This window comes from Roseateles sp. P2_H4 (assembly GCF_056403315.1).
The window spans coordinates 1-54,800 of record NZ_JBFUFR010000019.1 but is presented as its reverse complement, the minus strand read 5'-3'; the positions used below and the strand labels follow the sequence as shown (position 1 = coordinate 54,800).

The 54,800-nt window shown below is 70.1% G+C and carries 54 protein-coding genes and 1 tRNA gene (1 of these 55 running past the window's edge); 35 read left to right on the top strand and 20 right to left on the bottom strand.

The features are described from left to right. Positions 1-133, bottom strand: the beginning of a protein-coding gene (locus tag AC1DW3_RS15635; protein ID WP_477932481.1) for an ECF-type sigma factor. Its footprint begins 416 nt before the window's first position; only the first 133 of its 549 coding nucleotides appear in the window; its start codon is at positions 131-133; its stop codon lies beyond the left edge, outside the window. Between the two features lie 89 nt (positions 134-222). Between AC1DW3_RS15635 and AC1DW3_RS15630 the strand changes: the two genes are divergently transcribed. Continuing rightward, a complete protein-coding gene (locus AC1DW3_RS15630; protein WP_477932479.1) occupies positions 223-474 on the top strand; it encodes a DUF3297 family protein in 252 nt (83 codons plus the stop codon). Between the two features lie 10 nt (positions 475-484). Beyond that, entirely contained in the window at positions 485-1,285 is an 801-nt protein-coding gene (locus tag AC1DW3_RS15625) for a substrate-binding periplasmic protein (RefSeq protein WP_477932477.1), read from the top strand. Here the strand turns inward: AC1DW3_RS15625 and AC1DW3_RS15620 are convergent. Together AC1DW3_RS15620 and AC1DW3_RS15615 are read right to left on the bottom strand one after the other, a co-directional pair. Next, a complete protein-coding gene (locus tag AC1DW3_RS15620; protein WP_477932475.1) occupies positions 1,282-1,668 on the bottom strand; it encodes a hypothetical protein in 387 nt (128 codons plus the stop codon). The two genes, AC1DW3_RS15625 and AC1DW3_RS15620, sit on opposite strands and share 4 nt — an antisense overlap. Further along, positions 1,665-3,023, bottom strand: a complete 1,359-nt coding sequence (locus AC1DW3_RS15615; RefSeq protein WP_477932473.1) for a cytochrome P450 — start codon at positions 3,021-3,023, stop codon at positions 1,665-1,667. The genes AC1DW3_RS15620 and AC1DW3_RS15615 overlap by 4 nt, the downstream gene beginning before the upstream one ends. Before the next feature lie 60 nt (positions 3,024-3,083). Between AC1DW3_RS15615 and AC1DW3_RS15610 the strand changes: the two genes are divergently transcribed. The 7 genes from AC1DW3_RS15610 (at position 3,084) to AC1DW3_RS15580 (ending at position 8,747) form a co-directional block, all read left to right on the top strand. Beyond that, complete coding sequence (locus AC1DW3_RS15610; protein WP_477932471.1) at positions 3,084-3,938, top strand: helix-turn-helix domain-containing protein; 855 nt, start codon at positions 3,084-3,086, stop codon at positions 3,936-3,938. A 14-nt stretch (positions 3,939-3,952) separates the two neighbouring features. Continuing rightward, the gene (locus AC1DW3_RS15605) at positions 3,953-4,753 is read left to right on the top strand and encodes a substrate-binding periplasmic protein (protein ID WP_477932469.1); all 801 of its coding nucleotides are present in this window, start codon (positions 3,953-3,955) and stop codon (positions 4,751-4,753) included. A 52-nt stretch (positions 4,754-4,805) separates the two neighbouring features. Next, the gene (locus tag AC1DW3_RS15600; protein ID WP_477932467.1) at positions 4,806-5,627 is read left to right on the top strand and encodes a hypothetical protein; all 822 of its coding nucleotides are present in this window, start codon (positions 4,806-4,808) and stop codon (positions 5,625-5,627) included. Positions 5,628-5,710: 83 nt separating this feature from the next. Beyond that, positions 5,711-6,889 (top strand): acetyl-CoA C-acyltransferase, encoded by a 1,179-nt coding sequence (locus AC1DW3_RS15595; RefSeq protein WP_477932465.1) that lies wholly within the window; start codon positions 5,711-5,713, stop codon positions 6,887-6,889. Between the two features lie 41 nt (positions 6,890-6,930). Then, positions 6,931-7,560 carry a LysE family translocator gene (locus tag AC1DW3_RS15590; protein WP_477932463.1) on the top strand — a complete coding sequence of 210 codons (630 nt, stop codon included), beginning with the start codon at positions 6,931-6,933 and terminating at the stop codon, positions 7,558-7,560. Beyond that, on the top strand, positions 7,557-8,222 hold the full coding sequence (locus AC1DW3_RS15585; RefSeq protein WP_477932461.1) for an SDR family oxidoreductase: 666 nt from the start codon (positions 7,557-7,559) through the stop codon (positions 8,220-8,222). Before AC1DW3_RS15590 ends, AC1DW3_RS15585 begins: the two co-directional genes overlap by 4 nt. 54 nt (positions 8,223-8,276) lie before the next feature. After that, positions 8,277-8,747: a MaoC family dehydratase gene (locus AC1DW3_RS15580; RefSeq protein WP_477932459.1), complete on the top strand. Its 471-nt coding sequence runs from the start codon at positions 8,277-8,279 to the stop codon at positions 8,745-8,747. On the opposite strand, the gene AC1DW3_RS15575 is transcribed toward AC1DW3_RS15580, so the two are convergent. The 3 genes from AC1DW3_RS15575 to AC1DW3_RS15565 form a co-directional block, all read right to left on the bottom strand. Further along, the gene (locus AC1DW3_RS15575; RefSeq protein ID WP_477932457.1) at positions 8,728-9,108 is read right to left on the bottom strand and encodes a response regulator; all 381 of its coding nucleotides are present in this window, start codon (positions 9,106-9,108) and stop codon (positions 8,728-8,730) included. The genes AC1DW3_RS15580 and AC1DW3_RS15575 overlap by 20 nt on opposite strands. Next, a complete protein-coding gene (locus AC1DW3_RS15570) occupies positions 9,105-10,916 on the bottom strand; it encodes a PAS domain-containing sensor histidine kinase (RefSeq protein WP_477932455.1) in 1,812 nt (603 codons plus the stop codon). The genes AC1DW3_RS15575 and AC1DW3_RS15570 overlap by 4 nt, the downstream gene beginning before the upstream one ends. A gap of 106 nt (positions 10,917-11,022) precedes the next feature. Continuing rightward, a complete protein-coding gene (locus AC1DW3_RS15565; RefSeq protein ID WP_477932453.1) occupies positions 11,023-14,079 on the bottom strand; it encodes a VIT domain-containing protein in 3,057 nt (1,018 codons plus the stop codon). A 122-nt stretch (positions 14,080-14,201) separates the two neighbouring features. Here AC1DW3_RS15565 and AC1DW3_RS15560 point away from each other — a divergent pair, with 122 nt between their 5' ends. Next, positions 14,202-15,338, top strand: coding sequence for an acyl-CoA dehydrogenase family protein (locus tag AC1DW3_RS15560; protein WP_477932451.1), 1,137 nt, complete (start codon positions 14,202-14,204; stop codon positions 15,336-15,338). Here the strand turns inward: AC1DW3_RS15560 and AC1DW3_RS15555 are convergent, their stop codons facing one another. Next, entirely contained in the window at positions 15,339-15,983 is a 645-nt protein-coding gene (locus tag AC1DW3_RS15555; RefSeq protein WP_477932449.1) for a GNAT family N-acetyltransferase, read from the bottom strand. 269 nt (positions 15,984-16,252) lie between these two features. Between AC1DW3_RS15555 and AC1DW3_RS15550 the strand changes: the two genes are divergently transcribed. Both AC1DW3_RS15550 and AC1DW3_RS15545 read left to right on the top strand, forming a co-directional pair. Further along, positions 16,253-17,188, top strand: coding sequence for an ABC transporter ATP-binding protein (locus AC1DW3_RS15550; protein ID WP_477932447.1), 936 nt, complete (start codon positions 16,253-16,255; stop codon positions 17,186-17,188). Between the two features lie 3 nt (positions 17,189-17,191). Further along, on the top strand, positions 17,192-18,493 hold the full coding sequence (locus AC1DW3_RS15545; RefSeq protein ID WP_477932445.1) for an ABC transporter permease: 1,302 nt from the start codon (positions 17,192-17,194) through the stop codon (positions 18,491-18,493). Between the two features lie 186 nt (positions 18,494-18,679). On the opposite strand, the gene AC1DW3_RS15540 is transcribed toward AC1DW3_RS15545, so the two are convergent. Continuing rightward, positions 18,680-19,012 (bottom strand): hypothetical protein, encoded by a 333-nt coding sequence (locus tag AC1DW3_RS15540; protein ID WP_477932444.1) that lies wholly within the window; start codon positions 19,010-19,012, stop codon positions 18,680-18,682. A 113-nt stretch (positions 19,013-19,125) separates the two neighbouring features. Then, on the bottom strand, positions 19,126-19,812 hold the full coding sequence (lepB, locus tag AC1DW3_RS15535; RefSeq protein ID WP_477932442.1) for a signal peptidase I: 687 nt from the start codon (positions 19,810-19,812) through the stop codon (positions 19,126-19,128). Between the two features lie 109 nt (positions 19,813-19,921). Here lepB and AC1DW3_RS15530 point away from each other — a divergent pair, with 109 nt between their 5' ends. Continuing rightward, positions 19,922-20,425, top strand: a complete 504-nt coding sequence (locus AC1DW3_RS15530; protein WP_477932440.1) for a GNAT family N-acetyltransferase — start codon at positions 19,922-19,924, stop codon at positions 20,423-20,425. A gap of 47 nt (positions 20,426-20,472) precedes the next feature. Here AC1DW3_RS15530 and AC1DW3_RS15525 read toward each other — a convergent pair whose 3' ends face one another. Further along, positions 20,473-20,646, bottom strand: a complete 174-nt coding sequence (locus AC1DW3_RS15525; RefSeq protein ID WP_439467489.1) for a hypothetical protein — start codon at positions 20,644-20,646, stop codon at positions 20,473-20,475. Positions 20,647-20,834: 188 nt separating this feature from the next. Between AC1DW3_RS15525 and AC1DW3_RS15520 the strand changes: the two genes are divergently transcribed. The 5 genes from AC1DW3_RS15520 to AC1DW3_RS15500 all read left to right on the top strand — a co-directional run bounded on the left by AC1DW3_RS15520 (position 20,835) and on the right by AC1DW3_RS15500 (position 24,702). Further along, positions 20,835-21,335, top strand: a complete 501-nt coding sequence (locus AC1DW3_RS15520) for a TspO/MBR family protein (protein ID WP_477932437.1) — start codon at positions 20,835-20,837, stop codon at positions 21,333-21,335. Between the two features lie 60 nt (positions 21,336-21,395). Further along, complete coding sequence (locus tag AC1DW3_RS15515) at positions 21,396-22,028, top strand: CPBP family intramembrane glutamic endopeptidase (RefSeq protein ID WP_477932435.1); 633 nt, start codon at positions 21,396-21,398, stop codon at positions 22,026-22,028. 195 nt (positions 22,029-22,223) lie between these two features. Further along, positions 22,224-22,568: a hypothetical protein gene (locus tag AC1DW3_RS15510; protein WP_477932433.1), complete on the top strand. Its 345-nt coding sequence runs from the start codon at positions 22,224-22,226 to the stop codon at positions 22,566-22,568. A 52-nt stretch (positions 22,569-22,620) separates the two neighbouring features. Next, positions 22,621-23,046, top strand: a complete 426-nt coding sequence (locus AC1DW3_RS15505; protein WP_477932431.1) for an SET domain-containing protein-lysine N-methyltransferase — start codon at positions 22,621-22,623, stop codon at positions 23,044-23,046. A 72-nt stretch (positions 23,047-23,118) separates the two neighbouring features. Then, complete coding sequence (locus AC1DW3_RS15500) at positions 23,119-24,702, top strand: EAL domain-containing protein (protein ID WP_477932429.1); 1,584 nt, start codon at positions 23,119-23,121, stop codon at positions 24,700-24,702. Here the strand turns inward: AC1DW3_RS15500 and dacB are convergent. Further along, complete coding sequence (dacB, locus tag AC1DW3_RS15495) at positions 24,699-26,084, bottom strand: D-alanyl-D-alanine carboxypeptidase/D-alanyl-D-alanine endopeptidase (protein ID WP_477932427.1); 1,386 nt, start codon at positions 26,082-26,084, stop codon at positions 24,699-24,701. The two genes, AC1DW3_RS15500 and dacB, sit on opposite strands and share 4 nt — an antisense overlap. A gap of 23 nt (positions 26,085-26,107) precedes the next feature. Between dacB and tsaB the strand changes: the two genes are divergently transcribed. From tsaB to AC1DW3_RS15460, 7 genes are read left to right on the top strand one after another with little or no spacing between them, the layout of a single operon-like run. Next, the gene (gene tsaB, locus AC1DW3_RS15490; RefSeq protein WP_477932425.1) at positions 26,108-26,791 is read left to right on the top strand and encodes a tRNA (adenosine(37)-N6)-threonylcarbamoyltransferase complex dimerization subunit type 1 TsaB; all 684 of its coding nucleotides are present in this window, start codon (positions 26,108-26,110) and stop codon (positions 26,789-26,791) included. Further along, positions 26,788-27,273, top strand: a complete 486-nt coding sequence (gene rimI / locus AC1DW3_RS15485) for a ribosomal protein S18-alanine N-acetyltransferase (protein WP_477932422.1) — start codon at positions 26,788-26,790, stop codon at positions 27,271-27,273. The genes tsaB and rimI overlap by 4 nt, the downstream gene beginning before the upstream one ends. 23 nt (positions 27,274-27,296) lie before the next feature. Then, positions 27,297-28,013: a uracil-DNA glycosylase gene (locus AC1DW3_RS15480; protein WP_477932420.1), complete on the top strand. Its 717-nt coding sequence runs from the start codon at positions 27,297-27,299 to the stop codon at positions 28,011-28,013. Further along, the gene (locus tag AC1DW3_RS15475) at positions 28,010-30,079 is read left to right on the top strand and encodes a putative bifunctional diguanylate cyclase/phosphodiesterase (protein WP_477932418.1); all 2,070 of its coding nucleotides are present in this window, start codon (positions 28,010-28,012) and stop codon (positions 30,077-30,079) included. The genes AC1DW3_RS15480 and AC1DW3_RS15475 overlap by 4 nt, the downstream gene beginning before the upstream one ends. Next, on the top strand, positions 30,076-31,155 hold the full coding sequence (locus AC1DW3_RS15470; protein WP_477932416.1) for a class I SAM-dependent methyltransferase: 1,080 nt from the start codon (positions 30,076-30,078) through the stop codon (positions 31,153-31,155). The genes AC1DW3_RS15475 and AC1DW3_RS15470 overlap by 4 nt, the downstream gene beginning before the upstream one ends. A gap of 11 nt (positions 31,156-31,166) precedes the next feature. Next, complete coding sequence (locus AC1DW3_RS15465) at positions 31,167-31,472, top strand: c-type cytochrome (RefSeq protein WP_477932414.1); 306 nt, start codon at positions 31,167-31,169, stop codon at positions 31,470-31,472. Beyond that, positions 31,469-32,719, top strand: a complete 1,251-nt coding sequence (locus AC1DW3_RS15460; protein WP_477932412.1) for an FCSD flavin-binding domain-containing protein — start codon at positions 31,469-31,471, stop codon at positions 32,717-32,719. The genes AC1DW3_RS15465 and AC1DW3_RS15460 overlap by 4 nt, the downstream gene beginning before the upstream one ends. 27 nt (positions 32,720-32,746) lie before the next feature. On the opposite strand, the gene AC1DW3_RS15455 is transcribed toward AC1DW3_RS15460, so the two are convergent. From AC1DW3_RS15455 to AC1DW3_RS15435, 5 genes are all read right to left on the bottom strand, one after another. Next, entirely contained in the window at positions 32,747-35,320 is a 2,574-nt protein-coding gene (locus AC1DW3_RS15455) for a protein kinase domain-containing protein (protein ID WP_477932410.1), read from the bottom strand. A 15-nt stretch (positions 35,321-35,335) separates the two neighbouring features. Continuing rightward, the gene (locus AC1DW3_RS15450; protein ID WP_477932408.1) at positions 35,336-35,755 is read right to left on the bottom strand and encodes a VOC family protein; all 420 of its coding nucleotides are present in this window, start codon (positions 35,753-35,755) and stop codon (positions 35,336-35,338) included. Positions 35,756-35,860: 105 nt separating this feature from the next. Further along, positions 35,861-36,064 (bottom strand): hypothetical protein, encoded by a 204-nt coding sequence (locus AC1DW3_RS15445; RefSeq protein WP_477932406.1) that lies wholly within the window; start codon positions 36,062-36,064, stop codon positions 35,861-35,863. Between the two features lie 127 nt (positions 36,065-36,191). Next, positions 36,192-36,602, bottom strand: a complete 411-nt coding sequence (locus tag AC1DW3_RS15440; protein ID WP_477932404.1) for an SRPBCC family protein — start codon at positions 36,600-36,602, stop codon at positions 36,192-36,194. A 98-nt stretch (positions 36,603-36,700) separates the two neighbouring features. Further along, a complete protein-coding gene (locus AC1DW3_RS15435; RefSeq protein ID WP_477932402.1) occupies positions 36,701-38,932 on the bottom strand; it encodes a C1 family peptidase in 2,232 nt (743 codons plus the stop codon). A gap of 342 nt (positions 38,933-39,274) precedes the next feature. Here AC1DW3_RS15435 and AC1DW3_RS15430 point away from each other — a divergent pair, with 342 nt between their 5' ends. Continuing rightward, positions 39,275-40,255, top strand: a complete 981-nt coding sequence (locus AC1DW3_RS15430; RefSeq protein WP_477932400.1) for a 2-dehydropantoate 2-reductase — start codon at positions 39,275-39,277, stop codon at positions 40,253-40,255. Positions 40,256-40,268: 13 nt separating this feature from the next. Here the strand turns inward: AC1DW3_RS15430 and AC1DW3_RS15425 are convergent, their stop codons facing one another. The 3 genes from AC1DW3_RS15425 to AC1DW3_RS15415 all read right to left on the bottom strand — a co-directional run bounded on the left by AC1DW3_RS15425 (position 40,269) and on the right by AC1DW3_RS15415 (position 42,177). Next, the gene (locus AC1DW3_RS15425; protein WP_477932398.1) at positions 40,269-41,027 is read right to left on the bottom strand and encodes a substrate-binding periplasmic protein; all 759 of its coding nucleotides are present in this window, start codon (positions 41,025-41,027) and stop codon (positions 40,269-40,271) included. Positions 41,028-41,128: 101 nt separating this feature from the next. Continuing rightward, positions 41,129-41,698, bottom strand: coding sequence for an NnrU family protein (locus AC1DW3_RS15420; RefSeq protein WP_477932396.1), 570 nt, complete (start codon positions 41,696-41,698; stop codon positions 41,129-41,131). A 14-nt stretch (positions 41,699-41,712) separates the two neighbouring features. After that, positions 41,713-42,177 (bottom strand): Lrp/AsnC family transcriptional regulator, encoded by a 465-nt coding sequence (locus AC1DW3_RS15415; protein WP_477932394.1) that lies wholly within the window; start codon positions 42,175-42,177, stop codon positions 41,713-41,715. A gap of 122 nt (positions 42,178-42,299) precedes the next feature. On the opposite strand from AC1DW3_RS15415, the gene AC1DW3_RS15410 reads away from it, so the two are divergent. The 3 genes from AC1DW3_RS15410 to AC1DW3_RS15400 all read left to right on the top strand — a co-directional run bounded on the left by AC1DW3_RS15410 (position 42,300) and on the right by AC1DW3_RS15400 (position 45,062). Continuing rightward, positions 42,300-43,394, top strand: coding sequence for a saccharopine dehydrogenase family protein (locus tag AC1DW3_RS15410; RefSeq protein ID WP_477932392.1), 1,095 nt, complete (start codon positions 42,300-42,302; stop codon positions 43,392-43,394). Between the two features lie 8 nt (positions 43,395-43,402). Then, on the top strand, positions 43,403-44,923 hold the full coding sequence (gene amaB, locus AC1DW3_RS15405; RefSeq protein ID WP_477932390.1) for an L-piperidine-6-carboxylate dehydrogenase: 1,521 nt from the start codon (positions 43,403-43,405) through the stop codon (positions 44,921-44,923). 54 nt (positions 44,924-44,977) lie between these two features. Next, a tRNA-Leu gene (locus tag AC1DW3_RS15400) sits at positions 44,978-45,062 on the top strand. Positions 45,063-45,224: 162 nt separating this feature from the next. Here AC1DW3_RS15400 and AC1DW3_RS15395 read toward each other — a convergent pair. Further along, positions 45,225-47,240 carry a putative bifunctional diguanylate cyclase/phosphodiesterase gene (locus tag AC1DW3_RS15395; RefSeq protein ID WP_477932388.1) on the bottom strand — a complete coding sequence of 672 codons (2,016 nt, stop codon included), beginning with the start codon at positions 47,238-47,240 and terminating at the stop codon, positions 45,225-45,227. 131 nt (positions 47,241-47,371) lie between these two features. On the opposite strand from AC1DW3_RS15395, the gene AC1DW3_RS15390 reads away from it, so the two are divergent. The 6 genes from AC1DW3_RS15390 (at position 47,372) to AC1DW3_RS15365 (ending at position 54,733) form a co-directional block, all read left to right on the top strand. Next, positions 47,372-47,713, top strand: coding sequence for an HU family DNA-binding protein (locus AC1DW3_RS15390; protein ID WP_056194383.1), 342 nt, complete (start codon positions 47,372-47,374; stop codon positions 47,711-47,713). Positions 47,714-47,725: 12 nt separating this feature from the next. Continuing rightward, positions 47,726-48,766 (top strand): LacI family DNA-binding transcriptional regulator, encoded by a 1,041-nt coding sequence (locus tag AC1DW3_RS15385; protein WP_477932386.1) that lies wholly within the window; start codon positions 47,726-47,728, stop codon positions 48,764-48,766. Positions 48,767-49,116: 350 nt separating this feature from the next. Further along, positions 49,117-50,484, top strand: a complete 1,368-nt coding sequence (locus AC1DW3_RS15380; protein WP_477932384.1) for a GH1 family beta-glucosidase — start codon at positions 49,117-49,119, stop codon at positions 50,482-50,484. 253 nt (positions 50,485-50,737) lie between these two features. Next, complete coding sequence (locus tag AC1DW3_RS15375; RefSeq protein WP_477932382.1) at positions 50,738-52,039, top strand: HD-GYP domain-containing protein; 1,302 nt, start codon at positions 50,738-50,740, stop codon at positions 52,037-52,039. Positions 52,040-52,095: 56 nt separating this feature from the next. Further along, positions 52,096-54,171: a putative bifunctional diguanylate cyclase/phosphodiesterase gene (locus AC1DW3_RS15370; protein WP_477932380.1), complete on the top strand. Its 2,076-nt coding sequence runs from the start codon at positions 52,096-52,098 to the stop codon at positions 54,169-54,171. A 238-nt stretch (positions 54,172-54,409) separates the two neighbouring features. Then, the gene (locus AC1DW3_RS15365; protein WP_477932379.1) at positions 54,410-54,733 is read left to right on the top strand and encodes a DUF1840 domain-containing protein; all 324 of its coding nucleotides are present in this window, start codon (positions 54,410-54,412) and stop codon (positions 54,731-54,733) included. Positions 54,734-54,800: the final 67 nt, after the last annotated feature.

Genomic DNA, 54,800 nt, shown 5'->3' with positions numbered 1-54,800 from the left:
TCATCGGCGCATGGCCGGCGAGATGACTCCGGGCCAGCCGCTTGAGCTCGGGGTAGAGCAAGGTGTAGAGACGATCACGGGCCTCGGCCTGTCCCGAGGCCAGGGCCGTCAGCAGCTGGGTGATCTCCGTCATGGATGCGATGCTGGCCCCAAGCGCGCCCGCGCGGAACCCCCAGCTTGGCGCGCGAGAATGGCGGTTTGCTCCACCGCCCGCCAAATTCCATGTCCGAAGCTCCCGCCACCCGCCCCGAACTGCCCGACCACCTCAGCGTTGATCCGCGCAGCCCCCATCACGTCGCCGCCGTCTTCGAGCACGACATCGGCATCCGCTTCAATGGCAGGGATCGCCAGGACGTCGAGGAATACTGCATCAGCGAGGGCTGGGTCAAGGTGCCCGCCGGCAAGACGCTGGACCGCAAGGGCCGGCCGCTGTGCATCAAGCTCAAGGGCACCGTCGAGGCCTTCTACCGCTGAGCGATATGTGATGCCGCTGCGACGCCGGTTGTTGGGCGGATGGCTGCTGGCCCTGAGTGGTGCCGCAGCTGCCGCGCCTTGCCCGCAACCGCTGCGCATCGGCTTCAACGAGGCGCCGTTTCCGCCCTCCATCCTCGGCACCGGCCCGGCCTTCCAGGATCCACCGGGCTGGGCCGTGCAGGCGGTGCACGAGGTCGTGCAGCGCCTGGGCTGCCCGGCGGAATTGCAGCGTTTGCCAGGCCGTCGGCTGGCGCGCGCTCTGGAACAGGACGAGCTCGAGTTCGCCATGTTCTTCGGCTACACGGCGGAGCGGCTGGGTGCCTTCCGCTTCCCGCTCGATGCCGCTGGCCGCGCCGACGCCGCCTGGGCACCAGTGCTGGGCCACCTCGCGCTCTATGGCGTGGCCGGCAGCCCGGCGCTGAAGGCCTGGGACGGCAGCACGCTGGCGCCGGGCGTGCGAGTCGGCGTCGTGGCCGGCTCCACACAGGAGATGCTGGCGCGCGAACGCCGCTGGCCGGTCGAGCCGACCAGCGCCTTTGACACCAGCGTGCTGGCGCTGCGAGCGCGCCGCTTCGAGCTGCTGCTGACCGCGCGCGAATCCCTGTCGCCCGCCCAGTTGAGCGGCGACGACGCCCTGGTGGAACTGTCCCCGCTGGTCGAGCGGCTGCCGTATTTCGCTCCCGCCAGCCGGGCAGTGCATGCCCGCCATGCCGGCTTCGTGGCCGAGTTCTGGCGTGAGCTTTGCGTCAGCGTCCGCCGCATCGCTCTCGAGGCGCGTGGGCAGGACTGCGGCAGCCGACCCTCGCGCTAGCGCAGCGACATCAGCACCAGGGCCGCCGCGGCCCACAGGGCCAGCCAAGCCGGGTGGCGACCGCGGTTGCTCAGCAGCACCAGTGCGCCGCTGGCCGCCAGCGCTGCGGCGATGACCGTCTCGGCAAAGCCGCCCGACGCCGCCCGCGCGGCCGGCTGGGCCAGCCACAGCAGCAGGCCCGCCAGCGCCCAGGCCAGCACGGTCACGACATGCCAGCTGGCCCACAGGATGCGGGTCTGGAAGGCGCGCAGCACCGGGTCGCCGCCGGTGGGCACGATGCCGCCGCGGCGCAGATGGCGAAAGATCCGCAACTCGCCCAGCCAGGAATGAACCAGACCGATGACGAGGACCAGGGCCGCTGCGCCGACAAGCCAGGGGTTCATGGCAGTGCTCTCGCTTTCAGGTGCAGTGTCAGGCCCCCATCGGGCCGCAGCGTGACCGCCATGCGCGGCTTGGGCGCCTCGTTGCCGACCGGGCTCAGCTCGAAGCGCTGCAGCACCAGGGCTGCAATCAGCGTCATCTCCAGCACCGCGAAATGCTGGCCCAGGCAGACCCGCGGCCCGAGGCCGAAGGGGATGTAGGCGCCGCGCGGGATTTCATCGGGCGCGTCGGGCAGGAAGCGCTCGGGCTTGAAGGCCAGCGGCGCATCCGGCCAGCAGCGCGGGTCGCGGTGCAGCAGCCAGGGCGTCACGCGCACGAGGGTGCGAGCGGGCAGACGCACGCCGCCGAGGGTGATGTCGCGCGTCAGCCGGCGCGTCAGCAGGCCGGCCACGGGCGGGTAGAGCCGCATCGCCTCCTTCAGCGTGGCCGACAGAAAGGGCAGGGCGGCCGCGTCGTCGGCCGTCGGCACGCGGCCGGCCAGCAGCGCGTCGACCTCGGTGCGCGCCCGCGCCTGCGCCTCGGGGTGGGCCGCCAGCAACCAGCTCCACCACAGCAGCGCCGTCGCGCTGGTCTCGTGGCCAGCCTGGAAGCTGACCATGCACTGGTCGTAGACCTCCTGCGGTGACAGCGCCTCGCCGGTGGTCTCGTCGCGAAGCGCCGTCAGCATGCCGAGCAGGTCAGTGCGTTCCTCACCCGAAGCCCGCCGGGCGGCGATGCGCTCGCCCAGCAGCCCGTGGATCAGTCGCGCGGCACGCCGCTTGGCGGCCTTGCCGCGCAGGGGCAGCCAGTCGGGCAGTGTCACGGGCCAGAACATCTCCGCCAGCGCCGTCTCGCTGAGCACCTGCACGGCCTGTGCGGCCGCTGCCGTGTCGTTGCCTATGGGGGTGCTGAACAGCGTGCGGGAGATGACGTCCATCGTCAGGTGGCTGTAGAGCTCGTCCATCGCGACCTCGCCCTCGCGCACGCGGCCCAGGCCGGCAACAGCGGCCTCGGTCATCAGCGCCGCATAGCCGGCCATGCGCTTGGGCGCAAAGGCCGGCATCAGCATGCGGCGCTGGCGCTGCCAGGTGGGCCCTTCGGTGACGAGGACGGACTGGCCCATCAGCTCGGCGAACACCTCGGGCCCGCGCGCCCAGCGAATCAGCGCGTCGGCGTGGTCGACCATGACGGCGCGCACCAGCTCGGGGTCGAAGACGTCGACGCCGCGCTCGCCCAGGATGGTCTGCGCCACCAGGTCGCCGAGCGGCCGCTGCGCAGCGATGACGGCGAGGTAGTCGCGGCGCATGGCCATCAGCACGGGGAAGCCCCACCAGCGGGTGGGGTGGCTTGGCAGATCGTTCCAGGTCTGTGTTGTCATGGCCCGCATGCTGCGCCTGGACGCTCAAGACGGTCTTGAACGAATGCGACACTGGCCGCGATGGATGCGCATACACATCTTTGGCTGCCGCCGCTGGCCCTGGCCGGCTGCGTGCGCGGCGTCATGCTGCGCGACACCCGTGGCCGCGGCCTGGATGCCGGTCAGCGCGAGAACTACTTCCCCGCGACGCCGCTGGTGACGCTGTTCTGGTGGGCCGAGGGCAGCAGCGAGTGGCTGGCCACGCCGGGCTTCTCGACGCCCCCGCCTGAGCGCCGCCACGCGCCCGTGCTGCTGGGCGGCCCGTTCACGTTGCCCACGCACACGCGCAACCCCGGCGAGATGTCGGCCTTCAAGCTGCTGCTGTTGCCCGATGCCTTCGTTGCGTTGACCGGCATCGCGCTGGAAGGCCTCGTCAATCGCGTGGTCGATGCCAGCGAGCTGCTGCCGGCCGACTGGCTGGCCTGGGCGACGCAGATGTCTGCCGCGGCCGACGACGCGGCGCGCCTGCGCCTGCTCGAAGACTTTTTGCTGCCGCGCTGGCAGGCCCTGGGCACGCAGCGCCCCGGCCACCGCTACGCCGTCTGGACCGAGGCCCTGGCCGTGCGTGCTGCCACCAGCGCCGCCGGCCGCAGCCTGCGCCAGCTGGAGCGCCGCATCAAGGCCTGGGCTGGTTTGCCGATGCGCGAGCTGCGTGCGGTGTCGCGCGCCGAGAACGCCTTCTACGCCGTGGCCGCCGCGGAGATCGGGGCCGGCGATGCAGGCGTCAACTGGGCGGACATTGCCGCCGACAACGACTACGCCGACCAGAGCCACCTCTGCCGCGAGACGCGCCGCCTGACCGGCTTCAGCCCCGAGGACCTGCGCCGCCGCATTCAGGCCGAGGAGGCTTTCTGGGCCTATCGGCTGTGGCGCTGAGGCAAACTCGCGCCATGCCCCGCGTCCTGCTCCCGGTGCTGGCCAGCCTGCTGTGCTGGGCCGCCATGCCGGCCAGCGCTGCCTGCCCCCAGCCGCTGCGCATCGGCTTCAGCGACGCCGCATCGCCGCCCGGGCTGCTCGGCCAGGGGCCGACATTCCCCGAGCCGCCCGGCTGGGAGGTTGTCGCCGTGCGCGAGGCGCTCAAGCGCATGGGTTGCACGGCCGAACTGCTGCGCCTGCCCAACCGCCGCCTGTCCGCTGCGCTGGCCCAGGGCAACGTCGACATCGCCCTGCTGTTCGGCGTCACGCCCGAGCGCCTGCGCAGTCTGCGCTTCCCGCTCGATGCGCAGGGGCGGCCCGACGTCGCCTGGGCGCCGGTGTTCGGTCACCTGGCGCTGTTCGGCCGCAGCGGCGAGACGCCGGACCCCAGCTGGGACGGGCAGCGCCTGCCGGCGGGCTTGCGCGTGGGCGTGCTGACGGGCTCGGTGCAGGACGTCATCGCGCGCGACCGCGGCTGGGCGACCGAGCCCATCGGCGGGCTCGACGGCGGGCCCGCCATGCTGCAGGCGCGCCGCTTCGACCTGCTGCTGTCGACGCGCGAGGTGCTTGCGCCGGAGCAGCGCGCCGAACTCGTGGAATGGACGCCGGGCGTGGCCAAGCTGCCCTATTTCGCACCGGCCGCGCCCGCCTTTGTCCAACGCCACCCGGATTGGACGCGCGCCTTCTGGCGCCAGCTCTGCCAGGCCGTGCGGCGGCTGGAGCCCGACGTCCGCCCGGCCGAGTGCGGCACGGTGCCGGCCACCGCCTGGCGCTGACCCGCCCGAACCGGGGTCGCGGCCGCGGCGCCAGCTTCCTAAACTCGGGCGCATGTCGCGCTGGTCCTGCGGGCTCTGTGGCGTCGCGCTGAGCGGCGGCATGGCCTTGGCCGCGGCCCAGGGCTGCCCCGAGTCGCTGCGCATCGGCTTCACCGACCGTGCGGGCCCGCCGGGTCTGCTGGGCCATGGCAGCCAGTTCGCCGATCCGCCGGGCTGGGCCGTCGTCGCCGTGCGCGAGGCGCTGCGCCAGCTGGCCTGCAAGGCCGAGCTCGTGCGCCTGCCCGGGCGGCGCCTCAGCGTGGCGCTGGCCCAGGGCGAAGTGCAATTCGCGCTGTTCTACGGGCCCTCGCCGGAGCGGTTGCGCAGCTACAGCTTCCCCCTCGACGCTCAGGGCCGGCCCGATGCTGCCTGGGCGCCGGTCCTCGGCCATCTGGCCCTGTACGGCCGCGCCGGCACGGTGCCCGATCCGGCCTGGGATGGCATCCATCTGCCGCCGCGCTCGCGTGTCGGCGTGCTGGCCGGCTCGGTGCAGGAGGCGCTGGCCGGCGAGCGCGGCTGGGCGACCGAGACCGTGCTGACCTTCGACAGCGAGGTGGCCATGCTGCAGGCGCAACGCTTCGACCTGCTGCTGACCGCCCGCGAAGGGTTGTCGCCCGAGCAGCGCGCCGATCTCGTCGAATGGACGCCGGTGGTGGCCAGGCAACCGTATTTCATGCCGGCCGCACCGGCCTTCGCCCAGCGCCACGCCGCCTGGACGCGCGCCTTCTGGGCCGAACTCTGCCAGTCGGTGCGGCGGCTGGCGCCCGAGGCCCGTCCCGTCGACTGCGGCATCGTGCCGCCCGCGCCCCGGCGTGAGGCCAAGTCCCCCGGCTGACCGGGGCATTGATCGGGTAATTGACGTGCACGTCAATTGATGGCGTCAAAATGGCGCATCTGAGTTACCAACGGAGTACAGCCATGTCCGATCCGATCGTCATCGTTTCCGCCGCCCGCACGCCCATCGGCGGCCTGCTGGGTGATTTCGCCGGCCTTGCCGGTTGGGAGCTGGGCGCGGTCGCCATCAAGGCGGCTGTGGAGCGCGCCGGCGTGCCGGGCGACTCGGTCGATGAGGTGCTGATGGGCAACTGCCTGATGGCCGGCCAGGGCCAGGCGCCCGCCCGCCAGGCCCTGCGCAAGGCCGGCCTGCCCGACTCCGCCGGCGCCGTCACGATGAGCAAGATGTGCGGCTCGGGCATGCGCACCATGATGTTCGCCCACGACATGCTGGCGGCCGGTTCGGCCGAGGTCATGGTGGCCGGCGGCATGGAGAGCATGACCAACGCCCCCCACCTGATGTTCGCCCGCAAGGGCGTCAAGTACGGCGTCGCGCAGATGTACGACCACATGGCCCTGGACGGCCTGGAAGACGCCTACGAGCGCGGCAAGGCCATGGGCGTCTTCGCCGAGCAATGCGTGGCCAAGTACAGCTTCAGCCGCGAGGCCATGGACCAGTACGCCATCACCTCCACCCAGCGTGCCAAGGCGGCCAACGAGAGCGGCGCCTTCGACTGGGAAATGGCGCCGGTGACTCTCTCCGGCCCCAAGGGCGACACCGTCATCAAGTTCGACGAGCAGCCCTTCAAGGCCAAGCTCGACAAGATCCCGTCGCTGAAGCCCGCCTTCAAGAAGGACGGCGCCATCACGGCCGCCACCTCGTCCAGCATCTCCGACGGCGCCGCGGCCCTGGTGCTGATGCGCGAGAGCACGGCCAAGGCGCGCGGCCTCGCTCCAATAGCCCGCATCGTCAGCCACGCCGTGCATGCGCAAGCGCCGGAGTGGTTCAGCACGGCCCCGGCCGGTGCCATCCAGAAGGCCCTGGCCAAGGCCGGGTGGCAGGCCGGCCAGGTGGACCTGTGGGAAGTCAACGAAGCCTTCGCCGCCGTCACCATGGCTGCGATGGCCGACTTCAAGCTGCCCCACGACATCGTCAACGTCAACGGCGGTGCCGTGGCCCTGGGCCACCCCATCGGCGCCAGCGGTGCGCGCATCGTCGTCACGCTGCTGGGCGCGCTGAAGGCCCGCGGCTTGAAGCGCGGCATGGCGGCGCTGTGCATCGGTGGCGGCGAAGCGACGGCGCTGGCGGTCGAGATGCTCTGAGCGCGCTGAAGGGGGCTGGCAGGTCAACGTAGGATCGGCCCATGCTCGGCACCCACGACCTCCCCCTCTTCGCCGCCACCGTCTTCATCCTGAACGCGACGCCTGGCGTCGACATGGCCTACACGGTCGCCAGCACCTTGCGTGGTGGTTGGCGCCAGGGCGTGGCCGCGGCGGTCGGCATCATGGCCGGCTGCGTGCTGCACACCTTGGCGGCGGCCTTCGGCCTCGCCGCGCTGCTCGCCGCATCGGCCGAGGCCTTCATGGTCGTCAAGCTCGTCGGTGCCGCCTATCTGCTCTATGTGGCCTGGGGCATGGCCAAGGCGGGCTTGAAGCCGGCGTCGGCCAGCGCCGAAGTCAGCGCACCGCCTTCGCTGTGGCGAACAGTGCGCCAGGGCTTCTTCACGAATGCGCTGAATCCCAAGGTGGCGCTGTTCTTCCTGGCGCTGCTGCCGCAGTTCATCGAGGCCGACGCGCCGGACAAGACGCTGGCCTTCCTCTTCCTGGGTGCCTGGTTCATCGCCCAGGGCCTGCTCTTTCTGCTCGCCCTCATCGTGCTGGTGGCCCCCTTGCGCCGCAGCCAGCCGCGGCCCTGGCTGGGGCGTGGCCTCAACCTCGGCGGTGCCGGCCTCTTCACCTTGCTCGCGGCCAAGCTCGCATTGACCAAACCATGAATGTTCTGATCATCGGCGCCTCGCGCGGCCTGGGCCTGGAATTCGTGCGCCAGTACCGCGCCGCCGGCGCCCGCATCACGGCCACGGCGCGCGACGAGGCCGCGCTGGAGCGCCTGCAGGCCCATGGCGCCCGGGCGTTGAAGCTGGACGTGACGGACACCGCCAGCGTGGCGGGCCTGGCCTGGTTGATCGACGGCGAGGCCTTCGACGTCGTCGTCATCAATGCCGGCGTCTACGGCCCCAGCACCGCGGGCCTGGCGGCACCCACCGAGGCCGATTTCGACGCCGTCATGCACACCAATGTGCTGGCGCCCATGCGCCTGCTGCCGCAGATCGCCGAGGCGCTGGCGCCCGGCGCGCGCGTGGCCATCATCTCGTCCAAGATGGGTTCCCTGGCGCTGCGGGTCAGCACGTCCGGCTGGCTCTACCGCGCTTCCAAGGCGGCCGTGAACTCGGTGATGAAGGACGCAGCCCTGGCCTTGGCCGGCAAGGCCACCGTCATCAGCTTCCACCCCGGCTGGGTGCGCACCGACATGGGCGGCGCCGGTGCCGACATCGACGCGTCGACCAGCATCGCCGGCATGCGCACCGTGCTGGCCAGCGTGAAGCCTTCGGATACAGGCAGTTTCTTCAATTACGACGGGCAACGACTGGCCTGGTGAGTCCCCTTTATCGGCGGCGCGGCGGGCCATCGGCTTGCGCTAAGGTCTCAGTCCATGGACACGACCTTCGCCGAAGCTGAAACCACCACACTGATCCGCGTCGGGGAAACCTGCGAGCGCCAGATCCGCTTCACGCGCGAGGACATCGCCGCCTTTGCACGCCTGACCGGTGACTCCAACCCCCTGCACCACGACGTGCAGGCGGCCCAGCGGGCCCGCCACGGGGAGATCATCGCCAGCGGCCAGCAGACCACGGCCCAGATGATCGGCCTCGTCGCCAGCCACTTCTCACGCGGCGACGATGGCCAGGCCCGCGAGTTGCTGTGCCTGAACTTCAACTTCGCCTTCAAGGCACCGGTGTTTGCCGAACAGGAGCTGTTGCTGCACTGGCGTGTGGCCAGCGTGGAATGGAGCGCCACGCTGGGCGGCTGGGTGGCGCATGTGGACGGGCGTGCCATGGTGCGCCACGCCCACCCTTGCGTGATCGGCCGCGGCACGCTGCTCGTCAAGGCAGCCAGGCCCTGACCTCGTCGGCCAGCGTGGCCACGTCGATGGGTTTGCCAATGTGGGCGGCACAGCCCGCCGCCAGCGCCCGCGCGCGCTCCTCGGGCATGGCCTGGGCGCTCATCGCCAGCACCGGCACATCGCGCAGTGCCGGATCGGCTTTCAGGCGGCGCGTGGCCTCGTAGCCGTCGAGCACCGGCATGCGCAGGTCCATCAGTATGAGGTCGGGCCGGTGCGCGGCAGCGGCCTCGAGAGCCAGCTGGCCATTGGCCGCCCAGTCCACCTCGAAGCCGGCCGCCTCCAGCACATAGCGCGCGAGATAGGCGTTGGTCGCGTTGTCCTCGACCAGCAGCACCCGCGGCAATGTCACGGCAGAGGTCATGGCACCGGCTCCAGCTCGATGATGAAGCGCGAACCGCCGCCTTCGGCCGCTTCGTGGCGAATGCGGCCCTGCATGCGCTCCAGCAACTGGGCGCTGAGGTAGAGACCCAGGCCGGTGCCTTCCTGGGCATGGGCGACACCGCCTTCGAGCTGCTTGAAGGGCTGGAAGAGCAGGGCGCGGTGCTCCTCGGGGATGCCGGGGCCGTGATCCCTGACGCTCAGCACCAGGCGCTCGGCCTCTTGCCAGGCCTGGATCTCGATGTCGCCCTGCTCGGAGAACTTGATGGCATTGCCCACCAGGTTGAGCAGCACCTGGGTCAGCTTGCGGCGGTCGCCGCGCCAGGGCAGCGACGGGGCCATGCCCAGCTTCAGAGCCAGGCCGCGCGGTTCGGCCAGCGGGCGCAGCTGGCCGGTGACGTCGGCGGCGATCGCGGCGATGTCGATGGGCTCGATGTGCAGGTCCAGGCGGCCGGCCTCGATGCGCGACAACTCCAGCAGGTCGTTGATGAGGGCCAGCAGGTGGCGGCCCGAACTGGCGACGAAGCCGAGCTGGCGCTTCTGCTCGGCGTTGACCGGGCCGCTGCGGCCATCGTGCATCAGGTCGGTGAAGCCGAGGATGGCATTCAGCGGCGTGCGCAGCTCATGACTCATGCGCGCCAGGAACTCGGACTTGAGCCGGTCGGCCTCCTGCAGTCTCAGGTGCTCGGCGGCCACCCGCTCGGCCGCCTTGCGCTCCGAGATGTCGTGCAGCAGGCCGACGAACAGCGTCTCGCCATCGAGTTCGAAGCGCGAGAAGCGGATCTCCACCGGCAGGTCGTGGCCATCGGCGTGGCGGGCCAGGGTCTCGACGCCGCGCCAGTTCAGGCGTTTTTCTCCGGTCGCCATGTGGCGGGCCAGGCCGGCGACATGGGCCGCCCGCAGGCCCTCGGGCTGCAATGTGGCCAGCGGCTGGCCGCTGAGGCTGCCCGGTTCATGGCCCAGCAGCGCGTGGATGGCCGGATTGGCGAAACGGATGGTGCTGCCGCCATCGATGATGACGGCGCCGTCGATGCTGGTCTCCCACAGCGAGCGGAACAGCGCCTCGCTGCGCTGCACGGCCTGGTGGGCGGCTTGATCCTCGTGGGCGCGCCGGATCACGAGGACAGCGGCGGTCAGGCCGAACAGCAGGGCGCTGACCATCAGCATCCCGATCAGCGCCGCCGCCGTGATGCGCGACGCCAGACCGAGGCTGGCCGAGAAGCGGTGCTCCATCGGCGTCAGTCGCGCGTCCAGGGCCAGCACGCGGGACTGGAGCGCCGCGCGGGCCTCGGGCGGCAGTTCGCGAGCCTGGCGGGCCAGCGCGGTCATCTCGGCAATCAGCTCGTCGGCCTCACGCCAGATGCCGACCGAATCGGCCATGTAGGGCAGGCCCCGGCAGCAGCGGTAGAGCCGGACCATGCCCGGCGCGTCATCGGCGTGGTTGCGCGAATCGATGAAGCCCTGGCGGGCCTCTTCGTCATGGGCGCCGCCTTTGTCCATGGCCTCGCGCGCACGCCTGGCGTTCAGGGGCACGGCGATCTCGCGCTCGAAGGCCTGGTATTGCGCTTCTTCACCGGATTGCAGATAGAGCACCAGGGCCAGCGCCGCGCTCTTCTGCGCGCGTGACCACTGGCTCTCTCCGGCGACATAGGCGCGTGCGGCCGACAGCGCCGTGATGGCGTACAGCCCCAGCACGGCCAGCAGCGCCGCCATGCCGAGCAGCAGCCAGGCCACGCGGCGCGCGCCGTGCGGCAGCACGGTCGGCCGGGTGGAAGCGTTAGCGGGGCTCACCACATCCGAGTATGCCCAGCCGCTGCCGGCGCGGGAACCTCAGGACGTAGGACGTTCCGTGCCGTCCTGCCCAGGCCCCGACCGCGCGGTCAGGGCAATCCGGTCGTTACTTCGTCACGCCGCCGGCAGGCCCCTCCACCTCGAAGCTGCCCACCAGCACCTGTTGGCCGCTGCCGGACAGGCGCAGCACGACACGCTCGTCCTTTTGCGCACCGCTGCCGAAGCCGGTGGACAGCCACAGCATCAGCGTCGTGTAGGGCGACACCAGCTGTTGGCGGTGGCCGAAGAACTGGGCGCGCACCTCGTAGCGGCCCGGCTTGGCGCGGCGCAGCGAGAACTCCTCGGGGCCGTAGCCGCCGGTGAAGTCGCGGGACATGGCGCCGCCCTGGCGCGTCAGGCGGTTGCCGTAATAGGCCTTCTCGCCGTTGGGGTCGGTCACCCACAGGTCGATGTCGGTGTTGTCGGCGTCCCAGCTCAGCACGGCGCGCAGGTCCAGCGGCAGGTTGCGGCGCAGGCGCGCATCGACACGCGACAGGTCCAGCTTCGGCGCACGGGCGGCGAGGGCGTTGAGCTCGGTCAGCGCGATCAGGTCGATGTCGGCAAAGCGACCATCCCAGGGTTGGCTGGCCACGTCCCACAGCAGCTCCAGCGCGCGCTGGGGCTGGGTGGCGGCGAGGGCCAGCGCCAGATCGCGCGAGGACTGGGGCTCGTCCGGCGCCAGTTCGCGCACGCGCTCCAGCAGCGGCACGGCCAGGGCGGTCTCGTCGGCCTGCAGCAGGCGGTAGGCCAGGATGCGCAGGATGTGGCGGTTCTCCAGTTCCATCTCGGCCAGGTTGGACAGCACGCGCATGGCCAGGCCGCGCTGGCCCTTCGCGAAGAAGATCTCGGCCGCGTCGATGAAGAAGGCGGTGCTGGACAGATAGCCCGGCCGCTCGTCCAGGTAGACGGCGTAGCGCTCGGCGTCGCTGGCCTCGCGCAGGCGGCGCACATAGGCGGCGTTGGGTTCCCAGGCGCGCAGCGCGATGCTGGCGATGGACGCAGGCGCGACGCTGGCGCTGTCCATGGCCTCACGGCGTGCGCCGGCCAGGACCACGGATTCGAGCGTGGCCGGCATGGCCGCGCGGGCCGGCACAGGCGCAGCAGGCGCGTGCGCCGTAGCGGGAGCGGGCATGGGGAGAGCGCTGATCGGCGCCCGAATGTCCGCCTTGAAGGCCGGCGGTGGCGTCCTGGCATCGCGGGCCTGAGCCGGGGGCACGGCCTGCCGGCTCTGCTCTGCAACGATGGCCACGGCGGCGACCTTGGGTTCCGCCGCCACGGTCTGCGGGAACTCCTGTGCCCACCAGGCCTCGCGCTGCTTGAAGCGCTGCACCAGACTGTCGATATGCCGCTCGCGGTCGGCCTGGCGCGTGGCGCCGCGCTGGGCCAGGCTCTGCTGGTAGGTCGCGCGCATGCTGGCGGTGGGCGGCGCGATCTCGTAGCGCACGTAGTCGGCCAGTTCGTCCAGCACGATCAGCGAGGTCTCGGCGCTGAGCAGGCGGAACTGCTCGCCGAGGCGGCGGATCTGGGCGCGGTTGCGCTGCTGCTCGGCCGACAGCTCGGCCACCCGCAATTCCGCCCAGCGCCGCGCGGCCAGTGGCAGCGTGGCTTCGTCATGGGGCGGGACTGATCGCGGCGCCTGCAGTTCGATCCGGCGCTGGCTGCGCTGCCCCTGGCCGTCGACGAGGGTGAGGATGAGGCGGGCCGTGACCGTGTTCAGGCGGGCGGCGACCGCGAGGCGGCCGTTTTCGGGGTGGAGGGATTCGGCGACCACGTCCTCGGCGCCTTCGGCCCGCAGATCCACCACGCGCAGGCCCGGCCGTGTCAGCGCGGCCAGCGCCGTGGCGGTGTCCATCCGGTTCAGGTCGAGCAGGCGGGCGCCGCCGTTCTCGGCCAGCCGGCGCAGCTGCGGCAGGTCGGCCCGGCTGGCGGCATTCACCGTGAACACAGGGCCCACGGGGGGCAGGCTGCCGAGGTCGGGCCAGGTGGCCAGGCCGTCGCTGAACAGCAGGCTCAGGCTGGCATTGCCCGAGGCGGCTGCCGACAGGCCGGCGTACCAGGCAGCGGGGCTGCTGGCGCCGTCGTAGGGCAGTTGCTGCAGCGTGCGGCGCAGGGCCTGCCAGTCGCCAGCGCGCACATCGAAGTCGCGTACCGGCTCGGCGGTGTCGCGCGCGACGGTGAGGTGGACGCGCATGTCGCGGGCGGCGGCGAACAGCGCGTCCAGCAACGCGAACTCGCGGGCGTGGTCGCGCTCGGCACCGGAGCCCGAGGCATCCCAGACGAGATGGAGATCGCGAGGCAGGCGGGCGGCGCCACGCGCGCCCTCGAGGGCGGCGATCTCGGCATAGGCGTAGACCGCGCCACCATGCTCGTTCACGACGACGCTGTCGCCGCCGCTGGCGGCCCAGCTCAGCGTGAGGGCCTCGCGCGGCTGCCAGTCGCTGCGCTTGAGCTGCATGGCCGTCTCGTCACCGCGTGCGAAGCTCTCCACGCCGGCCAGCGCGCCACCGGCCTGGGGCTTGCTGCCGCCGCGCAGGTCGAAGCGGCCTTCGAACTGGGCGATGGGCTGGCCGAAGTTCAGCGGCAGGCGGTATTGCATACGGCCCGAAGCGGTGGGCTGCAGCGTCTCGGCCAGTTGCAGCAGCACGCGCCGCTCGCCGTTGGGCGGCACGGGGTAGATGCGCAGCTTGAAGTTGTTGCCGGCGGTGCGCTCCAGCAGTGCCGGGTCGACGCGGCGGCGCGAGATGTCGTCGAAGACCTGGCGGCCCTTGTCCTTGGGCACGGGCACGGCGCTGACCATCTCGCCGCGCACGTCCAGCGCGAAGCCGACGACGCTCTGGCCCGCATCGAGCGGGAACTCCAGCGTGGCTTCGAGCTGGCGCGGGTTGGGGTTGCGCACGACCAGCTCGATGCGCGTCTGCGCCTGGCTGCCTGCCAGCGTGGCCTGGACCTGCACGCGCTGCAGCGTCAGCGGCAGGCCGGCCTCGGGCACGACGAAGCGCGGCATGGGCGGCGCTATGGGGGGCGGTGGCTTCACCGGCATTGGCGGCGGGCTGAGCGCGAAGGCGGCCGAGGTGGCAAGGCAGAGCAGGGCGAGCAGCGATCGAAGCGTCGTGGCAGAAGGCATGAAGGAACTCCGTGGCGGGTGGCTCCTGCTTCTACGGCGGCGGCGGGCAAACAGGGTGAACGACCTCGCAACGCCCAAGTCGACAATAGCGCCATCCCCAACGTAGTCGGAAAGCGCCACCCATGCTCCTCCCCGAAGACCACCTCGCCGTGCAAGACGCCATCCGCGCCTTCGTGCAGGCCGAGATCGCCCCCCACGCCGCGGCCTGGGACAAGAACCATCACTTCCCCGCCGAGCAGTTGAAGGGCCTCGCCGCCCTGGGCTGCTATGGCGTCGCCGTGCCCACCGAGTGGGACGGCGCGGGGCTGGACTACCTGGCTCTGTCGGTCATCCTGGAAGAGATCGGTGCCGGTGATGGCGGCACGAGCACGGTGGTCAGCGTCAACAACTGTCCGGTCTGCTCCATCCTGATGGGCTTTGCCAACGACGAGCAGAAGGAGCGCTTCCTGAAGCCGCTGGCGCGCGGCGACATGCTGGGCGCCTTCTGCCTGACCGAGCCCCATGTCGGCTCCGAGGCTGGCGGCCTGCGCACGACCGCCGTGCGGGACGGTGACGACTATGTGCTGAACGGCGTCAAGCAGTTCATCACCAGCGGCAAGCACGGCGACGTGGCCATCGTCATGGCGGTGACCGACAAGGCCGCCGGCAAGAAGGGCATCAGCGCTTTCGTCGTGCCGACGAACACGCCCGGCTACCAGGTTGCGCGCATCGAGGAGAAGATGGGCCAGCACAGCAGCGATACAGCCCAGATCCTGTTCGAGAACTGCCGCGTGCCGGCCGCCAACCGCCTCGGCGACGAAGGCCAGGGCCTGAAGATCGCGCTGTCGGGCCTGGAGGGCGGGCGCATCGGCATTGCCTCGCAATCGGTCGGCATGGCACGCGCGGCGTTTGAGGCGGCGCTGCGCTACAGCAAGGACCGCGTCACCTTCGGCCAGCCCATCTTCAACCACCAGGCAGTGCAGTTCAAGCTGGCCGAGATGGCCACGCAGATCGAGGCCGCGCGCCAGCTGATCTGGCATGCCGCCAGCCTGAAGGATGCCGGCCGGCCCTGCCTGAAGGAGGCTGCCATGGCCAAGCTGTTCGCCAGCGAGATGGCTGAGCGCGTTTGCTCAGAAGCCATCCAGATCCACGGCGGCTACGGCTACCTCAGCGACTTCCCCGTGGAGCGCATCTACCGCGACGTGCGGGTCACGCAGATCTACGAGGGCACGAGCGAGGTGCAGAAGATCCTGATCGGGCGGGCGCTTGCCCAGGCCTGATCAGGCGATGCGCGCGAACAGCTGCTGAGCCAGGACCTGCTCGCCGTTCTCAGGCGCGCGGGAATGCTGGCAGGCCGGGCGCGTCTTGATCGGGCGGGTCATCAGCGTGACATGACTCGCGAAACCTTCGCAGGCGAGACCCTGGGTCTTGGTGCGGAAACCGCAGTGCCGCCAGAAGGCCAGCGCGCGGGCGTTGGACTCCACGACAGTGATGTACCAGCTCGAGATGTCCGCCCAGCGCCGCGCCTGCACGCTCAGGCGTTCGACGATTTCGCAGCCGATGTGCTGCTGCTGCACCCGCTGGTGCACCAGCAGCAGCAGCAGCGCGGCGCAATCGCGAGTGGGCGCATGCAGTGCGACCTGGGCCAGGCCGATGGCCTGGTCATGCTCGAAGGCCGCAAAGGTGAGGCGGTGTTCGGGGGCGCACTCGTCCGGAAAACGCCGCCACAGCGGCTCGGCCATGTCGGCGCTGGGCAGGCGTCCGTAGTTCTCCAGCTCGTAGCTGGGGTTCGAAAGAAAAAGCTCCGATGCGATGCCGCGATCGGCATCGGAGTCGAGATTGAGGCGGCGGAGAAACATTGTGGCAAACGGCGTACCTGGGACGCTGGATCTTCGTAACTGCAAGTCAACAGCAAGCTTCAACAAGGTAAACGAAAAGTAAGGCCCGTAGCCGATTCCGTGGTCCCTAACTTCGCAATCTGGGGGCTGTTGGTGCCATGTTGTTGCAATTTTTCCGACGCCAAATATCGGTCCGCAGATCCGGTTAATTTGGAACGGTGTTTTGCCTTTTGGCGCATTGACCGTCGGCGGCCTGGATCGTCGATTCACGCGCCGGGCTTGCCGTCCGTCGCAGCCCGATCGGCCGCAAGGGGCGGGCGCCCTAGCATCCGCTCCAGTTCGATTCAGGAGGTGGCATGGACGAGGTACTGGTGGCACGCGGCCTGCGCAAGGCGTACGGAGACCGGACGGCGGTGCACGAGGTCAGCCTCGCATTGCGGCCCGGCGAGGTGCTGGGTCTGCTCGGCCCCAACGGCGCCGGCAAGTCGACGACGGTGGGCATGATCTGCGGCCTGACGGTGCCCGACGCCGGCACCGTGACCCTGTCCGGCGGTGTCAGCCTGGCCTCGGACGAAGCCGGCTACAAGCGCCGCATCGGCCTCGTGCCCCAGGACATCGCGCTGTATGAGGAATTGCCGGCGCGCATGAATGTCGAACTGTTCGGCAACCTCTACGGCATGGCGCCCGAAACGCTCAAGCGCCGTACCGACGAGGTGCTGGCCATGGTCGGCCTGTCCGACCGCGCCAGGGACAAGCCTTCGACCTTCTCCGGCGGCATGAAGCGGCGCCTCAACATCGCCTGCGCGCTGATCCATGATCCCGAGGTCATCCTGCTCGACGAGCCCACGGCTGGTGTCGATCCGCAAAGCCGCAACGCCATCTTCGACAACCTCGAGATGCTCAAGCGTGCCGGCAAGGCGCTGATCTACACGACGCACTACATGGAGGAAGCCGAGCGCCTCGCCGACCGCCTCGTCATCATCGACCACGGTCGCGTCGTCGCCAGCGGCACCCAGGCCCAGCTGTTCGCGCTGCTGCCGGCCTCGCAGATCCTTCAGGTCGAGATCGAAGGCGAGCCCGACGATGCGGCGCTGCAGGGCCTGGCCGGCTTTCCCGATGTCAGGCGCGTCGGCCAGCGCCTTGACGTCAGCCTGGGCGACATCGCCCGGGACACCGGCCCCATGCTCACTGCGCTGGCCCAGCGTGGCGTCAAGGTGCGGGGTCTCGCCTCGGCGCGAGCCACGCTCGAAGACGTCTTCCTGTCTCTCACCGGCCGTCAACTGCGGGACTGAACCATGCAAGCCGTGCTCGCCCTCGTCCGTGCAGAACTCAAGCTGCACTTCTCCAACCGCCGCGCGCTGCTGATGAGCATCGTCGCGCCCATCCTCATCGCCGCCTTCTTCGGCAGCCTGTTCGGCACCAGCAGCAAGATGGCAGGTATCCCCGTCGGCGTTGTCGACAGCGACCACAGCCCGCTGTCCCAGCGCGTCGTCGCGGCGCTGCAGGCCGAGCACTCGCTGAAGACCACGGTGGGCGACGAGGCCGAGCTGCTGGCCCAGGTGCGGGCCGGCAAGCTGCGCGCCGTCGCCATCCTGCCCGCGGGCCTGGGCGAGCAGGCCGGCCGTGCGCTGTTCGGCGCCGGCAGCAAGCCCGAGATCGCGCTGCACTTCGACCCCTCGCAGGCCAGCGCTTTGGCCGTCGTGCGCGGGCTGCTGGCGCAGACGCTGATGCAGGAAGTCAGCCGCAGCAGCTTCAGCCCCGCGGCCCTGGGCGATATGCGCAAGCAGGTGGGCGACGCGACCGGCATGCCGACCGAACAACGCGCGGCCCTCGTGAAGATGTTCGACGCCATCGGCCAGGTGCAGCGTAGCGAGGCGGGGGCCTCCGCCGCTTCCTCCGCTTCAGCGGGCGACGCAGGAAATGTGGGCGGCTTGTCCATGCCCTTCACGACGCGCGAGATCGAGGCCCTGCAGTCCGGCGCCAACGCCGCACCGGTGGCCTACAACAGCTATGCCCACTCCTTCGCCGGCATGGGCGTGCAGTTCATCCTGATGAGTGGCGTCGAGATGGGCATGGGCCTGCTGTTGATGCGCCGCCTGGGCCTGTGGAAGCGGCTGCGCGCGGCACCGTTGTCGCGCGCCCAGCTGCTGGGCAGCCGCATCGCGGCCAGCGCCCTGATCTCCCTGATCGTGTTCGCCGTCATCTACGTGGTCGCCATCGCGGCCTTCGGCGTGCGCGTGCTGGGCAGTACGGCGGGTTTCGCGCTTGTGCTGGCCTGCTTTGCGCTGCTGACGGCCAGCTTCGGCCTGCTCATCGCGGCCCTGGGCCGCACGCCGGAGGCCACGCGCGGCCTGGCCATCCTCGCCACACTCCTGATGGTCATGCTGGGCGGCGCCTGGGTGCCGGCCTTCATCTTCCCGGAATGGCTGCAGACGGTGTCACTCGCCGTGCCGACACGCTGGGCCGTCGATGCGCTGGATGCCATGACCTGGCGCGGTCAGCCCTTTGCCGAGGCCTTGCTGCCGAGCGCGGTGATGCTGGGCTTCAGCGCGGCCTTCGGGCTGCTGGCGATCTGGCGGTTTCGCTGGGAGGAGTGAAGTTGACCGCCCGGGATGGCACCCTCTCGGGCAGCGTCGAGGGTGCTCGGTCAGGTTGTTCGCATCGAATGGAGAGCTCGGCAACGGGGCGCGAATCCACAACCGGCCTGGGATGACGAAAGAAGAACATGGCAGACGGATAGGGTTGCGAGACAGGCCGAGGGGGCCAAGCGAGAGGCGCGAGGCTCAGCCCTGCACCGGCTCGCTGCGGCTGGCGCGCCAGCAGGCAATCAACTCGCGCGCCAGGCCAGGCAGCTCGCCGCGGCCCACCCGCTTGGCAAAGCCGAAGCGTTCACCGGCATAGATGCGGTCATAGGCCATGCGCGAGACATGGGCAGGCCAGCCCTGGGCGGCCATCAGCGCGGAGAAGCGCTCCAGCAGTTGCAGCTCGGCCTGCACGGGACGCTCGTGCGGTGTCCAGCGGTCGTCCAGCACCAGACGCGACGACCCTTCGGCCAGGCTGATGCGGCGCGGGCCGAAGCTGGGCAGCGGGATTGGGCGGCGGTGGCGGCGTGACATGCCTGTGAAGATAGGCCCGACACCCGCAGCGGCCGTGCCGAAAAACACCGTTTCCGGGGCTTGCGATCCGGCCGGGCGCGTAACGGAGGCCCAAGGTGTGGGCTTGGTCACGCTCAGCGGATCGCGGCCACCCAACGCTCGAAGCGTGGCGCCATGCGCCAGCCATCCTCGCCCAGCCAGTCCGCCGAGACCAGCACATGATGGGCGCGGCCGATCAGCTTCTCGCGCGGCACGCTGCCGATGAAGCGCGAGTCCTCGCTGTTGTCGCGGTTGTCGCCGAGCAGGAAATACTGGCCCGCCGGCACCGTGATCTCGGCGAAGTCGCGTCGCGCGCGCAGGGCCGGCAGCAGTTGCACGGTGTGCTCGCGCCCACCCAGGTTTTCGGTCGCGCGGACCGCGTCGACGACCCAGCCCGGCGCCACGCTTTCGCCGCGGGTCTGGCGGTCGGTATGGACCAAGGCTTGACCGTTCAAGATCAGCACATCGTTGCGCATCGCGATGCGGTCGCCTGGCAGGCCGACGATGCGCTTGATGAGGCGCGTGCCGCCGGCCGGCGAACTCAGCGTGACGACATCGCCGCGCTGCGGTTCACCCAGGGGCAGCAGCACGACATCGGTCAGCGGCAGCTTGAGGTCATAGGCCAGGCGGTTGACGAGAACGACGTCGCCCTCCAGCAGCGTCGGCCGCATCGAGCCCGAGGGGATGGGATTCCAGTCGGCCACCGCGGTGCGGAACAAGGCGAAGCTGAGCAGGAAGAGGATGAAGCCGCGGTTGTCGCGGAGGGTGCGTCGGATGTCCATGCCGCCATGTTCGGGTGGTCCCGTCGGTGGCGGCGCCATGAGCGGGTGAATGGCGGGTTGAGGTGGGCGAATGGCGGCGGCGTTGCGCGAACCGCAAGTACAAACCGGCATGGACATGGATTTCACGCCGCTGGCCGAAGCCGACCTGCCGATGCTGCACGGTTGGCTGCAACGCCCCCATGTCGCGCAATGGTGGGGGCCGGCCGACACCGTCGACGAACTGCGTGAGGACTTCCTGACCGGTGGCACGACGCGTGCCTTCATCGCCCACCTGGGCGGCGAGGCGATCGGCTTCGTGCAGTGCTATGTCGTCTTGGGCTCGGGCGACGGCTGGTGGGAGGACGAGACCGACCCCGGTGCGCGCGGCATGGACCAGTTCCTGGCCCACGAAACCCAACTGAACCAGGGCCTGGGCCGGGCGATGGTGAAGGCCTTTGTCGCCCAGCTGTTCGAGGACCCGGTCGTCACTGTCGTGCAGACCGACCCGTCGCCCGGCAACCCGCGCGCCATCCGCTGCTATGCGGCGGCTGGTTTCGAGGCGGCCGGCGAGGTGGTGACGCCCGACGGCGCAGCGCTGCTGATGCGCTGCCGACGCCGCACCGAGCGACGCTGAGGCGTGCGCGCCGCGACTGCGCGGCGATGCACGCCCCAGCGGGTAGCTCAAGCCGGTGGATCCTTGGACCGCGTGCGCGACACGGCCATCATGATGCCGACGCCGGCCACGATGAGGCAGGCGATGGCGACATAGGTGGCGGCCAGGCCGGCCGTGATCAGCGCCCAGGCGAGACCGCCCAGCAGCACGGCCAGGCCGACGATATAGAGCAGGAATGACATGGAACCTCCTGTCGGTGGAGCGATGCCCCATCTCGTCGGGACACTCTAGTGAAGCGGGCTGCCGCGCATGGTCGGACGTCGTTGAAGCCGGCCGTAGGTGGCTTCCTACCGGCGCTGCGGATCTGCGCCGGCTCAGGCGCCAAGGGCTGCGGACTATCTTGGGCGTGACCGCAGATCGGGAGTCAGTCATGCAGTTGTCCCATCGCTCGATGCCGGCCCAGGCTGTCGGCCTGCTGGCCTGGCTGGCCATCGTCTTCGTCGCCGCCGCGTTGGGTGCCATCGCTTCCGGCGACGCGCCAGCCTTTTATGGCGGGCTGGCCAAGCCGGAATGGGCGCCGCCGGCATCGGTTTTCGGACCGGTCTGGTCCGTGCTCTATGGGTTGATGGCCGTGGCGGCCTGGTGGGTGTGGCGTGAGCGGACGGCCGCGGGCCGCGGCGCGGCACTGGGTCTTTTCGTCGCCCAGCTCGTCGCCAACGCGCTGTGGTCCTGGCTGTTCTTCGGCTGGCACCACGGTGCGCTGGCGTTTGGGGACGTGTTGCTGTTGCTCGGCCTCGTCATCGCGACGCTCATCGCCTTCTGGCGCATCCGCCGCGCGGCGGGCTGGCTGCTGCTGCCCTACGCCGCCTGGGTCAGCTTTGCCAGCGCGCTGACCTGGGCGGTCTGGCAGGCCAACCCCGGCCTGCTCTAGCGGGGCGTCTATGCTGCCGGCAGGGAGGCCGCTGTCTGGAGGACGGCGGGATACAAACGCTTGCGCAAGTCGACGCTCACCTTGACCGAGGCCGGCACGGTCACCCTGATCTGCTTCGGCTTGTTCATCCTGTTTTCCTTCCAGGCCATGGCGGAGGGCTTCCCGCAGGTCCGTTTCTCTGACGCGGGCAATGCCGGCATCGTGGGCCTGGAGCTGGTGCTGGGCGCCGGCGGGCTGATCTTTCTGCACCTGCGCGGCTTCGACATCCGCTCGCTCCAGCCCATGCCGACGCTGCGGGACAGCCTGATCGGCCTGGGGCTGTTTGTGCTGTCCTGGCTGCTGGCGGTCGTCGCGATGCTGCTGTTCAGCACGCCGGGCCAGACCGAGGCGGCGGAGATCTCCTCCCAGGGGCTTTCCGCGCTGTCGACGGTGACGCTGGCCCTCGTCAACGGCAGCTACGAGGAGATCTTCCTGCTCGGCGTGCTGGTGCGTGGGCTGCGGGGCTTCGGCCTGTCGCTGGCCGTCGGCCTGCCGCTGCTGGTCCGCGTGCTGTATCACACCTACCAGGGCCCCTTGGGGCTGGTGGCGGTCGGCACCGTGGGCCTGGTGCTGACGCTGGCCTACGTGGGCACGGGCCGGCTGTGGCCGCCGGTGCTGGCCCATATCCTGTTGGACGTCGCCGCGCTGCTCTGACTCAGCGCAGGCTGGAGGGCAGCTCGGCAAAGTGCTCGCTGCGCGCCAGCGTCGCGCGGTGACGCTGCGGGCGCTGCTGAGGCGCTAGCTGGGGCGAGGGGTGAGGGAGCTGAGAGCCTTGGGCCAGGCCACGATTGCTGCGCTCGCAAAATAGCAACAGCCTGTCGCAACGGGCTTTGTCCACGGATCTGGAGGATGGAGATGTCGGTTCCTGGTTTGGTGGTGAGCTTCCCGCTCCTTGTGGTTTCCGTCGTCCTGTCCGCCCTGCCGGTCTGGTTTGCGGCCAAGGTGGTGGGTGCCGGGCGCCAGGAGTTTTGGCGCGTGACGCTGGCGCTGGTGCTTGCCGTCGCGCTGGCGGCCGTGCTGATGGTGGTCGCCGGCTGGAAAGGCTTGCTGCTGTGGCCTGTCGTTTTTGTCGTCGTGTTCAGCAAGATGCTGGAGGTCTCGTACCTCGGCGCATTCCTGCTGTGCATCCTGGCCGCAGCCTTCCAGGTCGGCATTGCCAAGCTGTTCGGCGCGATGCTCGGCACGGGCGGCTGAGTTCAGCATTGCATCCAGAATCCGCCTTTCCTCCACGTCGACCGTGCCGCCCATGCCCATCTCTTTGCCCAGTGTCTACATCCAGGACACCGGCACCGCCAAAGGCCGTGGCGCCTATGCGGCGCGAGCCCATGCCAAGGGCGAGACCGTCGAGGCCTGCCCGGTGGTGCTGTTCACCGGCTCCTATGCATCCGTGCCCGACGAGGTCCGCAAGCTGCTCTTCAACTGGGGCGTGCTGGCGCGTACGGATGCGGCCCACTGCCTGGCGCTCGGCTATGGCAGCCTCTACAACCACGAGAACCCGGCCAATATGCGCTACGAGGCCGACGCCGCATCGCGGGTGCTGCGCTTCATCGCCATCCGCGACATCGCTGCCGACGAGGAGCTGACGGTGAACTACAACGCCGTCGGTGGCGGCCATGAGTCCGATCAGAACACCTGGTTCGACGGCATGGGCGTCGAGGTGTTCGGCGGCTGACGCTGGCGCCAATGGCATCATGCCCTTCGCAGGGGTGTCAACCCCGTTCCTCGGCGCCCTACTGGACCACCGATGACCAAGACGACCGCGACGCTGATCACGATCATTGCCGGGCTGTTTGCGATCGCGATGCCCATCCTGCTCGCGCTGCATGTCGCGAATCGCCAGGGTGAGGAGGCGGAGCTGGCGCGCGTGTTGGGCTATGCCAGGGACGCCCTGCACCACTCCGACAGCTCGGCCGACCAGATCTACGAGGGCATCGCCCGCTTGGCCAAGGCCGGCAACGAGGCCTGCGGCCCGGCCGAACTCGCGCTGATGCGCAAGATCGATCTGGCGTCGAGCTATATCCAGGCCATCGGCAGGGTGCGCGGCGACCGGCTGATCTGCTCGTCCCTGGGCGGTGGCAGCAGCGAGGCGCAGTTCGATATCGGCAGGCCCGACATCCAGACGTCGACGGGATCGAAGGTGCGCAGGAATGTGGTGTTTCCGTTCGCCCAGGGCGTCACCTTCACGGTGGTCGAGCGCGAGGGCTTCGCCGCCATCATCCACAAGGACTTGCCCATCGACGTGTCGACCAGCGAAGGCGATCTGTCGCTCGCAACGATCACGCCCGACAACCGGCAGACGCGCAGCGCGCGCGGCTCGATCCGCGTCGAGTGGATGGACGAGCTGCGCGGGCGCCAGGAAACGACCTTCATCGAGGGCCAGCAGATCGTCGCCGTCGTGAAGTCCAGGCGCTATGCGACCGTCGTCGTGGCCRCGCTGCCCATCCAGCACCTGCAGGCCCGGACGAGATCGACCGCCCTGGTGCTGGTGCCCGCCGGCCTCGTCGCCAGCGCGCTGCTGGTCTGGGCGCTGTTGCGCGCGGTGCGCCTGCAGCTGGCCTTGCCGGCCGTGCTGAAGGTGGCCTTGCGCCGCCAGGAGTTCTTCCTCGTCTACCAGCCCATCGTGGACCTGGCGACGGGTCGCTGGGTCGGCGCCGAGGCGCTGATCCGCTGGCGCCGGCCGAACGGGGAGCTGGTGCGGCCCGACCTCTTCATCCCGGTCGCGGAGGAGAGTGGCCTCATCGAGCGCGTGACGGCCGAGGTCCTGCGCCTCGCGGGCAGAGACGCAGCCGGCCTCTTCAGCCGCCACGCTGACTTTCATCTGGCCATCAACCTGTCGGCCGCCGACCTGCAGTCCCACCATACGCTGGAGCTGCTGGGTCAGCTGGCGCGGCAGACGGGCGCGGCCGCCGGCAACCTCTTGGTCGAGGCCACCGAGCGCGGCTTCATGAATGCCGATGTGGCGCGCGAGATGGTGAAACAGGTGCGGGCCGACGGCATTCGCGTCGCCATCGACGACTTCGGCACCGGCTACTCCAGCCTGTCCTATCTCGAGACCTTCGAGCTGGACTATCTGAAGATCGACAAGTCTTTTGTCGACAAGATCGGCACCGAGGCGGCGACCAGCCAGGTCGCGCTGCACATCATCGAGATGGCCAAGGACCTGAAGCTGGCGATGATTGCCGAGGGCGTCGAGACCGAGGCCCAGGCGCGCTTCCTGCGCGACCATGGCGTGCAATACGCCCAGGGGTGGCTGTTCAGCAAGCCGCTGCCGTTCGGCGAACTGCAGGCGGGGCTCGCGGCCCAAGGCGCCGCCGCGCCGCCCGTCTAGCGCGCCGCCTTGGCCTCCGGGGCGTCCTGCGCCACCCACCTGAGCAGCGCATCCAGCACACCCCGCGCGGCTTGCGCCTGCGCATGGTTGACGATGGCCACCAGCACCCAGCGCCTGCCCGAGGGCGCATCGACGATGCCAGCCAGCGCGACGACGTCGCGCAGCGAGCCCGTCTTCAGATGCGCCCGCCCGGCCGCGGCGCCGAAGCGCCCGGGCTGGCGTGACAGCGTGCCGTCCAGCCCCGCCACCGGCAGCGAGGCCAGCAGCTCGGGCATCCAGGGCTGGCTCCAGGCCCAGCGCAGCAGCGCGGCCAGCTGGGCCGGGGTGATGCGCGTCTCGCGCGCCAGGCCCGAGCCGTTGACGACGCGGGTCGGTGGCGTCGTGCCGGCATGGGCGTCCAGCCAGGCCTGCAGCCAGGTGGCCGCCGTGTCGGGCGAGGGGGTGGGCACGCCGGCGGCGCGGGCGGTGCTGAGCAGGACCTGCTGCGCCATCAGGTTGCTGCTGTATTTGTTCATGTCGCGCATCGCCTCGCCCAGCGTCGGGCCGGGCCAGAGCAGCGTCGGCGCGGCTGTGGGTGCGGGCGCGTCAACGATGGCTTCGCCGCGCCAGGCGATGCCGGCTTCGCGCAGCATCAGCGCCAGCAGCCGTGCCGGGTAGGTGGCCGGGTCGGGGTCGGCCAGCGTCCAGGTCTGCTCGCCGCAGGCGGCCGGGTAGCTGCCCGCAAAGCGCGGCCGCTGGCCGGGCGTCCATTGCAGCTTCAAGGCGCCGCGCCAATCACCGCAGGCGCCGGCCAGCGTGGGCACGGTGACCGGTGCGTCCAGCGCCGGCTCGGCCGTGATGCGCGCCTGCAGGCCATCGATGCGAACGGTGTAGCTCACCGCCTTGGCGTTCAGCAGCAAGGCCTCGGGCAGGGCATTGCCGACTCGCCAGGCCTCGTTGTCGAAGTCGCCGGGCTCGGCGCTGCCGGGCGTGAAGGCGCTGCGGTCCAGGCGCAGGGGGCCGCGCAGCTCGCTCACCCCGAGGCGCCTCAACCCGACCCAGAGGCGCTCGGTGGACAGCCGCGGGTCGCCGCTGCCCTGGATGGCCAGGCCGCCGTCCTCGGTCAGCCAGACCGGCGTCTGCCATTGCCAGGCCGGGCCCAGGGTGTCCAGGGCCGCCATGCTGGTGACGAGCTTGGTCAGCGAGGCCGGGTTCAGTGGGGCGTCCGGCAGCCAGGCCAGCCGCGGCTTGGCCTCGTCCAGGGCCTGGACGACGACGCCCAGGGCCGTCGGCGGCAGCTGGGCCTGGCGCAGCGCCACCTGGACCGACAGCGGCAGCGGTTCCGCTGCCTGGACCCCCAGGATGCACCCCGCCAATACCCATCCCACCGCCTGTTTGCGCATGACCCGAAAGTTACACTGGGTTGATGCCCTCTCTCCTGGCTCTCGACAGCTCGACCGACACGATGGCCCTGGCCCTCGTGGCCCAGGGGCAGACCCGGGTTTTCGAGGCCCAGGGTGGTGCCCAGGCCTCGGCGCGCATGCTGCCCGAGGTGAAGGCCCTGCTGGCAGGCGCGGGTGTCGCAATGGCCGATCTGGACGCCATCGCCTTCGGCCAGGGGCCGGGCGCCTTCACCGGGCTGCGCACCGCCTGCGCCGTGGCCCAGGGCCTGGCCTTCGGGCTGGACCGGCCGGTGCTGGCCATCGACAGCCTGATGCTGGTGGCCGAGGACGCTCGCGCCCAGGGCGCCGGCGACGACCTCTGGGTGGCCATGGATGCGCGCATCGGCGAGATCTATGCGGCGCGCTACCGCTGGGTTGACGGCGCTTGGGCCATGGTCGAGGCGCCGGCCCTCTACAAGCCGGAGGCGCTGGCCGCTCATTGGGGCCAGCCCGCCGCTGTCGCCGGCACGGCCCTGGGCGAATACGCCGACGCCCTGGGCGTGCTGCCGCAAGCCTGGCCCCAGGCCCGCTCGCGCGCCGCGGCCCTGGGCGCACTCGCCCTGGCCGCCTGGCAGCGCGGCGAGACGCGCGACGCCGCCGAGGCACTGCCCGTCTATGTGCGCGACAAGGTCGCACTGACGACGGCCGAGAGAGAACAGAAGTCATGAGCGCGCTGCTGGAGCGCAACCTGCCGCCCTTCGAGGCCGCGGCCATGCGGGTGCCCGACCTGACCGAGATCATCGCGATCGAGCGCCAGGCCTATCCGGTGCCGTGGACACATGGAAATTTCGTCGACTCGCTGGCAGCGGCCTACCCGGCCGAGGTGCTGCGCGGGGCGCGCGCCGAGCTGCTCGGCTACTGGGTGGCCATGCCTGGCGTCGACGAGATGCACCTGCTCAACATCACCGTCGTGCCGGCCTGGCAGGGGCGGGGCCTGGCCGTCGCCATGCTGGACCGCCTGGTGGGCGAATGCCGCCGCCGCGGCCTCACGCAGCTGTGGCTGGAGGTGCGCGTCAGCAACGAGCGCGCCCGCGACGTCTACCGCCGCTACGGCTTTGCCGAGGTCGGCAGGCGCCGCGCCTACTACCCGGTGCAGCAGGGGCCGCGCGAGGACGCCATCCTGATGAGCCTGATGGTGGCGGCCGCATGAGCTGGGACGATCGACAAAGGGCCATGTTGGCCGAAATGGGATTGCGCGTGCCGGCAGCGAGTGCGGTGGCGCAGGCCGTCGACGTCATCCAGGCCGAACCCGAACCCATCGTCGTCGCCGCGCCGCCGCCGGTCGTCGTGCGCGTGGCGGCGCCCGCCGTGCCGTCGAGCTTCGCGAACCTCGACCTGCCCGCCCTGCGCGAGGCCGTCTCCGGCTGCCGCGCCTGCGGCTTGTGCGAGCAGCGCCGCAACGCCGTCTTCGGCACGGGCGCGCTGCAGCAGGCGCAATGGCTGGTCGTCACCGACCCGCCGGACGAAAGTGACGATGCCGCCGGTGAGGCCCTGGGGGGCGACGCCGGCCGTCTGCTGGACCGCATGCTGCTGGCCGCCGGCCAGCGCCGCGACGGCGACGCTGCCACCGCCTTCGTGACGCCCATCGTCAAGTGCCGCCCGCCGCGCGGCCGCCCGCCGCAGGCCGCCGAGCTGGACGCCTGCGAGGCCGTGCTGGCCCGCCAGGTCGAGCTGCTGAAGCCGCGCGTCGTGCTGGCCATGGGCCTGCAGGCGGCGCGCCGGCTGACCGGCCTGGCCGAGCCGCTGGGCAAGCTGCGTGGCCGCGTGCATTTGTGGCGCGACCTGGCCGTGGTCGTCACCTACCATCCCGCCTACCTCTTGCGCTCGCCGGCCGACAAGGCCGGTGCCTGGGACGACCTGTGTCTGGCCCGCATGACCTCCAAAGCATGACGACGGCCGGGGCTGAATCCACCCTGGGGAACGAGGCCGCGCGCTTCAAGCTGCTGGCCGACTATCTGCCGGCCTGGATTGCGCTGTACGACGCCAAGACCCAGGTCTGCCTGTTCGCCAATCGCGGCTATGCCGGCGCCTTCGGGCTGACCGAACAGAGCATCCTGGGCAAGACCTTCGCCGAGATCATCGGCCCCGAAGCGGCGGCCTTCATCCAGCCCTCGGTCGACCGCGTGCTGTCCGAGCGCATCGCCGTCAGCTACGAGCGCGAACTGCCCGAGGCCGACGGCACGCCGCGCTGGATCGAGGTCCACCTCATTCCGCAACTGGGCGAGGACGGCGTGCCGGTGGCGAGCTGCGTGCTCATCAACGACATCACCAAGCACCGCCTGGCCGAGCGTCAGGTGCGCGAGTCGGAAGCGCGGCTGGACAAGTTCATGCAGGCCACGGTGGAGGGCATCCTCTTCCACAAGGACGGCATCACGACCGACGTCAACCCGCCCTGCTGCGAGCTGGTGGGCTACACGTTGCCGGAGATGATCGGCCGGCATGTGCTGTCCTTCATTGCCGAGGACGAGCTGAACAAGGTCAAGGAGGTCATGCGCCTCGGGCGCGAGCTGCGCTACGAGACCGCCGTCACGCACAAGGACGGCACGCGCATCCCGGTCGAGTTCATCGTGCGCACCATCGAGCGCGACGGCGAGAAGCTGCGCATGACCATCGTGCGCGACATCCGCGACCGACTCGCCAGCGAAGCCCGCATCCAGCACCTGGCCCATCACGACGCGCTGACCGGCCTGCTCAACCGGGCCGCCTTCCTGGACCGCATGGCCCTGCTGATGCGGCGCGCCGAGCGCAAGGGCGAGATGCTGGCCCTGCTCTTCATCGACCTGGACAATTTCAAGCGCGTCAACGATTCCCTGGGTCATCTCGAAGGCGATCAGGTGCTGACGACGGTGTCCGAGCGTCTCGTCGGCGCGCTGCGTGCCAGCGACCTCGTCGGCCGTTTCGGCGGCGACGAGTTCGTCGTGCTGCTGAGCGACCTGACCAGCCGCGACGACATCAAGGTGGTGCTGGACGCGCTGCTGTCCGTCGTCGAGGTGCCCGTCAAGGCCGATGGCCGCGCGCTGTCCGTCACGCCCTCCATCGGCGTGGCCGTCTACCCGGACGATGGCCGGCTGGCGGAGGACCTCATCCAGCATGCCGACACGGCCATGTACCGCGCCAAGGCCCGCGGCCGTGCGACCTACCAGTTCTTCGAGCCGGCCCTGGCGGAGACGGCCTATGCCGACCTCGTGCTCGAGGCCGAACTGGCGCAGGGGCTGACGCACAACGAGTTCGAGCTCTTCTTCCAGCCCCAGGTCGAGGCGACGACGGGCCAGCTGTCGGGCGCCGAGGCCCTGCTGCGCTGGCGCCATCCGCAGCGCGGCCTGCTGTCGCCGGACGCCTTCATCTTCGTCGCCGAGCGTCACCGCCTGATGCTCAACCTCGGCGAATGGGTGCTGCGCGAAGCCGCCGTGACGGCGCGGCGCTGGCGCGAGAAGGGCCTGACGCGGGGCCATGGCGCCATGCGCATCGCCGTCAACCTGTCGCGCATCCAGTTCCATCTGGACGGCTTCGCCGACACGGTCAAGCGCGTGCTGCAGGAGTCCGGCGCCGAAGGCCAGTGGCTGGAGCTGGAGCTGACCGAGCGCATGCTCATCGACGACATCACCCACGCGCCGGCGACGCTGGCCCAACTGCGCGCGCTGGGCCTGACCGTGTCGGTCGACGACTTCGGCACCGGCTACACCTCGCTGGCCCATCTGACCGAGCTGCCGCTGGACAAGCTCAAGATCGACCAGGGCTTTGTCGCCCGCCTGCCCGACGACGTCGGCGCCCAGGCCATCACCCGCGCCATCGTGCAGATGGCCGTCGGCCTGGGCCTGACGGTCACGGCCGAGGGCGTGCGCAGCGCCGCGCAATGGCAGCTGCTGGCGAGCTGGGGCTGCCAGCAGTTCCAGGGTGAGCTGGTGGGTGCGCCGATGCCGGTGGCCGAGTTCGAGGCGTGGGTGAAGGCCCGGTGAAGCTCGTCGACAGAATTCATGCCGAGATCGCCGCGGCCGGCGGCTGGCTGCCCTTCGACCGGTTCATGGCCATGGCCTTGTACGAACCCGGCCTGGGCTATTACGCCGGCGGCCGGCGCAAGTTCGGCCTGATGCCCAGCGAGGGCTCGGACTTCGTCACCGCGCCGGAGATGTCGCCGCTGTTCGGCCGCGCGCTGGCGCGCCAATTGGCCCAGGCCATGGATGCCAGCGGCTGCCGCGACGTCGTCGAGTTCGGTGCCGGCTCGGGGGCGCTCGCGGCCCAGCTGATCGCCGAGCTGGATGCGCTGGGCGCCGGCCTGGCGCGCTACCGCATCGTCGAGCTGTCGGCCGAGCTGCGCGAACGTCAGCGCGAACGGCTCGCTCACTGGGGCGACCGCGTCGACTGGCTGGACACGCTGCCCGCCGAGCTGGAGGCCGTCGTCATCGGCAACGAGGTGCTGGACGCGATGCCGGTGCAGCTGATCGCCTTCGACGGCCAGGTCTGGCGCGAACGGGGCGTGGTGTCGGCGGGCGAGGGCTTTGCCTTCGAGGACCGCGACAGCATGCTGCGGCCGCCGATCGAGACGGGCTTCGTGCCCGGCACCGTGACCGAGATCCACCCCCAGGGCGAGGCCTTCATCGCGACGCTGGCCCGCACGCTCAAGCGCGGCGCGGCCTTCTTCATCGACTATGGCTTCCCCGAAGGCGAGTACTACCACCCGCAGCGCCGCGGCGGCACGTTGATGTGCCACCAGGGCCATCTGGCGGATGCCGATCCCTTGGTGGCCGTCGGCGACAAGGACATCACGGCCCACGTCAACTTCACCGGCACGGCGCTGGCCGGCCAGGATGCCGGCCTCGTCGTGCTGGGCTACACCAGCCAGGCCAATTTCCTGCTCAACTGCGGCATCGCTGATCTGCTGGCCGGCGCCTCTTTGGGTGAGCGCGCCATGGCGCACCGCCTGCTGGCCGAGCACGAGATGGGTGAGCTGTTCAAGGTGATAGCCTTCGCGCCGCTGGACGCGCCCTTCGACGCGCTGGGGTTTGAACGCGGAGACCGTTCCCACAAGCTCTGAAAGGGGTTGTGATGAAGGCTTGGCTGTTGTTGTTGATGCCTCTGCTGTTGCTGTGCGCCCCGGCGCTGGCACAGGACCTGAACGTCGGCCGCAGCCTCGCGGCCACCTGCGCCAACTGCCATGGCAGCAACGGCCGGCCGCGCGGCAAGGTCATGCCGCCGCTGGCCGGCATGAAGGCCGAGGTGATGCTGGAGCTGCTGGCTGACTACCGCGACGGACGCCAGGCCGGCACCGTCATGCCGCAGATCGTCAAGGGCTATACCGAAGCGCAACTGCGCCTCGTGGCCGCCTACTTTGCCGCGCAGGCCAAGCCATGATCGCGCGGCGCCAACTGATCACGGCGGGCGGCCTCGCGCTGGCCGGCTGCGCGACGTCCAGGCCCAGCGCGGCCCGCGTCGTCGTCGTGGGCGGCGGCTTTGGCGGCGCGACGGCGGCCCGCTACCTGAAGCTCTGGGGCGGCCCGGCCGTCGATGTGACGCTGGTGGAGCGCAACGAGGGCTTCATCTCCTGCCCGATGTCCAACCTCGTCATCGCCGGCGCGCGCGACCCGGTCAGCATCGCCCATGGCTATGGCTCGCTGGAGGCGCAGGGCGTGAAGCGCCTGCGCGGCGAGGTCGTCGGCATCGACCCGGCCGCGAAGACGCTCAGCCTGGCCGATCGCAGCACGCTGGCCTGGGACCGGCTGGTGCTCGCTCCCGGCATCGACTTCATGCTCGACGGCGTGCCCGGCCTCGCCGCCGCGCTGGACAGCGGCCGTGCCGTGCATGCCTGGAAGGCCGGCGCGCAGACGCTGGCCCTGCGCCGCCAGCTGGAGGCCCTGCCCGAGGGCGGCGTCGTGCTGATGAGCATCCCCAAGGCGCCCTACCGCTGCCCGCCCGGGCCCTATGAGCGGGCCTGCCTGATCGCGTCCTGGCTGCGGCGCGCCAAGCCCCGCGCCAAGCTGCTGCTGCTGGACGCCAACCCCGAGGTGCAGAGCAAGAAGGCCTTGTTCGAGCGCGCCTTCGCCCAGCATCACGCCGGTGTGCTGGAGTACCGGCCGAATGCCGAACTCAAGGAGGTGTTGGCCGACGGTACGGCGCGCTTCGAGTTCGAGGACGTGAAGGCCGACGTGCTCAACCTCATTCCGCCCCAGCGCGCCGGTGGCCTGGCGCGCGACTTCGCCAACGTGAACGGTCGCTGGGTCGGCATCGATTGGCTGACGATGCAGGCGCAGGCGGCGCCTGGCGTGCATGTCGTCGGCGACGCCATCTTCTCGCCGTCGGGCATGCCCAAGTCCGGCCACCTCGCCAACCAGCAGGCCAAGCTCGCCGTGGCGGCGGTGCTGCAACTGCTCAAGGGCGAGTCGGTGAACCCGGCGCCGGTCGTGATGAACACCTGCTACAGCTTCGTCACGCCACAGGACGCCATGCACGTGGCCTCCATCCACCAGTACGACGCGGTGGAGAAGACGATGAAGCCGGTGCCGGGTGCCGGCGGCGTGTCGGCGGCGGCCAGCGCCGCCGAGGGCGCAACGGCACTGGCCTGGGCCGAGAACATCTGGGCCGACACGCTGGCGCTCAGTTAGGGCCCGTTGCCGTAGTGCGAACAGGCCCTAGGGCAACAGCCCGCCGAGGCTGCCCAGCGTCATTGGACCGGCGCCGCGCCGGGCGACCAGGGCGGCCCAGGCGCTGCGCACCGCCGGGGCTTCGTCGCCGGCCGCGGCATGGCGCGCCTCCAGCCACTGGCTGACGAAGTCGAGGTTGTGGCCGGCGGCGAGCCCCGCCGGTCGGGCGGCACGCGCCTGCGCCAGCATCTGGGCGGCACCGGCAGAGCCCTGCAGCACGGCGGTCAGGGCCACGTCGAGATGGGCGGCCCAGATCTGCACGGCGCCGATGTCGGGCGTGGCTTTGAGCTGCGCCAGGCGCGGCACCAGCAGGTCGGCGCTGCGGGCCAACTCGCCACGGGCGCGCGCCAGCCGGCCCTCGACCCTGGCCAACCGGTTGCCGGGGCTGGCCAGGGCAGCGGAGACCGGCAGCTCGTGCAGGCGCCGCTGGGCCTCGACGGCCAAGGGCRTGTCGCCGGCAGCCAGGGCGGCGTCGATCAGCCCCAGCAGGCTGCGGCCGCGCCGGTTGCTGGCGGGCAGGGCGCCGGCCTCGGCCACCAGGGCCTGCATGGCTGCCAGGTCGGGCCGGCCCAGGCGGGCCCGTGCGCCCTGCAGCTCGACGCGGTAGAGCAGCAGCGACTCGGCATCCAGGCCATCGGCGCCGGCCTCGGCCAGCAGCCGCTCGCGGGTGCGCAGTTCGTCGGCGTGGCGGCCCTGCAGCTGCTGGGTCAGGGCCACGCTGCTGAAGGTCTGCAGCGTCAGGTCGTTGCCTGGGCCGAGCACGCGGCGGATGTCGGCCAGCAGCGGCTCGGTGCGCTCGGCGATGCCATCGAACTCGGCCGTCTCGCCCATCAGCACGATCTCGGCGCGGCGCAGCACCAGCAGCAGCAGGGACAGCCGCGGGTTGGGGCTGGCCCACATCGGCTGCGTCTGGCGCACCACGGCCAGCGCCTCGCCGATGCGCCCCTGGCGCTGGCGCAGCACGCTGAGGTTCTGCAGCAGGTCGGCGCGCTCCAGCTCGTCGCCGGGGTGGAGCTTGTCGGTCAGCACGCGCACCCGCTCCAGCGCGCGGTCGGCCTCGGCCAGGCGCCGGCTGTGCATGTAGTCGGCCGCGAGGCTGAACAGCTGCAGCCGCACTTCCTCGCTGTCGGGGCCGAAATGACGCGCGAGGGGCGCGGCGATGGGCTCCAGCAGCGCAATGGCCTCGTCGTCGTTGCCCATGATCTGGTGCACCTGGCCGAGGCTGAGCCGGGCCTGCAGCACCGCGGCGTCGTCTTCGCCATGCTGCTGGCGTGCCAGCGCCAGCCATTGCTCGCCGAGGGGCAGGGCATGGTCGAAGCGGTTCAGCGCCATATAGGTGCGTGACAGCACTTCCAGCAGCTGCTGGTGCGTGGCGGGGTCGTCGGCGAACTGGTCGAGCCGGCCGCGGCTGCCGTCCAGCAGCTCCAGCACGCTGGGCGTGCGGTCCCGGTCCGGGCGGCTGCCGTCGGCGAGCAGCTGGGTGACGAAGCGCGTGACGCTGTCGCTGCGCCGGCGTGCGGTCTCGGCCTCGCGCCACTGCCAGCGGCTGGTGGCGATGCCGGCCGTCAGGCTGACCAGCAGCAGCGCGCTGAGGCCGGCCAGCAGCGCATGGCGGCGCAGCAGCAGGCTGCTGCGGTGGCGCCAGCCCCGGTTGCGGCGTGCGGCGACCGGGCGCAGCGCCTGCCAGCGGCGCAGGTCCTCGATGAAGGCGTGCACGCTCACATAGCGCTCGGCCGGTGACTTCTGCAGGGCCTTGGCGGCGATGGCCTCCAGGTCGCCGCGGGCGCGGCGCGCGTCGCGCGGGCGGCCAGGCCCGGCCGTGTCTTCGGGGCCGGCCAGCAGCGCCGCGAAACGATGCGGCGGCTGGTGCAGCACGGCATGCTCCATGGCCGCGCGGCTGTCGGCGCGCGCGCCGAAAGGCAGGCAGCCGGTCAGCAGCTCGAAGAGCATGACCCCCAGCGCAAAGACGTCGACGGCGGTGCCGGTGGCATCGGCCTCGATGAACTCGGGCGCTGCATAGGCAGGGGTCAGGCCGGCGCGGGTCTCGCCCGCATCCTGGCCGGGCGAGGCCGCCAGACCGAAGTCCAGCAGCTTGGGCACGCCCGCGGCGGTGACCATCACGTTGGCGGGCTTGAGGTCGCGGTGGACGACGAGGCGGGCGTGGGCATATTCCACCGCCTCGGCCACGCGCAGCAGCAGGGCGACGCGGTCGGCCACGGTAGGCAGTGCGGCGCGCGCATGCTCGGCCAGCGGCAGGCCCTCGACGAGCTCGAGCACGAGAAAGGCATGCGGGGCCTGCACGCCGGCGTCCAGCAGGGCGGCAATGCCCGTGTGCGTGAGCAGGCCCAGCGCCGCACGTTCACGCATGAAGCGCCGCGCGACAGCCGGCGTGGCGCTGTCGCCGTGCAGCAGCTTGATGGCGGCATAGGCCTGGTAGAGGCCGTCGTTGCGCTCGGCTTCCCAGACTTCGCCGAGGCCGCCGCTGCCGATGCGGCGCGACAGCACCCAGGCGCCCAGCCTGAGGCCGGCCAGCGCCGCGGCGTCGCCTGCTTCAGCCTGCATGGCGCCCGGTCGGGCTTACCAGCTGCCGGTGTTGGGCATGGAGGCCCAGGGCTCGGCGGGCGCCAGCGACGGGCCGTGCTGCAGCAGTTCGACCGAGACGCCGTCGGGCGAGCGCACGAAGGCCATGCGGCCGTCACGGGGCGGGCGGTTGATGGTCACGCCATGGTCGGCCAGCTTCTGGCAGGCGGCGTAGATGTCGTCCACCGCATAGGCCAGGTGGCCGAAGTTGCGGCCGCCGGTGTAGCCCTTCTCGTCCCAGTTGTAGGTCAGCTCGACCTGGGCCGAGTCGTCACCGGGCGCGGCCAGGAAGACGAGGGTGAAGCGCCCCGCCTCATGCTCGCTACGGCGCAGCTCGCGCAGGCCGAGGGCGTCGCAGTAGAACTTCAGCGAGGCGTCGAGGTCACTGACGCGGACCATGGTGTGCAGGTATTTCATGCAGCGATTGTGATGCGGGCTCCGGCCTGCCGCGCGGGATGTGCGGGAGGTGCGGGCTTGTGCTGAACCCTCTGCCGCGATGAGCTTGGCCGTGCGAACCCAGCGTCAGGGTCGGTAGAAAAAGGGGATGGCGCACAGCAGGGCGCCCACGCCGACCAGGGCCCAGACGTTGGAGAAGAAGTAGGGAAACACCATCAGTGCCAGGCCGCAGGCCAGCGGCACCCAGGCGCCTTGCTTCTTGCCATACATGAAGTAGCCGGCGCCGATGGCGCCGAACAAGACTCCCCAGAGGATGGTGGCTGTGTCCATCGGTCGCCAGGCCCGGGGCCGGTGCCTTTTTTTGCCATTGCGGCGGTGCCGGCAGTGTCGCCCGAGAACTCGGTGGCCCAGCCACTTCGTCGGTGCCACCAGCGCATGGTGGCGCGGTACGCAGTCCTCAGGTGGCGGATGCCCTCTCCTCGGCGTGGGCCTTCATCGCCTGCAGGCCGGCTTCGATCATGCCCGCGACGGCCGGCGCCAGTGCGTGGGGCAGCAGGTCGGCGATCCAGACCACACGGCAACGCGCGCCGCCCTCGTCAAAGATCTGCGTCGAGGCGTTGTGGTGGGTCAAGCGCCCGCCGACGGCCGACCAGGCGATGCGGCGGGCGGAGTCATCGATGTCGATGATGAGTTCGCGCGCCGTCATGCCGTTGGCGAAACGGAGCTGGCGCGCCTCGTCGCCGTCCATGGTGCATTCGGTGATGAAGCCGGGCGCCAGGCGGGTGTGCAGGGCGCCGGCGTCGCGCATCGCGTCCCAGAGGGTGGCGGCGGGCGTGTCGACGAGGATTTCGCGGTGGATCGAGGCCATGGCCATCTCCTGAAGTGATGAGCCATCTTGACCGCGCGACCGGCATGGCGCCGGCCGCATTCGGACATCTCCAACCGTCGCCGTGGCGTGAGCAGGCCCTAGTAGTCCAGCCACTCCATCGGGGCGACGAGCTTGTCGCCGCGGATGCGCTCCAGCGTGCCCGTCAGCACATCGATGTTGTTGTCGAAGCTGCCGTGGCCGGCGTCGATCTGGTCACCGGCCTTGGTGATGCGGACCTTGGGCGCCGTGATGCGGTTCAGCAGCGCGCCGGCCGGCCAGAGCTTGAGCCAGGCGGCGACGTCCGCGTTCGGCGAGCCCGTCCACTGGTCGTCGTTCCATGCGGGGTCGGGCTTCATCAGCGCGCGTTCCATGCCGAGCAGCGGCTGCTTGCGGACGTCGTCCAGCGCGCGCGACACGAGGTAGAGCAGGGACTTGCCGTAGATGTCGCGCCGGGCGTCGGGCAGGCCATCGCAGCGCTCGTTGGCATCGGTCAGCACGTGCAGGCGCAGCGTGTCCAGCGACAGCACGCCGGCTTCCTGGGCCGCGCCGTAGTGCTGCACGGCAAAGCCGCTGGAGCAGGCGGCCGCGTAGAGCTCGCAGCTGCTGGCCTGCACGGCGTTGGCACCGCCCAGGCGGCTGAGCAGGTGGCCGATGAGGATGGAGCCGGCCGAGTGGCCGGCGAGGTGCAGCTCCAGCGTCTTGCCGCTCTTGGCCAGGCCATCGCGCAGTTCGCGCAGCATGCGGGCGGCCAGGTCGAGCACATGGTCGGCCGTGGCGCCGCCCTCGGCGTTCTCGCGCATCTCGCTCCAGATGCCGCGCGCGAACTGGCGGCCGACGGCTTCGATGGCACGGTCCTTGGCCTCGCCGGCGCTCTCGCGCATGCGGTCCAGCCAGCCGGCGCTGGCGTCGGCCGAGTCGACGACGCGGTGCTTGAGGTCTTCGAGCATGTCCTTCAGCGTCTCGCCGGGGCCGGTCTTCCATGTGAAGAACAGCGGGTAGATGCCGTTGGCGAGGAAATAGGGCGCCAGCACGCGGATGCGCTGGATGGCGCCGACCTCGGAGTTCAGCCCGCCGTGGGCGTAGATGGCGAGCTTGACGGTCTTGCCCTTGCTCGCCTTGAACCAGGCGGCGGGGCGCTCGACGATGATTTCTCTAGCCAGGCCCTCGCGGTCGTGGCGGGCGCGGGTGAAGTCGGTCGCCATCAGTTGGCCGTCGTTGCCCGAGACCAGGGTGTGGGTATAGGCCTCGTCGGTGCGCAGCGGCTGGTAGGGCTTGTGGGCGAAGACATGGTCGATGGGCCAGGGGTCGTCGCGCGGGTTGTCCTCGTCGCGCAGCGTGGGGCCGACGTCCGCCAGGCCGCGGCCGGCCATGGTGCGAAAGCCCCCCGCGGCCGCGCGGCCGGCCTTGGCGCTTTTGCTGCTTTTGCCGGCCGGGGCCGGCGTGGGCTTGATGTCCGACAGGTCCTGCGGCACGCCCAGTGCGACGGCCCAGGCATCGGTGCCGTTGGTGATCCAGTCCTCGTAGCTCAGGATGGCGAAGCCGCTGGCGCCCCATTCCGTGCCCCAGCTGTTCTGCACGACGAAGCCGCGTTCGTTGAAGCCCACCAGTGCAAAGGCATGGCCGCCGGTCTTCTGGGCCATGCGCTGGATGCGTGGCAGCTGGGCATGGCTGGACGGCGCGGCCGTCACGTCGACGGTCCAGCCGTCGTGCACGTCGGCCGACACGTAGATGGCGCCGATCTCGTAGATGGCGGCCTGCATGTCGACGATGCTTCTCTTGTCGACGCGGTAGTAGACGCCCAGCGGCCGCCGCGTCGCGTCTTCGTCCCAGCCGGCGGCAGGGCGCTCGAAAACGCCGTTGCCGCGCTTGTCGATGGGGTAGGGCCAGTGCTGGAGGGAGCACACGCCGTGCTTGTGCCAGCCCTTCAGCGCGCCGCGGCAGGACGAACCCTCGTAGTCCTGGCCGGGCCATTCGTCGTAGAGGCGGGCCAGCTCGTAGAACATGCGCGGGCTGACCGGCTCGGGCAGGCGGGCACGCGGCGTGTCGAGATGGCGCAGCCAGTAGAGGTAGTTGGTCACGCAGGCCAGGCCGAAGCCGGTGCAGGCGCCCTCGTTGCCCTGGTTGAGGATGCGGCCGGCCTTCACATAGGCGGGCAGCAGGCGCTTCAGGTCGGCGTCCAGCGGCCAGCGCGCCGGCAGGGAGCGCAGCGGCGAGCGGTAGACCAGGTCGCGCAGGTCCAGGCGGTCGGGGCGGGCGTCCAGTTTGGGTGTGGGCGCGGCGGCGGCGGTGGCCTTCTTGGCAGTGGCGGGCTTGCGGGGCTTGGTGGCCATGGCGGGTCTCCTCGAGAGGAGGGCGATCATGGCTGCGGGTCATCTCGGCCACAAGCCCACGTGCGAGACTGGGGGCCTGCTCACCCTCAGGGGAACGGATGCGTTGCCACTCAAAAACCCGCGAGCAAGGCGCGAAGTCGAAGCTGGGGTCGTCCCCAGCGAGGCTTCGCAACGCCGCGCGCGGGCTTTTGAGTGACAACCCTTCGGGAGAGGGGCTGCGCGGGCGCATGGCGTTGTTGGGCGCCTTGCCCGGGCGGCCAGCCCGGGCTTCAGCGCCACGCCTAGCCCTGCACCCGCGCAGACCCTCTCGCATCGCTCCCCTGAGGGCGAGCAGGCCCCCCCATGTTTAAGGTCTGCATCGTCGGCCTCGGGGCCATTGGCGGCTGGATGGCCGCGCATCTGCAACGCGTGGATGGCGTGGCCGTCAGCGCACTGGCGCGTGGCGACACGCTGGCGGCCGTGCGCGAGCACGGCCTGCGTCTGGACAGCGGCGAGGACAGCTGGCGCGCGCCGTTGCGTGTCAGCGACGACGCGGCCGAGCTCGGCCTGCAGGATCTCGTCATCCTCGCCGTCAAGGGCCCGGCCATCGCCGGCGTGGCGGCGCAGGTCGCCCGGCTCTGCGGGCCCGACACGCGCGTGCTGACGGCGTTGAACGGCCTGCCCTGGTGGTTCACGGCCGGCCTGCCGGTGCAGGGGCTGATGCTGCAGAGCGTGGACCCGGACGGCCGCATCGCCGCGCTGATTCCGCCCGAGCGCGTCGTTGGCTGCGTCGTCCATGCGAGCTGCTTCACCGAGGCGCCGGGGCATGTCCGCCATGTGATGGGCAACGGCCTGTTGATCGGCGAGGCCGTGGGCGGCGCGAGTGCGGCGGTCGATGCGCTGGCAACGCTGCTCGGCAATGCCGGTTTCGAGGCCAAGGCCGCGGAGAGCATCCAGCGTGACGCCTGGTACAAGCTGTGGGGCAATATGACCACCAACCCGGTCTCGGCGCTGACGCGCGCGACGACCGATCGCATCCTCGACGACGACCTCGTGCGCGATTTCACGACGGCCATCATGGGCGAGGCGGCCGAAGTGGGTGAGCGCATGGGCTGCCCGATCTCCCAGACACCGCAGGACCGGCACGCGATCACGCGCTCGCTCGGCGCCTTCAAGACCTCCATGCTGCAGGACATCGAGGCCGGGCGGGCCATCGAAACCGACGCCCTGCTGGCCGCACCGCGCGAGCTCGCGCAGCAACTGGGGGTGGCGACGCCGATGCTGGATGCCTTGCTGGGGTTGACGAGGCTGATGGACCGGTGCCGCGGCGCGTCGGCCGCCTGAGTCTCGCGGCCTGTCAGTAGGGCAACTGGCCCGCGTGGCGCTTCCAGTGTCGCGCCACGTCGCCTTTGCGCATGGCCTCGGCGAAGGCGGCGTCCAGGCGCGGTAGCAACTCAGCCGCCGCGCTGCCGCGTGCGGCCACCACATGGAAGGCCGGCGGGGGCACGTCCGCCAACGGCGCGTGAGCCAGCCCCGGCGTGGCCAGATGGTTGACCTTGCCGAGTTCCCACTGCTCGATGACTTCGAGTTCTTCGACAAAGTAGTCGCAGCGGCCGAGCAGCAGTTTTTCGATCAGCTGCTGGTAGTTGCGCGCGCCTTGGTCGAGGTCTTTCGGTCCCAACCCGTAGTGGGCATAGGTCGAGCCGTTCTTGCCGCAGCCGCGCCAGCGCTTCAGCCCGGCGCGGTCGGCAATGTTCAGCGGCTGCGCAGCGCGGAAGAAGACCTGGGGCGTGAAGGTCTTGTAGGGCTTGGAGAAGGCCAGCGTCTTGCTGCGCTCGTCGTCGTAGTAGGCGGCGAGCGCGAAATCGATCTCGCCGGAAGCGACCGCGCGCAGGCAGCGCTTGAAGGGCAGGTCGATGAGCTGGAGTTCGACGCCGAGCCTGGCAAACAGCGGCGGCCAGAGATCGACGAGGAAGCCGCTCATCTGCTGCGGTTGGCCCGGCGTGCGGTACAGCCAGGGCGGCCCGATGCCGGGTTCGCCGCAGGCAGTGAAGGGCCTGGCCTGGGCGTCTGCCGCGGTGGCGACCGTTGCCGCCAGGCCCAGAAGGCAGGCCAAAAAGCACATCCAAGAGCGGCGAATCATCTACCTTCGAGTCTACGCGTACCGCTGCGCGCGCAGGGCCTCGCCGAGGCCCCAGGTTCCTGGACGTGTGCCGCCTATCCCAGCGGCGCGATGCCCAGCCACGCCGCATGGGCCCAGAACGCGAAGAAGGCCCACAGCGCGAAGCCGACGGCGATGGTGGCCAGCGTGCCCACCACGGTGCCGGGCGCTGCCGCCGGCGCCGGTCGCCGCCGCGCTGCGCGGAAGACGAGGATGGACCAGACCAGGAAGCTGCCGAACAGCATCACATCGGCCAGCGTGTTGTTGGCCAGCAGGTGGGCGAAGGCCCAGACCTTGACCGACAGCGTCATGGGGTGCTGCAGCTTGGCCTTGAAGTGGTTGCGCGGCACATAGGCCGCGGCCATCAGGATCATCGCGATCAACATCAGCGCGGCTGCAGCGTGGTTCATGCCGCGGATCGGCGCCCACAGCACGACGGGTTGCAGCCGCGCCTGCGAGAAGCCCCACAGGATCAGGCCGAAGCCGACCAGGGACACGAGGGTGTAAAGGCCCTTCCAGCCCTTCTCGCTGATGCGGGCCATCTGCGCCTCGCGCCATCGCGGCGCCAGCGCGCGGGTCAGGTGGATGCCGAGGAAGAGGGCAAGGCCGAGGGCAAGCCAGGTCATCGAAGGTCTCCAGTTCAGGTCTGTCTGTCGACTCGAAGCGCCAGCACCACCGAGCTGTTGGTGCGCAGCACGCCGTCGATCTCGCCGATCTCGTCGAGCAGGGCGTCGAGCCGGGCCGTAGTGTCGGCGCGCAGCAGCGCCATGTAGTCGAACTCACCACTGACGGAGGCGAGCTGGCGCAACTCGGGCAGTTCTGCTAGCCGCTTGACCACCTCGCGTCCGGCCTTGGGGCTGACGGTGATGCCGACGAAGGCCTGCACGCTGCGCCCCGCTTCGTCGCCGCCCAGCCGCGCCGTGTAGCCCACGATGCGGCCGCTGGCCTCCAGCCGGGCAAGCCGCGCGACGACGGTGGTGCGCGCGACGCCCAGCTTGCGCGCGAGGGTGGCCGTGCTCTCCCGCGCATTGGCCTGCAACAGCAGGATCAGGCGGCGGTCGAGGTCGTCCGTCGAGGTTATCGGGTTTACCCGCAATTCATCCATAACGACGAATCATCGCGACGAATCGTCGAAACAACAATTGCTTTCGTCGGAGTGATGCTTTCTTTCGTCAGCGACCCTGCCTAGAGTGCGGCCCAGTTCAATCCCTCGACACGGAGCACCCCATGAAGATCGCCCTGCTCGGCGCCGGCCACATCGGCCAGACCATCGCCCGCCTGCTGCACGCCACCGGCGACTACCAGGTGACCGTGCTGGACAAGAACCCCGGCTATCTGAAGGTGCTGGCTGCCGAGGGCATCGCCACCGCCGAGGTCGACAGCGACAACCGCGCCGCGCTGGCCGCACAGTTGCGTGGCAAGGATGCCGTCGTCAACGCGCTGCCCTACCACCTGGCCATCACCGCCGCCGAACTGGCGCTGGAGTGCGGCTGCCACTACTTCGATCTGACCGAGGACGTGGCCGCCACCAAGGCCATCATGAAGATGGCCGAGGGCGCCAAGACCGCCTTCATGCCGCAGTGCGGCCTGGCGCCGGGCTTCATCGGCATCGTGGCCCACCATCTGGCCAGCGGCTTTGACTCGGTGCGCGACGTGCAGATGCGTGTCGGCGCCCTGCCGGCCTTCCCGACCAATGCGCTGAAGTACAACCTGACCTGGTCGGTCGACGGCCTCATCAACGAGTACTGCCACCCCTGCGAGGCCGTGCACGAGGGCGAGACCATCTCTGCGCTGCCGCTGGAAGGCCTGGAGCACTTCAGCCTGGACGGCACCGAGTACGAGGCCTTCAACACCTCCGGCGGCCTGGGCACGCTGTGCGAGACCTGGGCGGGCAAGGTGCGCAACCTGGACTACAAGACCGTGCGCTACCCCGGCCACCGCGACCTGATGCAGTTCCTGCTGGGCGACCTGGGCCTGAAGGGCGACCAGAACCTGCTGAAGGACATCATGCGCAAGAGCATGCCCGCCACCATGCAGGACGTCGTGCTCGTCTTCGTGACCGTGTCGGGCCAGAAGAACGGTGTGCTGCTGCAGGAAGTCTTTGCCCGCAAGATCTTCGCGACGCGTGACGGTGCCCAGCCCTTGAGCGCCATCCAGATCACGACCGCCGCCGGCATCTGCGCCGCCGTCGACCTGTTCCGCGAAGGCAAGCTGCCGCAGAAGGGCTTTGTCCGCCAGGAAGAAGTCAGCCTGCCTGACTTCCTTGCCAACCGCTTCGGCTCGGCGTATCAACAAAGCCGTCAAGTCGAGTCCATTTCCTGATCGGGACAATGCGGACCATGAAGCAACAAACCCTTTCCGTCCTCGACGCCCTCGGCGTCCATCTGCCCAGTTCGGGCGACCTGACCGTGCGCTCGCCCATCGACGGCAGCGTGCTGGCCCAACTGTCCACCGCCAGCGCGGCCGACATGAAGGCGGCCGTCGGCCGTGCGGCCGAGGCCTTCAAGGCCTGGCGTGTCGTGCCGGCGCCCAAGCGCGGCGAGCTGATTCGCCTGTTCGGCGAAGAGCTGCGCGCCCACAAGGCGCAACTGGCCCAGCTGGTTTCCATCGAAGCCGGCAAGGTGACCAGCGAAGGCCTGGGCGAAGTCCAGGAAATGATCGACATCTGCGAATTCGCTGTCGGTCTGTCGCGCCAGCTGCACGGCCTGACCATCGCCAGCGAGCGCCCCGGCCATCGCATGATGGAACAGTGGCTGCCGCTGGGTGTCGTCGGCATCATCTCGGCCTTCAATTTCCCGGTGGCCGTGTGGGCCTGGAACTCGGCCCTGGCGCTGGTGGCCGGCGACACCTGCGTGTGGAAGCCGTCCGAAAAGACGCCGCTGACCGCGCTGGCCACGCAGGCCCTGTTCGAGCGCGCACTGAAGGCTTACCGCGCCGCGGGCAACACCGCGCCTGACGGCCTGTCCGAGCTGATCATCGGCCGTGCCGATGCCGGTGAAGCGATGGTCGACGATGCCCGCGTGGCCCTCGTCTCCGCCACCGGCTCCACCCGCATGGGTCGCGCCGTCGGTCCGCGCGTGGCGGCCCGCTTCGGCCGCTCGCTGCTGGAGCTGGGTGGCAACAACGCCATCATCGTGACGCCCAGCGCCGACCTGGAACTGGCCGTGCGCGGCATCCTGTTCGGCGCCTATGGCACGGCCGGCCAGCGCTGCACGACGACGCGCCGCGTCATCGCTCACGAGAGTATCCACGACGCCCTCGTCGAGCGCCTGGACCGCGCCCGCGCCCAGCTGCCCATCGGTTCGCCGGTGGAGCAGGGCACGCTGATCGGTCCGCTGATCGACGCGCAATCCTTCGACGCGATGCAGTTCGCGCTGAGCGCCGCGCGCGAGCAGGGCGGGCAGGTCAGTGGCGGTGAACGTGCCTTGGCCGATCGCTTCCCCGAGGCCTATTACGTCGTGCCGGCCCTGGTGCGCATGCCGTCGCAGACCGAGGTGGTGTGCCACGAGACCTTCGCGCCTATCCTGTACACGCTGAAGTACAAGACGCTGGAAGAAGCCATCGMGCTGCAGAACGGCGTGCCGCAAGGCCTGTCGAGCGCGATCTTCACGACCGACATCCGCGAGGCCGAGCGCTTCATGAGCGCATCGGGCAGCGACTGCGGCATTGCCAACGTCAACATCGGCACGTCCGGTGCGGAAATTGGCGGTGCCTTCGGTGGTGAAAAGGAAACCGGTGGCGGCCGCGAGAGCGGGTCGGATGCCTGGAAGGCCTATATGCGCCGCACCACGAACACCGTGAATTACTCGAGTGAATTGCCGCTTGCTCAGGGAGTGAAGTTCGACATCTGAGTCGACTTCGTCGGGGAGGGCTGAGAACTAGGCTATAGTCCGGCCTCCCTGAAAGCCCAGGTGGCGGAATTGGTAGACGCACTAGTTTCAGGTACTAGCGGGTAACTCCGTGGAGGTTCGAGTCCTCTCCTGGGCACCAAACGAAGAAGGCCAGCACGCAAGTGCTGGCCTTCGCCGTTTGGGGACCAGGAAGCGATGTCCAGTGGACATCGCGTGAGGACTCGAAGGGCTTGAAGCTGCGCTTCAAGCCGGGGTCGCGGAACGTGACCGAGTCCCCGCTGAATGGCCCTCGATGGGCCGTTCAGCGCGTCGGGGCGGAAAACCACCGCTGCTCAAATTCCGCAGCGGAAACCCCCTTCCCAAACCACCACCCCTGCCCCCAATCACACCCCATCGCTTTCAAAGCGAGCATCTGCGCCTCGGTCTCCACCCCTTCGGCAACGACCTCCATGCCCAGCTCATGCGCCATCGTCACGATGGCCCGGCACAGCGCCAGCGCCTTGCCGCTGCTCTCGATCCCGGCCACGAAGCTGCGATCGATCTTGACGGTGTCGATGTCGTGGTGCTGCAGATAGCTCAGTGACGAGTAGCCCGTGCCGAAGTCGTCCAGCGAGATGGCCAACCCCGCCTCGCGCAGCGCGCGCAGCCGTTCGGCCACGGCCTCGTCGCGTTCCAGCAGCAGGCCTTCGGTGATCTCGACGGCCAGCGCGTCGCCCGCCAGGCCCAGGTCGTGCAGATGCATGACCCAGTCCGGCTGTACGCGGTGGCTGCGCTCGCCGAGGAACTGCACCGGTGACTTGTTGACGCTGATCTGGAAGCCCTCGCGCCCGGCCGTCCGCCAGGCCAGCACCTGGGCGGCGGCCTCGCGGAAGACCCAGTCGCCGATGTCGACGATGAAGCCGCTGGTCTCGGCAATCGGGATGAACTGGGCCGGGCTGACCTCGCCCAGCTGCGGGTGAGTCCAGCGCAGCAAGGCCTCGGCCTTGCGCGGCGGCGCGGCCGGGTCCTGCAGCGACAGGATGGGCTGGTAGACCAGGCTGAACTGCGCCCTCCGCAGTGCTTCACGCAGTTCGGCGGCGAGGCGGGTGCGGCGCTGCGCGGCCTCGTGCAGGGCCGGCGTGAACATCGCCATGCGATTGCGGCCCGCACCCTTGGCCTCGTACAACGCCAGGTCGGCATGCTTGAACAGCGCCTCGATCTCGACGCCATCGCGCGGCGCCAGGCTCACGCCGATGCTGGCCGACACATAGACCCGCTCGCCAACGACCTCGAAGGCCTCGGACAGGGCCTGCAGCAGATGATGGCCGACGCGCTCGGCCGCCGGTGCCGCCCTGTCCGTTGCGAGCAGCACCGTGAATTCATCGCCCCCCATGCGCGCGACCACGCCACCGGTGGGCATGTGCTGCTGCAGCCGCCCCGCCACCTGCACCAGCAGCGCGTCGCCGACGTCATGGCCCAGCGAGTCGTTGACTTCCTTGAAGTGATCGAGGTCGACGAACATGACGGCGAGTTCGTCGCCGCGCATCGCCCGCAGGGCCAGCGCGCGCTCGATGCGCTCGCGCAGAGAACGGCGGTTGGGCAGGCCGGTCAGCGTGTCGACGCGCGCCTGTTGCCAGACCAGCGCCTCCTGGCGCTTGCGGTCGGTGATGTCGGTGTGCGTGCCGACCATGCGCAGCGGCTTGCCCGCCGCATCCCGCGCGATGACCATGCCGCGGCTCAGGATCCATTTCCAGCTGCCGTCCTTGGCCAGCACGCGGTGCTCGTTGCGGTACAGCGCCGTGCGGCCGGCGAAATGGTCTTCGCGGTCCTTGTCCATCTGCGCCAGGTCGTCGGGATGCGTGCGTGCATCGAAGGCCTCGGGCGTCGCGTCCACATCACCGGGCTCGAAGCCGTACAGGCGCAGATAGCGGTCGGAGAAATATTCTGTGCCCACCTGCACATGCCAGTCCCAGACGCCGTCGCCGCTGCATTCCAGCGCCAGCTTCCAGACCTCGTCGGACTCGCGCAGCCGCGTCTCGACGGCGCGCCGCGAGTTGATGTCGGTGTGCGTGCCCAGCCACAGAGGCGAGTCCGGCAGGCGCTGGGCCTGGGCCAGCACCCAGTTCGTGCCGAGGCGGTACTCCATCTCGAAGCGGCCACTGCGCTGCGCCGCGGCCCAGCGCTCGGTGAAGGGGGCGCGGTCGTCCGCGTGCAGGCATTGGGTCAGGGGCGCCGGCAGGGCGGGGCGGTTCAGCGCTTCGGCCAGGCGGGCGTTCATCCACAGCAGGCGACCCTGGGCGTCGGCCTTCCACACCTGCTGGGGCAGAGCGTCGAGCAAAGAGGAAAAATGCACGTGGGCGGACATCGACGATGGATACGGGACTCTGCCGAGACTGTATGCCTCGCGCGATAAGCCACAATCGCGCCCGCCCGAGTCGTTCGGGCGCGTTTTTGGACGAGACCCCCCGCATGAACAAGACCGATCTGATCGAACACCTGGCCGCCAAGCACGAGCTGAGCAAGGCTGAAGCCGGCCGCGTCCTCGAGACCCTGCTGGACGCCATCGTCACCACCGTCAAAAAGGGTGGTGCGGTGTCGATCCCGGGCTTCGGCTCCTTCAAGCAGCACGCACGTGCCGCCCGCAACGGCGTGAACCCCAGCACCGGCGCCAAGATCAAGATCGCCGCCGCCAAGCTGCCCAAGTTCACCGCTGGTGCCGGCTTCAAGGCTGCCGTGGATCCCAAGGCTGCTGCCAAGAAGGCCGCTGCCAAGCCCGCCGCCAAGCCGGCCGCCAAGGCCAAGAAGAAGTAATTCTTCGTGCCCATGAGTCCGCGCGGCACCAGCCCCACCATCGTCGACGTCGCCCGCGAGGCGGGCGTCTCGATCAAGACGGTGTCGCGCGTGCTCAACCATGAACCCGGCGTGCATGAAACCACCCGGGATCAGGTGCTCAAGGTGGTGGAGGCGCTGCGCTACCGACCCAAGCAGTCGGCGCGCAGCCTCGCAGGCGGACGGTCCTTYCTGATCGGCCTGCTCTATTACGACCCCAGCGCGATCTTCGTCGGCAGCGTGCAGCAAGGTGCCACGCTGCGATGCCGCGAGCTGGGATATCACCTCGTTGTCGAGTCACTTCACAACGATGCGCCCGACCTGCGCCAGCAGATCGACCGCATGGTGATGGCGCTGCGGCCCGACGGCATGATCCTGACGCCGCCGCTGTGCGACAACCCCGAGGTGCTGGCCGCGCTGCGCGAGAACGGCACGCCCTGCGTGCTGATGTCGCCCGAGCGCGACCTGCGCGGCGTCCCTTCGGTGCGCATGGACGATGTCCACGCGGCCGAGGAAATCACCAATCTGCTGCTCAGCCTGGGCCATCAGCGCATCGCCTTCATCAAGGGGCCGCCCGACCAGTCGGCCAGTGCGGCGCGCTACCAGGGCTTCGTCAACGCGCTGCGCGCGCATGGCCTGGAACCCGACCCCGAACTGCTGCAGCCCGGCGCCTTCACGTTCGAGAGTGGCCGCGAGGCCGCCCACCAGCTGCTGAGCCGCCGCCAGCGCCCGACCGCCGTGTTCGCCAGCAACGACGACATGGCCCTGGGCGTGCTTGCCGCGGCCCAGCGCCTGGGTCTGGCCGTGCCCAACGAGTTGTCGGTGGCCGGTTTCGACGATTCGCCGACGGCGGCGCTGGTCTGGCCGCCGCTGACCACGGTGCGCCAGCCGGTGGCCGAGATGGCGCGCATGGCGGTGGAAATGTTGGTCACGGGCCCGCGGGCTGGCGGTGTGGCCGCCTCCACTGATGAGGTCGACCTGCACAAGGTGCTGCCGCACGAACTCGTCGTGCGGGACTCCACGCGCGCCCGCTGAGCCCGCGCGCCTCCCCGACCTTCCGCGTTGTTCCGCCGCCTGAAGCGGCAAGCGGTATCGCTATCAGCGCGTATTGACAGCGTTGTCATCGTTCGGGCAAGATTGCCGCCGTGCAGCCAGGACTGCGGCCGCGGCCGCCACGTTGCTGCCCATGAAAACGAGTGGGTTGCCAGTGGCAAGCGCAGCTCGAACAACACAGGAGACACCATGAAACGCTGCCCCTGCCCGGCGGGCTCGCCCGGCCCGGCGCCCTGACCCGACCCGTTCGTCGCGGTACTGGTGCCAGTGCCGCTTTTCCCCCGTCTTCCCGCCTCATCGCCCGTCAGCCAGCCCGCCACGGCTCCGCCACCATGCCTCTTTCCAATCTCGATCGCATCGACCCTGCCGCCCTGGCCCAGTCCTTCCCGCCCGGTTTCCTCTGGGGTGTCGCCACCAGCGCGGCGCAGATCGAGGGCGCGGCCTTCGAGGACGGCAAGGCCGCGTCCATCTGGGACCATTTCTGCCGCCAACCCGGCCGCATCAAGGACGCCTCCAACATCGACGTCGCCTGCGACCACTACCACCGCTTCCGCGACGACGTCGCCTTGATGAAGGGCCTGGGCCTGGACTGCTACCGCTTCAGCTTCAGCTGGCCGCGCGTGCAGCCGCTGGGCGAGGGCGCCTGGAACGAAGCCGGCTTCGCCTTCTATGACCGCCTCATCGATGCGCTGCTGGAGGCCGGCATCCAGCCCCACGGCACGCTCTACCACTGGGACCTGCCGCAGGCCCTGGACGAGAGCATCGGCGGCTGGCTGTCGCGCGGCGTCGTCGGCCGTTTCGCCGACTACGGTGCCGAAATCGCGCGCCGCTTCGGCGACCGCCTGGCCAGCATCGCGACGCACAACGAGCCCTGGTGCACGGCAACGCTGGGCTACGAGACCGCCCAGTTCGCCCCGGGTCGTACCAGCCGCGCCGAGAGTCTGCAGGTGGCCCACCACTTGATGCTGTCCCATGGTGAGGCGATCGCCGCGATGCGCGCCGTCACCAAGACCCGGCTGGGCATCGTCCTCAACCACACGCCGTCCTTCCCGGCCACGCCGAATGAGGCGGACCGCCGCGCCGCGCGCATCGACGACGGCTTGAACGTGCGCTGGTATATGGACCCGATCTTCCGCGGCGCCTACCCGGCCGATGCTTTCGAGTACGTCGGCGCCGACGCTCCGCTGGTCGAGGCCGGCGACCTGGAGCGCATCCGCCAGCCGCTGGATTTCCTCGGCATCAACTTCTACACGCGCAGCCTCTTCGGCGCCGACGGCAAGACCGTGCCGGGCCCGGGCAAGCGCGGCTTCACCGACATGGGCTGGGAGATCGTGCCCGAGGTCTTCGCCCAGCACCTGGTGCGCCTGGCCCGCGAGTACAACCCGCCGCCGATGTTCATCACCGAGAACGGCATGGCCAATGCCGACCGCGTCGTCGACGGCCCCAAGCCGCATGTGCCCGATGCCGAGCGCATCGCCTATCTGTCCGCCCATCTGCAGGCCCTGGCCACCGCCATGAGCCTGGGCGCCGATGTGCGCGGTTATTTCTACTGGAGCCTGCTGGACAACTTCGAGTGGAATTCCGGCTACGACAAGCGCTTCGGCCTCGTCCATGTCAACTATGCGAGCCAGCAGCGCCTGCTCAAGGACAGTGCCCACTGGTATCGCGACTTCATCGCCCAGCACCACAAGCACCGCTGAAGCGGAGCGGCCGGCGAAGCTTCACGCAGGCCTTCCGGTATGCATTCCTCCGCGTTTGCCCCGACTAAGCGGCGGGAAATCGGTCACGTTCAGGCGCTAAGCTCCGACTTGCGCCTTGCCCGGGATTTTTCCCAGGCAGCAGCAGGCGCGACCGGCCGATTTGACGTATAGCAGGAGACCGGTTCGAGCACTGCGGCAAGTTTGCCGGAGCTCGGGCCGAGTCGAGGGTGCCCGGCGCACGGGCTTTGAGCGAATGCAGGATAGAACCAGCGATCCACTGATCGATGTCAGCCAGTTGACGGTCGGGATGTTCATTCATCTGGATCTCGGCTGGATGTCGCATCCCTTTCCGTTGTCCAGCTTCAAGATCGCGTCCAGCGACCAGCTGCTGATCCTGCGCCGCCTTGGCCTGACCCAGGTGCGCTGGAGCCCGGCCAAGAGCGACCTGTCGCTGCAGTCGCCCGAGGGCGCCGTGGTTGCCGCGGGCGCCGATGCTGCCGACGGGTCCGAAACCTCTGTCCCAACCCAGCCCAGCCCCGAAGACCTGGCCCGTGAAGCCCATCGCCGCGCGCTGGCCGCCCAGCGCGAAGCGCTGCGCCTGTGCGAGGAGCAGTACGGCGAAGCCGCCGATGGTTTTCGCGGTGTCATGGACACGGTCCAGGCCGACCCCCATGCCGCCCGCACCCAGGCCGAGGCCCTGACCGCCGCCTTGCTGGACAAGATGCTGGTCGAGGGTGATCTGAACATGCGGCTGCTCAACGAAGCCGCCGGTGACCGCAGCACGGCGCATGCGCTGAACGTCTGCATCATTGCCCTGCTGCTCGGCCGCGCCTTTGGCCTCGGCCGTGACGAGATGATGGATCTGGGCGTCGGCTCGCTGCTGCATGACGTCGGCAAGCTCGAGGTCGCGGCGCGCCTGCGCCACCGCGACGAGAGCTTCACGGCCGCCGAAACCCAGGCCTACCAGCAGCACGTCGTCAAGGGCGTGGCCATTGCCCAGACCATGGGCCTGGCGCCCGGCCCGCTGCTCATCGTCGCCCAGCACCACGAGCACGCCGATGGCAGCGGCTTCCCGCAGCGCATCAACATGGACCGCATGAGCACCGGCGCGCGCATCGTCGCCCTGGTCAACCGCTTCGACGGCCTGTGCAACCCGCTGATCACGTCCAAGGCGATGACGCCCCATGAGGCGCTGTCGCTGATGTTCGCGCAGGGCCGCAACCGTTTCGACGCGACCATGCTGAACGCCTTCATCCGCATGATGGGCGTCTACCCGCCGGGCTCCACCGTGCAGCTGACCGACGACCGCTACGCGCTGGTCGTGTCCGTCAATTCGGCGCGCCCGCTGAAGCCGCGCGTCATGGTCCATGACATCAAGGTCGCCAAGGAAGAGGCGCTGATCCTCAACCTGGAAGAGATGCCCGACCTCGGCATCCGCCGCAGCCTCAAGCCCCAGTTCCTGCCGCGGGCTTCGCTGGACTACCTCAGCCCCCGGGCACGCATCGCCTACTTCTTTGACGCCGCGAGTACGGGACCAGGGGAGTTGGCCGCGTGAACGCCGGCCGCGAGGCGAACCCGGCCTTGCCCCGCGTMGTTGAGGCGCCGTCCGTGATGAGCGCCATGCTGGAGGGCCTGCCCGAGCCGGCCTGGCTGGTGGATGGCGAAAGCCTGACGGTCAATGCCGTCAACCGCGCGGCGCTGCGCCTGCTCGGCCTCAAGCCGGAACGCGCGCTCGGCCAGCCACCGGCGGCCCTGTGCGGGTCGCTGGAAGACGAAGCCTTCTGGCAGGGCGCCGCGCGCGACCCCTTCGCCCGCATCCGCTCCGACACGGTGCTGACGCACAGCGACGGCCAGCCGCGCTGGGTCAGCCGCAGCATCAGCCCCGTCCACACGCCCGAGGGTGGCCGCTACTGGCTGGTGCTGCTGCACGACCAGACGCGCCGCCGCCGCGCCGAAGCCGAGCGCGAGACGCTGCTGGCCGAACTGCGTGCCACGCTGGAATCCACCGCCGACGGCATCCTCGTCGTCGACCTGGGCGGCCGCGTGCGCAGCTTCAACCGCCGCTTCGCCAAGCTCTGGGGCCTGCCCGGCGGCCTGCTGCACGAACCCGGCGACGCCGGCCTGTGGCTGAGCCTGCAGCGCGTCATGCGCGACGGCGAGCAGTACCGGCTGCGCATCGAGGCCCTGCTGGACGCGCCGCTGATGCGCTCCAGCGACATGCTGCGCCTGGCCGACGGCCGCGTGCTGGAGCAGGTCTCGCTGCCGCAGATGAGCCGCGGCGAGCCCATCGGGCGGGTCTTTTCATTCCGCGACCTCAGCGAGAAGCTGGCCGCCCACCAGCGCATCGAGGAACTCGGCCGCTCCGACGCGCTGACCGGTGCGCCCAACCGCCGCGCGCTCGCCGACCGCATCGTGCAGCAGATGGCGGCCGTCGAGACCGGCGAGCCGGCGCCTGCCTTCGCGTTGCTGCACCTGGACCTGGATCGTTTCAAGCAGATCAACGACACCCTGGGCCACAGCTATGGCGACCGCGTGCTGCGCGACGTCGTCGAGCGCCTGCGCGGCGCGGTGGGTGCCAATGACACCCTGGCCCGCCTGGGTGGCGACGAATTCGCGCTGCTCATCGACGGCGCCAACATGTTGGAGGCCGAGGCTGCCGCCCGCCACGTGCAGCAACTGCTGGCCCAGCCCTTCAGTTTCGAYACGTTGAGCTTCACCGTCACCGCCAGTTGCGGCATCGCGCTCTATCCCAGCGATGGCAGCTCGCCCGACGAATTGATGGCCAGCGCCGAGCGCGCCATGCACTGGGTCAAGGAGAGTGGCCGCGCGGGTTTCCGTTTCCATGTGCCGCGCAAGGAAGTCGACCTGCTGTCGCGCATGCGCCTGGACCATGACATGCGCCAGGCCCTGGCCGAAGGGCGCTTTCGCCTGCACTACCAGCCGCAGGTCGAACTGGGCAGCGACCGCGTCATCGGCGCCGAGGCGCTGATCCGCTGGCGCGACCCGCAGCGCGGCGACATCTCGCCCGCCGAATTCATTCCGCTGGCCGAGGAGAGCGGCTTCGTCGTCGCCATCGGCGAATGGGTGCTGCGCGAGGCGGTCGGCCAGGCCGCCCATTGGCTGGGCCGCGGCCTGCGCATGCCCGTCGCCGTCAACGTGTCGGCGCTGCAGTTCCAGCAGGCCCATTTCGTCGAGACCGTGGCCGAGGCCCTGCGCGAAGCCATGCTGCCGGCCAGCCTGCTCGAGCTGGAACTCACCGAGGGCGTGCTGCTGGGGGATGCCGAGGAGGCCCTGAAGCGCATGCGCTCGCTGGCGGCGCTGGGCGTGACGCTGTCCATCGACGACTTCGGCACCGGGTATTCGTCGCTGGGCTATCTGAAGCGCTTCCCCATCCAGCGCCTGAAGATCGACCGCAGCTTCGTGCAGGGCCTGCCCAACGATGCCAGCGACGTCGGCATCGCCAACGCCATCGTGCAGATGGGCCGGGCCCTGGGCCTGCAGGTCATCGCCGAAGGCGTCGAAACCGAGGCGCAGCGCGACTTCCTGGCCCAGGCGGGCTGCCACGAATTCCAGGGCTATCTGTTCGCCAGGCCACTGCCGCCGGATGAATTCGAGCGCCGCGTGCGCCCGCGCCGCCACGTCGTCGACACGCCGGTGTCCGGCTGGCTAGGGCTCGCCAGCGGCTGAGGCGGTACCCCTCGCCCAGTCCCGCCCTGCTGAACGCGGGCGTGCCTGGTCGGTCTTGCAGACCGCGCAGCTGCAGTGCCGCTGCTCCTCGGCAGGCACGTCGCGCCCACTGGGCCGGCCTCAGCCCCCGAGGGGACGGCGATGCTTGCGGCATCGAGCCGCAAGCACATCGCCTGACGGACCGGCTAGGGAGCGGCCCGGCGCTCGGCCTGCATACGTACACGCGCACAATGCCGCCATGCTCTACCGCTTCAAATCCAAGGCTGGCGCCGACGTCATCATGATGGCCGACTCGGCCGATGCCGTGCTGCGCCTGATGGGGCGTGAACCCGCCCCGCAAGGCATCCTCGAGCAGGCGGCGCTGCCGGGCCTGATCCAGGCGCTGGAAGCCGGCGTGGCGGCCGACGAGGCGCAGTTCCAGCGCGGCGTCGACGAGGCCAAGGCCGCCGGCGAGGCCGTGCCGCGCCGCCAGGGGGTGTCGCTGCGCCAGCGCGCCTGGCCGCTGCACGAACTGATGCAGCGCAGCCTGAAAGAGGGCGCCGACGTCGTCTGGGGCGTCTAGTGCTCGAACAAGTCACCCGACTCGTCCTGGTCCGCCACGGCGAGACCGCCTGGAACCGTGCCGCGCG

What these genes read in the sequence shown, in the direction of transcription:
- AC1DW3_RS15630 (WP_477932479.1), top strand. Translation starts at nt 223, where the DNA reads ATGTCCGAAGCTCCCGCCACCCGCCCCGAACTGCCCGACCACCTCAGC.
- AC1DW3_RS15625 (WP_477932477.1), top strand. Translation starts at nt 485, where the DNA reads ATGCCGCTGCGACGCCGGTTGTTGGGCGGATGGCTGCTGGCCCTGAGT.
- AC1DW3_RS15620 (WP_477932475.1), bottom strand. Translation starts at nt 1,668, where the DNA reads ATGAACCCCTGGCTTGTCGGCGCAGCGGCCCTGGTCCTCGTCATCGGT.
- AC1DW3_RS15615 (WP_477932473.1), bottom strand. Translation starts at nt 3,023, where the DNA reads ATGACAACACAGACCTGGAACGATCTGCCAAGCCACCCCACCCGCTGG.
- AC1DW3_RS15610 (WP_477932471.1), top strand. Translation starts at nt 3,084, where the DNA reads ATGGATGCGCATACACATCTTTGGCTGCCGCCGCTGGCCCTGGCCGGC.
- AC1DW3_RS15605 (WP_477932469.1), top strand. Translation starts at nt 3,953, where the DNA reads ATGCCCCGCGTCCTGCTCCCGGTGCTGGCCAGCCTGCTGTGCTGGGCC.
- AC1DW3_RS15600 (WP_477932467.1), top strand. Translation starts at nt 4,806, where the DNA reads ATGTCGCGCTGGTCCTGCGGGCTCTGTGGCGTCGCGCTGAGCGGCGGC.
- AC1DW3_RS15595 (WP_477932465.1), top strand. Translation starts at nt 5,711, where the DNA reads ATGTCCGATCCGATCGTCATCGTTTCCGCCGCCCGCACGCCCATCGGC.
- AC1DW3_RS15590 (WP_477932463.1), top strand. Translation starts at nt 6,931, where the DNA reads ATGCTCGGCACCCACGACCTCCCCCTCTTCGCCGCCACCGTCTTCATC.
- AC1DW3_RS15585 (WP_477932461.1), top strand. Translation starts at nt 7,557, where the DNA reads ATGAATGTTCTGATCATCGGCGCCTCGCGCGGCCTGGGCCTGGAATTC.
- AC1DW3_RS15580 (WP_477932459.1), top strand. Translation starts at nt 8,277, where the DNA reads ATGGACACGACCTTCGCCGAAGCTGAAACCACCACACTGATCCGCGTC.
- AC1DW3_RS15575 (WP_477932457.1), bottom strand. Translation starts at nt 9,108, where the DNA reads ATGACCTCTGCCGTGACATTGCCGCGGGTGCTGCTGGTCGAGGACAAC.
- AC1DW3_RS15565 (WP_477932453.1), bottom strand. Translation starts at nt 14,079, where the DNA reads ATGCCTTCTGCCACGACGCTTCGATCGCTGCTCGCCCTGCTCTGCCTT.
- AC1DW3_RS15560 (WP_477932451.1), top strand. Translation starts at nt 14,202, where the DNA reads ATGCTCCTCCCCGAAGACCACCTCGCCGTGCAAGACGCCATCCGCGCC.
- AC1DW3_RS15550 (WP_477932447.1), top strand. Translation starts at nt 16,253, where the DNA reads ATGGACGAGGTACTGGTGGCACGCGGCCTGCGCAAGGCGTACGGAGAC.
- AC1DW3_RS15545 (WP_477932445.1), top strand. Translation starts at nt 17,192, where the DNA reads ATGCAAGCCGTGCTCGCCCTCGTCCGTGCAGAACTCAAGCTGCACTTC.
- AC1DW3_RS15540 (WP_477932444.1), bottom strand. Translation starts at nt 19,012, where the DNA reads ATGTCACGCCGCCACCGCCGCCCAATCCCGCTGCCCAGCTTCGGCCCG.
- lepB (WP_477932442.1), bottom strand. Translation starts at nt 19,812, where the DNA reads ATGGACATCCGACGCACCCTCCGCGACAACCGCGGCTTCATCCTCTTC.
- AC1DW3_RS15530 (WP_477932440.1), top strand. Translation starts at nt 19,922, where the DNA reads ATGGACATGGATTTCACGCCGCTGGCCGAAGCCGACCTGCCGATGCTG.
- AC1DW3_RS15525 (WP_439467489.1), bottom strand. Translation starts at nt 20,646, where the DNA reads ATGTCATTCCTGCTCTATATCGTCGGCCTGGCCGTGCTGCTGGGCGGT.
- AC1DW3_RS15520 (WP_477932437.1), top strand. Translation starts at nt 20,835, where the DNA reads ATGCAGTTGTCCCATCGCTCGATGCCGGCCCAGGCTGTCGGCCTGCTG.
- AC1DW3_RS15510 (WP_477932433.1), top strand. Translation starts at nt 22,224, where the DNA reads ATGGAGATGTCGGTTCCTGGTTTGGTGGTGAGCTTCCCGCTCCTTGTG.
- AC1DW3_RS15505 (WP_477932431.1), top strand. Translation starts at nt 22,621, where the DNA reads ATGCCCATCTCTTTGCCCAGTGTCTACATCCAGGACACCGGCACCGCC.
- dacB (WP_477932427.1), bottom strand. Translation starts at nt 26,084, where the DNA reads ATGCGCAAACAGGCGGTGGGATGGGTATTGGCGGGGTGCATCCTGGGG.
- tsaB (WP_477932425.1), top strand. Translation starts at nt 26,108, where the DNA reads ATGCCCTCTCTCCTGGCTCTCGACAGCTCGACCGACACGATGGCCCTG.
- rimI (WP_477932422.1), top strand. Translation starts at nt 26,788, where the DNA reads ATGAGCGCGCTGCTGGAGCGCAACCTGCCGCCCTTCGAGGCCGCGGCC.
- AC1DW3_RS15480 (WP_477932420.1), top strand. Translation starts at nt 27,297, where the DNA reads ATGTTGGCCGAAATGGGATTGCGCGTGCCGGCAGCGAGTGCGGTGGCG.
- AC1DW3_RS15475 (WP_477932418.1), top strand. Translation starts at nt 28,010, where the DNA reads ATGACGACGGCCGGGGCTGAATCCACCCTGGGGAACGAGGCCGCGCGC.
- AC1DW3_RS15465 (WP_477932414.1), top strand. Translation starts at nt 31,167, where the DNA reads ATGAAGGCTTGGCTGTTGTTGTTGATGCCTCTGCTGTTGCTGTGCGCC.
- AC1DW3_RS15460 (WP_477932412.1), top strand. Translation starts at nt 31,469, where the DNA reads ATGATCGCGCGGCGCCAACTGATCACGGCGGGCGGCCTCGCGCTGGCC.
- AC1DW3_RS15450 (WP_477932408.1), bottom strand. Translation starts at nt 35,755, where the DNA reads ATGAAATACCTGCACACCATGGTCCGCGTCAGTGACCTCGACGCCTCG.
- AC1DW3_RS15445 (WP_477932406.1), bottom strand. Translation starts at nt 36,064, where the DNA reads ATGGACACAGCCACCATCCTCTGGGGAGTCTTGTTCGGCGCCATCGGC.
- AC1DW3_RS15440 (WP_477932404.1), bottom strand. Translation starts at nt 36,602, where the DNA reads ATGGCCTCGATCCACCGCGAAATCCTCGTCGACACGCCCGCCGCCACC.
- AC1DW3_RS15435 (WP_477932402.1), bottom strand. Translation starts at nt 38,932, where the DNA reads ATGGCCACCAAGCCCCGCAAGCCCGCCACTGCCAAGAAGGCCACCGCC.
- AC1DW3_RS15430 (WP_477932400.1), top strand. Translation starts at nt 39,275, where the DNA reads ATGTTTAAGGTCTGCATCGTCGGCCTCGGGGCCATTGGCGGCTGGATG.
- AC1DW3_RS15420 (WP_477932396.1), bottom strand. Translation starts at nt 41,698, where the DNA reads ATGACCTGGCTTGCCCTCGGCCTTGCCCTCTTCCTCGGCATCCACCTG.
- AC1DW3_RS15415 (WP_477932394.1), bottom strand. Translation starts at nt 42,177, where the DNA reads ATGGATGAATTGCGGGTAAACCCGATAACCTCGACGGACGACCTCGAC.
- AC1DW3_RS15410 (WP_477932392.1), top strand. Translation starts at nt 42,300, where the DNA reads ATGAAGATCGCCCTGCTCGGCGCCGGCCACATCGGCCAGACCATCGCC.
- AC1DW3_RS15390 (WP_056194383.1), top strand. Translation starts at nt 47,372, where the DNA reads ATGAACAAGACCGATCTGATCGAACACCTGGCCGCCAAGCACGAGCTG.
- AC1DW3_RS15380 (WP_477932384.1), top strand. Translation starts at nt 49,117, where the DNA reads ATGCCTCTTTCCAATCTCGATCGCATCGACCCTGCCGCCCTGGCCCAG.
- AC1DW3_RS15375 (WP_477932382.1), top strand. Translation starts at nt 50,738, where the DNA reads ATGCAGGATAGAACCAGCGATCCACTGATCGATGTCAGCCAGTTGACG.
- AC1DW3_RS15365 (WP_477932379.1), top strand. Translation starts at nt 54,410, where the DNA reads ATGCTCTACCGCTTCAAATCCAAGGCTGGCGCCGACGTCATCATGATG.